The organism is Bradyrhizobium ferriligni, assembly GCF_056837965.1.
Window position 1 is genome coordinate 57,672 of the sequence record NZ_JBXEJO010000021.1, and the last position, 57,671, is coordinate 115,342.

Annotated in this window: 50 protein-coding genes and 3 pseudogenes (2 of these 53 cut by a window edge); 32 read left to right on the plus strand and 21 right to left on the minus strand. The window is 60.2% G+C overall.

Features of this window, described 5'->3' with window-relative positions; translation table 11 throughout:
* Positions 1–499, plus strand: partial view of a glutamine synthetase family protein gene (locus AC1VNY_RS14690; RefSeq protein WP_482405674.1) — the end only. 836 nt of this gene lie to the left of the window's left edge; only the last 499 of its 1,335 coding nucleotides appear in the window; the start codon falls outside the window, past its left edge; it ends in the stop codon at positions 497–499.
* A gap of 151 nt (positions 500–650) precedes the next feature.
* Here the strand turns inward: AC1VNY_RS14690 and AC1VNY_RS14695 are convergent.
* The 4 genes and pseudogenes from AC1VNY_RS14695 to AC1VNY_RS14710 all read right to left on the minus strand — a co-directional run.
* Positions 651–905, minus strand: a pseudogene (locus AC1VNY_RS14695) (transposase); the annotation flags it as partial.
* 135 nt (positions 906–1,040) lie between these two features.
* Positions 1,041–3,770 (minus strand): DUF5695 domain-containing protein, encoded by a 2,730-nt coding sequence (locus tag AC1VNY_RS14700; protein ID WP_482405675.1) that lies wholly within the window; start codon positions 3,768–3,770, stop codon positions 1,041–1,043.
* A gap of 226 nt (positions 3,771–3,996) precedes the next feature.
* Positions 3,997–4,434 (minus strand): transposase, encoded by a 438-nt coding sequence (locus AC1VNY_RS14705; protein ID WP_482405676.1) that lies wholly within the window; start codon positions 4,432–4,434, stop codon positions 3,997–3,999.
* A 149-nt stretch (positions 4,435–4,583) separates the two neighbouring features.
* The gene (locus AC1VNY_RS14710; protein ID WP_482405718.1) at positions 4,584–4,703 is read right to left on the minus strand and encodes a transposase family protein; all 120 of its coding nucleotides are present in this window, start codon (positions 4,701–4,703) and stop codon (positions 4,584–4,586) included.
* A 421-nt stretch (positions 4,704–5,124) separates the two neighbouring features.
* Here AC1VNY_RS14710 and AC1VNY_RS14715 point away from each other — a divergent pair, with 421 nt between their 5' ends.
* Positions 5,125–7,203: a hypothetical protein gene (locus tag AC1VNY_RS14715; protein WP_482405677.1), complete on the plus strand. Its 2,079-nt coding sequence runs from the start codon at positions 5,125–5,127 to the stop codon at positions 7,201–7,203.
* Positions 7,204–7,799: 596 nt separating this feature from the next.
* A complete protein-coding gene (locus AC1VNY_RS14720; protein ID WP_482405678.1) occupies positions 7,800–7,967 on the plus strand; it encodes a sigma factor-like helix-turn-helix DNA-binding protein in 168 nt (55 codons plus the stop codon).
* Positions 7,968–8,949: 982 nt separating this feature from the next.
* On the opposite strand, the gene AC1VNY_RS14725 is transcribed toward AC1VNY_RS14720, so the two are convergent.
* Positions 8,950–9,087 carry a sigma factor-like helix-turn-helix DNA-binding protein gene (locus AC1VNY_RS14725; protein WP_482405719.1) on the minus strand — a complete coding sequence of 46 codons (138 nt, stop codon included), beginning with the start codon at positions 9,085–9,087 and terminating at the stop codon, positions 8,950–8,952.
* Between the two features lie 69 nt (positions 9,088–9,156).
* Between AC1VNY_RS14725 and groL the strand changes: the two are divergent.
* The 6 genes and pseudogenes from groL to AC1VNY_RS14755 all read left to right on the plus strand — a co-directional run bounded on the left by groL (position 9,157) and on the right by AC1VNY_RS14755 (position 14,032).
* A pseudogene (gene groL, locus AC1VNY_RS14730) lies at positions 9,157–10,816 on the plus strand (chaperonin GroEL).
* Between the two features lie 197 nt (positions 10,817–11,013).
* Positions 11,014–11,346, plus strand: coding sequence for a hypothetical protein (locus AC1VNY_RS14735; RefSeq protein ID WP_482405679.1), 333 nt, complete (start codon positions 11,014–11,016; stop codon positions 11,344–11,346).
* Between the two features lie 533 nt (positions 11,347–11,879).
* A complete protein-coding gene (locus tag AC1VNY_RS14740) occupies positions 11,880–12,335 on the plus strand; it encodes an Hsp20 family protein (protein WP_482405680.1) in 456 nt (151 codons plus the stop codon).
* 143 nt (positions 12,336–12,478) lie between these two features.
* Positions 12,479–12,814 (plus strand): hypothetical protein, encoded by a 336-nt coding sequence (locus AC1VNY_RS14745; protein WP_482405681.1) that lies wholly within the window; start codon positions 12,479–12,481, stop codon positions 12,812–12,814.
* Entirely contained in the window at positions 12,811–12,933 is a 123-nt protein-coding gene (locus tag AC1VNY_RS14750) for a hypothetical protein (protein WP_482405682.1), read from the plus strand. The genes AC1VNY_RS14745 and AC1VNY_RS14750 overlap by 4 nt, the downstream gene beginning before the upstream one ends.
* 1 nt (position 12,934) lies before the next feature.
* Complete coding sequence (locus AC1VNY_RS14755; RefSeq protein WP_482405683.1) at positions 12,935–14,032, plus strand: trypsin-like peptidase domain-containing protein; 1,098 nt, start codon at positions 12,935–12,937, stop codon at positions 14,030–14,032.
* 89 nt (positions 14,033–14,121) lie between these two features.
* Here the strand turns inward: AC1VNY_RS14755 and greA are convergent.
* A pseudogene (gene greA, locus AC1VNY_RS14760) lies at positions 14,122–14,603 on the minus strand (transcription elongation factor GreA).
* Between the two features lie 443 nt (positions 14,604–15,046).
* On the opposite strand from greA, the gene AC1VNY_RS14765 reads away from it, so the two are divergent.
* Entirely contained in the window at positions 15,047–15,286 is a 240-nt protein-coding gene (locus AC1VNY_RS14765) for a hypothetical protein (RefSeq protein ID WP_482405684.1), read from the plus strand.
* A gap of 685 nt (positions 15,287–15,971) precedes the next feature.
* Here the strand turns inward: AC1VNY_RS14765 and AC1VNY_RS14770 are convergent.
* The 3 genes from AC1VNY_RS14770 to AC1VNY_RS14780 all read right to left on the minus strand — a co-directional run bounded on the left by AC1VNY_RS14770 (position 15,972) and on the right by AC1VNY_RS14780 (position 17,263).
* Positions 15,972–16,166, minus strand: coding sequence for a hypothetical protein (locus AC1VNY_RS14770; protein ID WP_482405685.1), 195 nt, complete (start codon positions 16,164–16,166; stop codon positions 15,972–15,974).
* Between the two features lie 69 nt (positions 16,167–16,235).
* Entirely contained in the window at positions 16,236–16,733 is a 498-nt protein-coding gene (locus tag AC1VNY_RS14775) for an Hsp20/alpha crystallin family protein (protein ID WP_482405686.1), read from the minus strand.
* Positions 16,734–16,807: 74 nt separating this feature from the next.
* Complete coding sequence (locus tag AC1VNY_RS14780; RefSeq protein ID WP_482405687.1) at positions 16,808–17,263, minus strand: Hsp20 family protein; 456 nt, start codon at positions 17,261–17,263, stop codon at positions 16,808–16,810.
* Between the two features lie 3,415 nt (positions 17,264–20,678).
* Between AC1VNY_RS14780 and AC1VNY_RS14785 the strand changes: the two genes are divergently transcribed.
* Positions 20,679–20,999 carry a DUF736 domain-containing protein gene (locus AC1VNY_RS14785; RefSeq protein ID WP_482405688.1) on the plus strand — a complete coding sequence of 107 codons (321 nt, stop codon included), beginning with the start codon at positions 20,679–20,681 and terminating at the stop codon, positions 20,997–20,999.
* Positions 21,000–21,453: 454 nt separating this feature from the next.
* On the opposite strand, the gene AC1VNY_RS14790 is transcribed toward AC1VNY_RS14785, so the two are convergent.
* From AC1VNY_RS14790 to AC1VNY_RS14840, 11 genes are all read right to left on the minus strand, one after another.
* Positions 21,454–22,752 (minus strand): DUF2235 domain-containing protein, encoded by a 1,299-nt coding sequence (locus AC1VNY_RS14790; RefSeq protein WP_482405689.1) that lies wholly within the window; start codon positions 22,750–22,752, stop codon positions 21,454–21,456.
* Between the two features lie 634 nt (positions 22,753–23,386).
* Positions 23,387–23,698 carry a hypothetical protein gene (locus AC1VNY_RS14795; protein ID WP_482405690.1) on the minus strand — a complete coding sequence of 104 codons (312 nt, stop codon included), beginning with the start codon at positions 23,696–23,698 and terminating at the stop codon, positions 23,387–23,389.
* 12 nt (positions 23,699–23,710) lie between these two features.
* On the minus strand, positions 23,711–23,998 hold the full coding sequence (locus AC1VNY_RS14800; protein ID WP_482405691.1) for a DUF1488 family protein: 288 nt from the start codon (positions 23,996–23,998) through the stop codon (positions 23,711–23,713).
* 199 nt (positions 23,999–24,197) lie between these two features.
* The gene (locus AC1VNY_RS14805) at positions 24,198–24,959 is read right to left on the minus strand and encodes a hypothetical protein (protein WP_482405692.1); all 762 of its coding nucleotides are present in this window, start codon (positions 24,957–24,959) and stop codon (positions 24,198–24,200) included.
* Between the two features lie 25 nt (positions 24,960–24,984).
* Positions 24,985–25,185 (minus strand): hypothetical protein, encoded by a 201-nt coding sequence (locus AC1VNY_RS14810; RefSeq protein WP_482405693.1) that lies wholly within the window; start codon positions 25,183–25,185, stop codon positions 24,985–24,987.
* Between the two features lie 289 nt (positions 25,186–25,474).
* Positions 25,475–26,380 carry a hypothetical protein gene (locus tag AC1VNY_RS14815; protein ID WP_482405694.1) on the minus strand — a complete coding sequence of 302 codons (906 nt, stop codon included), beginning with the start codon at positions 26,378–26,380 and terminating at the stop codon, positions 25,475–25,477.
* Positions 26,381–26,405: 25 nt separating this feature from the next.
* Positions 26,406–27,134, minus strand: coding sequence for a hypothetical protein (locus tag AC1VNY_RS14820; RefSeq protein ID WP_482405695.1), 729 nt, complete (start codon positions 27,132–27,134; stop codon positions 26,406–26,408).
* Between the two features lie 162 nt (positions 27,135–27,296).
* Positions 27,297–27,590: a hypothetical protein gene (locus AC1VNY_RS14825; RefSeq protein ID WP_482405696.1), complete on the minus strand. Its 294-nt coding sequence runs from the start codon at positions 27,588–27,590 to the stop codon at positions 27,297–27,299.
* Positions 27,591–27,778: 188 nt separating this feature from the next.
* Positions 27,779–28,963 carry a hypothetical protein gene (locus tag AC1VNY_RS14830; protein ID WP_482405697.1) on the minus strand — a complete coding sequence of 395 codons (1,185 nt, stop codon included), beginning with the start codon at positions 28,961–28,963 and terminating at the stop codon, positions 27,779–27,781.
* Positions 28,964–28,979: 16 nt separating this feature from the next.
* Positions 28,980–29,504, minus strand: coding sequence for an ImmA/IrrE family metallo-endopeptidase (locus AC1VNY_RS14835; protein WP_482405698.1), 525 nt, complete (start codon positions 29,502–29,504; stop codon positions 28,980–28,982).
* Positions 29,505–30,091: 587 nt separating this feature from the next.
* Positions 30,092–30,271 (minus strand): hypothetical protein, encoded by a 180-nt coding sequence (locus AC1VNY_RS14840; RefSeq protein WP_482405699.1) that lies wholly within the window; start codon positions 30,269–30,271, stop codon positions 30,092–30,094.
* Between the two features lie 785 nt (positions 30,272–31,056).
* On the opposite strand from AC1VNY_RS14840, the gene AC1VNY_RS14845 reads away from it, so the two are divergent.
* The 13 genes from AC1VNY_RS14845 to AC1VNY_RS14905 all read left to right on the plus strand — a co-directional run bounded on the left by AC1VNY_RS14845 (position 31,057) and on the right by AC1VNY_RS14905 (position 48,371).
* Positions 31,057–32,568, plus strand: coding sequence for a Fic family protein (locus AC1VNY_RS14845; RefSeq protein ID WP_482405700.1), 1,512 nt, complete (start codon positions 31,057–31,059; stop codon positions 32,566–32,568).
* Positions 32,569–32,872: 304 nt separating this feature from the next.
* Positions 32,873–34,066, plus strand: a complete 1,194-nt coding sequence (locus tag AC1VNY_RS14850) for a DUF932 domain-containing protein (protein WP_482405701.1) — start codon at positions 32,873–32,875, stop codon at positions 34,064–34,066.
* 376 nt (positions 34,067–34,442) lie between these two features.
* Positions 34,443–36,569, plus strand: a complete 2,127-nt coding sequence (locus AC1VNY_RS14855; protein WP_482405702.1) for a ParB/RepB/Spo0J family partition protein — start codon at positions 34,443–34,445, stop codon at positions 36,567–36,569.
* Between the two features lie 287 nt (positions 36,570–36,856).
* Positions 36,857–41,182 carry a strawberry notch-like NTP hydrolase domain-containing protein gene (locus AC1VNY_RS14860; protein WP_482405703.1) on the plus strand — a complete coding sequence of 1,442 codons (4,326 nt, stop codon included), beginning with the start codon at positions 36,857–36,859 and terminating at the stop codon, positions 41,180–41,182.
* Positions 41,182–42,282, plus strand: coding sequence for a DUF7146 domain-containing protein (locus tag AC1VNY_RS14865; RefSeq protein WP_482405704.1), 1,101 nt, complete (start codon positions 41,182–41,184; stop codon positions 42,280–42,282). Before AC1VNY_RS14860 ends, AC1VNY_RS14865 begins: the two co-directional genes overlap by 1 nt.
* Before the next feature lie 337 nt (positions 42,283–42,619).
* A complete protein-coding gene (locus tag AC1VNY_RS14870; protein ID WP_482405705.1) occupies positions 42,620–43,543 on the plus strand; it encodes a DUF2493 domain-containing protein in 924 nt (307 codons plus the stop codon).
* A gap of 141 nt (positions 43,544–43,684) precedes the next feature.
* The gene (locus AC1VNY_RS14875) at positions 43,685–44,116 is read left to right on the plus strand and encodes a hypothetical protein (protein ID WP_482405706.1); all 432 of its coding nucleotides are present in this window, start codon (positions 43,685–43,687) and stop codon (positions 44,114–44,116) included.
* Between the two features lie 607 nt (positions 44,117–44,723).
* Positions 44,724–45,044, plus strand: coding sequence for a DUF736 domain-containing protein (locus tag AC1VNY_RS14880; protein ID WP_482405707.1), 321 nt, complete (start codon positions 44,724–44,726; stop codon positions 45,042–45,044).
* Between the two features lie 648 nt (positions 45,045–45,692).
* Complete coding sequence (locus AC1VNY_RS14885; RefSeq protein ID WP_422110078.1) at positions 45,693–45,833, plus strand: hypothetical protein; 141 nt, start codon at positions 45,693–45,695, stop codon at positions 45,831–45,833.
* 180 nt (positions 45,834–46,013) lie between these two features.
* Positions 46,014–46,292, plus strand: coding sequence for a helix-turn-helix transcriptional regulator (locus AC1VNY_RS14890; protein ID WP_212058497.1), 279 nt, complete (start codon positions 46,014–46,016; stop codon positions 46,290–46,292).
* 191 nt (positions 46,293–46,483) lie between these two features.
* Positions 46,484–46,948, plus strand: a complete 465-nt coding sequence (locus tag AC1VNY_RS14895) for a DUF2840 domain-containing protein (protein ID WP_194456097.1) — start codon at positions 46,484–46,486, stop codon at positions 46,946–46,948.
* Complete coding sequence (locus AC1VNY_RS14900; protein WP_482405708.1) at positions 46,945–47,457, plus strand: S26 family signal peptidase; 513 nt, start codon at positions 46,945–46,947, stop codon at positions 47,455–47,457. Before AC1VNY_RS14895 ends, AC1VNY_RS14900 begins: the two co-directional genes overlap by 4 nt.
* Before the next feature lie 200 nt (positions 47,458–47,657).
* Positions 47,658–48,371: a lytic transglycosylase domain-containing protein gene (locus AC1VNY_RS14905; protein WP_482405709.1), complete on the plus strand. Its 714-nt coding sequence runs from the start codon at positions 47,658–47,660 to the stop codon at positions 48,369–48,371.
* Between the two features lie 466 nt (positions 48,372–48,837).
* Here AC1VNY_RS14905 and tnpC read toward each other — a convergent pair whose 3' ends face one another.
* The gene (tnpC, locus tag AC1VNY_RS14910; RefSeq protein WP_482405710.1) at positions 48,838–49,578 is read right to left on the minus strand and encodes an IS66 family transposase; all 741 of its coding nucleotides are present in this window, start codon (positions 49,576–49,578) and stop codon (positions 48,838–48,840) included.
* 430 nt (positions 49,579–50,008) lie between these two features.
* Here tnpC and AC1VNY_RS14915 point away from each other — a divergent pair, with 430 nt between their 5' ends.
* The 8 genes from AC1VNY_RS14915 to trbE all read left to right on the plus strand — a co-directional run.
* Positions 50,009–51,772 carry a relaxase/mobilization nuclease domain-containing protein gene (locus AC1VNY_RS14915; RefSeq protein ID WP_482405711.1) on the plus strand — a complete coding sequence of 588 codons (1,764 nt, stop codon included), beginning with the start codon at positions 50,009–50,011 and terminating at the stop codon, positions 51,770–51,772.
* A 36-nt stretch (positions 51,773–51,808) separates the two neighbouring features.
* Positions 51,809–53,797, plus strand: coding sequence for a conjugal transfer protein TraG (locus AC1VNY_RS14920; protein WP_482405712.1), 1,989 nt, complete (start codon positions 51,809–51,811; stop codon positions 53,795–53,797).
* Between the two features lie 6 nt (positions 53,798–53,803).
* Positions 53,804–54,229, plus strand: a complete 426-nt coding sequence (locus tag AC1VNY_RS14925; protein ID WP_194456090.1) for a CopG family transcriptional regulator — start codon at positions 53,804–53,806, stop codon at positions 54,227–54,229.
* Positions 54,230–55,609, plus strand: coding sequence for an MFS transporter (locus tag AC1VNY_RS14930; protein ID WP_482405713.1), 1,380 nt, complete (start codon positions 54,230–54,232; stop codon positions 55,607–55,609).
* A gap of 312 nt (positions 55,610–55,921) precedes the next feature.
* Positions 55,922–56,836 carry a P-type conjugative transfer ATPase TrbB gene (gene trbB / locus AC1VNY_RS14935; RefSeq protein WP_212058571.1) on the plus strand — a complete coding sequence of 305 codons (915 nt, stop codon included), beginning with the start codon at positions 55,922–55,924 and terminating at the stop codon, positions 56,834–56,836.
* A 1-nt stretch (position 56,837) separates the two neighbouring features.
* The gene (locus AC1VNY_RS14940; protein ID WP_212058505.1) at positions 56,838–57,164 is read left to right on the plus strand and encodes a TrbC/VirB2 family type IV secretion system protein; all 327 of its coding nucleotides are present in this window, start codon (positions 56,838–56,840) and stop codon (positions 57,162–57,164) included.
* Positions 57,164–57,427 carry a VirB3 family type IV secretion system protein gene (locus AC1VNY_RS14945; protein ID WP_018270310.1) on the plus strand — a complete coding sequence of 88 codons (264 nt, stop codon included), beginning with the start codon at positions 57,164–57,166 and terminating at the stop codon, positions 57,425–57,427. The genes AC1VNY_RS14940 and AC1VNY_RS14945 overlap by 1 nt, the downstream gene beginning before the upstream one ends.
* A gap of 10 nt (positions 57,428–57,437) precedes the next feature.
* On the plus strand, positions 57,438–57,671 hold the beginning of the coding sequence (gene trbE / locus AC1VNY_RS14950; RefSeq protein ID WP_482405714.1) for a conjugal transfer protein TrbE. Its footprint extends 2,208 nt past the window's final position; 234 of the gene's 2,442 nt are visible here — the first part of the coding sequence; its start codon is at positions 57,438–57,440; the stop codon falls past the right edge of the window.

Genomic DNA, 57,671 nt, shown 5'->3' on the forward strand with positions numbered 1-57,671 from the left:
CATCGGCGGACAATTGAAATACATGAATGATTTCTGTGTGCTCGCCGTGCCGAACTTCAATAGCTACAAGAGATTGGTACCTGGCTGCTGGGCACCAATCTGTCCGAGCTGGGGAGTCGACAACCGCTCCTGCGCGGTACGCGTCATCCCGGGAGCGCCATCTGTACATCGCCTCGAATACAGGCTGCCCGGCGCAGACCTGAACCCATATCTTGCGCTCGCATGTGCCATCGGTTCCGGCATATTGGGTATCGAGACAGATGCGGCGCTCGCGCCGTCGATCGCCGGTGATGCAAGCGCGGAGACCGGCCTTCCGTCCGGGAGACTGCCTCAAAGCCTGTCAGAGGCAACATATCGGTTTGCACAATCGGCGGCAGCCAATGATGTCTTCGGTGAAAGGTTTGTTGAAGCGTTTTCTTGCTCCCGCCGTTGGGAATGGGAAGCCGTTCAACATCGGGTGACGGACTTTGAGCGCCGGCGGTACTTCGAGATCATTTAGCCAGCTTGAGCTCCACAGCCATAAGGTGCTGCAACCAATTGGTTGACAATTCGCATTTCGGGTCCTGTCGCCATCCTGCGAATGGCACCAGCCAGCTCGTGCGGCTGCCTGTACCGGCGCGATGTTCGACTTCGATACAGAGCGAACGCGGTCATCGGCTGACTGCCCGGCTTTTGGCGAAGCCAGGGTAGTCTGCCGTTGAGCTGACGGTCGGATCATCACTCAACGGCCCGATGGTTTCCAGCGTCATGTAGTGGTCCGGTTGGACGGCCCATTCATCGTTTTGCTCGAGCAGGATCGCGCCGATCAGGCGCACGATGGCGTCCTCATTAGGGAAGATGCCAACCACCTCGGTACGCGGCTAGATCTCGCCATTGAGGCGCTCGATCAGGTTAGTAGCGCTTAGCCAGCGCTCTTGACTATTTTGTATTGCTCGACGCACCGCCTCCGTCGTTGTGGCGCAGCGGTGTAAGATTTGTCCCATAGCGCTTCCTTCGAATCGCGCGATAAGGATGCATCATCAAAGCCCGGTACTAAACATCTAGCGAACCTGAACCCGCGGTAAGCACGCCGCAGGCAAGCGGACGACGATCTGGCTGTCCATGATGTCGAGGACCTCCTTGCGCTTCCTTCCGTCGTCGTACCGCAATTCGAACGTCACTCCTGACGCTGATGGGGCAAAGGGCTCAGGCGTAAGGCTGATCCGCCCCTCCCCCAAATTCAGAATGATCGGTCGATCCGCCGAGAATCGGGCGTCGAGCAGCACCAAGTCCAATCGGAGAGACTGGAGCCGCACGTTGAGCCGTCGCCGCACGCCATCACGTGGCCAGATACGCAGGGTGTGAGCGAACGTCTCCATGGTGCCACCGTAACAAACCTGACCGAAGATGGGATCGTCGGCAACGATCGTCGCAGCAGCGCGGACCGCCCCACAAAATCCCAGGTCGATCTCGCACGAATAATACCACGTTCCACGGTGATGCGGCTGACCGAGCCATGTGGTCCCGCTCGGCGCCGGCTCGAAGCCGCCACCGGCCGCGCCGTCATTCTCCTCGCCCGGATACCAATAGCCATAACCGGCCGACGCAGGGCCGCTGTTCAGCAAAGCCCACGCGCTGAGTTGTGACGCATAGCCGAGACGAAGGAGCGGATACGGGTCGTCTGCATCGTTCAGCGCATGATCAAGCAGCGCCCAGCCGCCCATCTGCGCCATGTAAGTCAGCGTATAGGCGTCGCCCGCAGTCCCGCGATAATCGCTGCCCAGGTAGTAATAAGTAGGTTCCAGCCAGCCACGGCAAAACAGATTTGCAGCGATCTGACGCTCGGCGAAGGCACGCGCTGCCGCCTGCGAAACCCCCATGGCGACAGGGTCGTCAAGGGCCGAGCGCGCCAGTGCCTGCGTTGATTCGAAGCCTGTGGAATCGAACGGATATTCCGACCCGAACAAGTCCGCCTTCGGATCGACGAAGGCGCGCACCTTACGCGCCCAGTGCGCCTCCAACGTCGCCGCCTCGCGCATCAAGCCCGCCGTCGTGAGCGCCGAAACCAGCTCGGGGATCACACATTCGTTGTAGAAGCCGGTGCGGTAGGCAGACCACATCACCACGCGCATCGGCACCGTGAACATGGCCAGCGCCGTACCGTACGCGCGTACCAAATAATCTCGTGCGCTCTGGCGGGTGGGTATCGCGGGATGGTCACGCGCGATGCGGTGCATGGCCAAATACATCGCGAAGATGTGCGGATAGTCATACGGCCGCCAGATATGCAGGCGGCCCTTTGGGCCGGGATCGCTGCTTTCCCGGTTCTGCTTCCAATCGGGTATGCCGTAGAGGCCGTAGGCGTATGCCTCCTGTGTGGTACGTTGCAGCCCGCCCCAGACGAACGTATCGATATACCGGTCCAGCGCCGCCACTTCCGCCGCAACAGGATGCTCGGCATTCTTGGTCGCGAGGTAAGCGGGCTTGCTCAGCCCGGGATCGTCGCACGTTACCTCGTAGATGCGCCAGCCCTTGATCCGGTCGTAATTGTCCGGGCCAAGCAGGACCTGCGTCTCCATGTTCCACTCGCCAAACAAACCATCGTACCATTTGGACGGGTCACGATGCTGCCGCTTCACGATGAAGGTTGCGCGCTTCTTCATCATCGTCTCGACGGGCTCGGTAGCGAAGAATTCAAGAAAGGTCTGGCGCGCACCCGGCTGGTGCAGGGTCAGCCGGTTCTCGCCCAATCGCGAAAACCGGACCCGCCACAGTCGCCTGCCAGCCCGATCCGGCAACCGTTGCACCACCGTGTCGCCGGTAAATTCCGCTTCGATTCGCTCCACCGGGATGGAGGACGAGAGCGCGATGTCGACATGCAGGTCGTTGGGAACCGTCATGCCCGGCATTACTTCCACGTCCACCAGACCGGCGTCCGCGATAGCCCTGCGTGCCGCCTCGTAATCGGCAACCCACTGGAAGCGGAGATGGTAACGCCGTTCCTCGGCCGGTGACAGGGACAGGAAATGGGTGGGCTGTCGCCAGCGAGTCCCGCCCGCCACCGCCTCGCCGGCGGCCGCCCCGCCCAGGATGTAGGCGCACCACGTCTCACTGGCTTCGGCTGAAACCTTGTGGACATCCCAATATTCCAGTGACGTGTCCGCTTCCGGCAAGAGCATGAGGAAGGGACCGGTGCTGTTGCCGCGAATCCAGAAGATGTGCGATCCATGCCCCGAGACGAAGCTGTGCTTCAAAACAGCCACCGACACCGGTTGCCCTGCCAGAAATTCGGTGTTCATCGGCATGGGCAAATAGAGGTCGCCAACCTCCACGTTCGCCATGCCGTCGTTCCGCAGCATGATCTCCCACGTCAATCCAGCCTCGTCGACTGCGAGGCGGGTCGTGAGAAGGACGCCGGCATCGCGGGCTGCTAGTTCAAGGGCCGCGCTATGCATCGGCTTCGTTGCATCAACGCCGGTTCGAAGCGTATGCCACTCGGAACCGGCACGCCGAACTCTAGCGTGAGCCGTTCCCAGCACGGCTCCAGGCAGGACATAATCCGTGTCATACGTATCGTTACGATAACGCAACGAGGTAATGCCGTCTTGTGTGCACCCAACCACGAAGGGAGAGTCGGCCGCCTTCAACACCATGGCAACCTTGCGCTGCGGCCGATTGGGTGTAGGCACCGTAACGCCCCCGAACAACGCGCTACCCAAGAAGCTACTGCCCAACAGCATCGTACGACGCGTACACGTCCAGACGTTAGACATGCCTTTGGTCTTCGTCATCAACCGTATCCGGTATTGCCTTATACGGATAGTCAAGGCGTGCCGTTTCCCGCCGTAAACGTCAACGCGACAAAGCGACATACGTTCTCAAGTAACCGAGTGTTCGGTCGGCACCGCTTCGCCATCATCGGTCCGTCCCCATCGGCGCAGTCTCATCCTGATTGGCTTCTTGCGCATATTTGGTGCTGCACGAGCGATCGGGATTGGATCGGCTGAACGGTCGTTCTCAAGCAGAAAGGAGGACGTGTCGACGCAATAGCGGGTAGCTTGCCCGGCCATACCTTTGTCGTTTGATGGCTTTGATCCTGTTGATCTGGCCTTCGACCGGACTAGTTGTCCAGGAGGTAGTTATTGCCGCTCGGACCGCATCGATGTCGCGTGCAATGCCGTTGGCCAAGCTCTCGAGCTCGCTGTTGCCTGCTTGTGTGATCCATTCATCGAGCCCGGCGATGTCGCTACCACTGAGAAGGGACACAAACCGCTTCGCCAGCTCGGCCGCCACGGCGAGTTCCGGAGCTTGCGCAAACAGATGGCCGAGGAACAGCCTGGCTTGAGCATCGATCTGATCCGGATTCTGGCTCAAGTACCGAGCACAGCGACGACGCGTGGGAGCTTTCCAGGTCCAGGTGTGGTTGTGCTGCTCCTCCCACGCATGCGTGTGCACGCCTGTCGGCGGCCCATCGCGCGACGGTCACCCGACTTCCTGTAAACCCTGTTGCTTTTGGCCGCACCGTTGCCGGCAGCCGCTCGGTGAATATCCGACGCGGGCATTGCGGATTCGCGCATCGAAACCGTCGCGCGTGAAGCCGGATTTCAACAACCCGCCCCCTGCCACGGCAGATCGGCTAATCGTCGCACGTAGTGGCTGTGCACGCGACCCGTCTGGTAGCCGCAACAGGGACAGAGTGAGACCGCTGACTTCGGCCGAGCCACGAGCAGCGCCCTGTCGGTCTGGATCTGGACAATCGAAAGCTCGGGGGAAATCAGCGAGCGGAAGGCATGGAGCAAGGCGAATCGCGGGCGTCGACTGCGATTCCGACCTTATGCCCTTATTCGAACTGTCCGTGAATCCCGCACCCTACACCAAATATGCGGAACAACCCAATCAGGATGAGACTGCGCCAATGGGACGGACCGAAGGGGTGGCGAGCCCGACCGGAGGACCGTCCCCATCGGCGTCGCGCTTTCGGACCCGTCTGGCGGCCGGGTGCGGCTGGTGCAGCCGCGCCGAAGGCGGGTCCTGAACACAAGAAGCCGCGCGACGATTGAGAGCCGCGGGCGAGGGTCTCGTCAGCTTCTCGAAAGATTGTTCATAGTAGGACTAGCTCAATTGATTTTATGACGTGAGGCAAGTGTGGACCTGCACAATTTTGACGCATTCAATGTAACTGCCGGGCCGCGGGCACAGGTCTCGCAAGAGCATCAGCCCGACCCATTAGGGCAAGAGGACTTTGAGCAGCAATTAAACGAGGTGCGCGAAGCCGATAACCCGATGCCTCACAATGGGCCACGCCGTAGCCCCTCTACCAATGCGTCTAGCGACCAGCAGTCCCCAGCCGAGCCGATGAGTGCGCTTGCCAGGAGCAACCTCTTGCCAAGCGAGGTCCTCATCAACGATGAGCATAACACAGCCGAGTTGAGAGCAGCGAAGAGGCCGAGGACACTAAACAATCCGCAAGGCGTTGCCATTGAGCAGCAGCTGAGCGAGATCGCCAATTCAGGTGGTGGTGGAGCAATGCCAGCAGCCTCCGCGGTGCAGCCGGCTCAATCAACTGGGATTGTGGTACGGGGCCATCAGTTGGACAAGCGGCCTGTTTATTCCGAGGATGCTCCCGAAATCTTGAGGCTTGAGGAGGCTCTCATCAAGGGCGGGATGGTCGCCGGTGGGGCGAAGCAACATGCAGGCGCTCTTCTTAGCTTTAGCCGTTGGCTCTTCGCCAAACGCAGACCGAGCATTGTTGCTCGGCTGGACAATCAGTCGCTGAGCAATGGCGGTGACGTATACGAGTTCGTCGGAAACGGTAAACCTGCGAGACTCCTTTTAGCATTAGACTATCTCCGCACCTTTCGGTCGACGGGCGAAGTCAACGTACGCCCAAGGAGCGGTCGCGCCAAGCTCAATCCTCCCGCCCCCAACGTGGCTCCCATTCGTCCCGAAGGCGCGGTACTGATGGAACCGAGGCTCGACAACGCCGTTGCGCAGCACCGCGCGTGCTCGGCGCCGCAGCCGGCTCAGTCGCCGGGGATTGTGAGAGGGCATGACATGCGGCCTCTTTGTTCCGAGGATGCTCCCGTTGTCCTGGGGCTCGAGGAGGCGCTCATCAAGGCCGGGACTAGGCGCCTCGACATCGCCGCTGCGCAGCTTAGCGCGTCCTCGGCGCTGCGGCCGGCTCAATCAAGGGGGGGTGTGACGGGGGCGGACATGCGGCCTCTTTATTTCGAGGATGCTCGCGATATCTCGGGGCTGCAGGAGGCCTTCATCAAAGCCGGAATGACAAGAGACTCCGCGTACCAATATACAAGTCGTCTTCGGAGCTTTAGCCGTTGGCTGTTCGCAAAAAGCAAACCGAGCCTTGTTGCTCAGCTCGACAATGAGTCGTTGAGCGGTGACGTGTCCGAGTTCATCGGAAAGGGTGATCCCGACGGGCTCCTTAGGGCAATAGACAATCTCCGAACCTTTCGGTCGACAGGCATGCCGAAGGGCAATCCTCGCCCTCCGAACGTGGCCCCCACCCACCAAGGGCACGTCGCGATCAGTCTAGAGCAGCTTCATCAGTGGGAGCTTCGGCAACTGCTGGATCATCTGGATCATCAACCCATCCCGTCGCAAGTCTCTGTCCCTTCAGAGGAGCTTCAGCGACTGGAAAAGGACTTGCGGGATGAGCTGCACCGACACCCTGCCGCATCGTTCTCCGCCGATCCAGAAGGGTTTTGTTTCGATCTAGAGCAATTCTCTCCAGGGGAGCTTCGGCGATTGCTTGATGATCAATCCATACCGTCGCCAATCTCCGTCCCTTCAGAGGAGCTTCAGCGACTGGAAAAGGACTCGCAGGACGAGTTGCACCGACACCCTGCCTTGTCGTTCTCTTGCGATCCAGAAGAGCTTAGTTTCGATCTAGAGCAATTCTCTCCAGGGGAGCTCCGGCGATTGCTTGATGATCGATCCATACCGTCGCCAGTCTCGGTCCCCTCAGAGGAGCTTCGGCGACTGGAAAAGGACTTGCATGACGAGCTGCACCGACACCCTGCCGCGTCGCTCTCCGCCGATCCAGAAGAGTTTAGCTTCGATCTAGAGCAATTCTCTCCAGAGGAGCTTCGGCAATTGCTTGATGATCAATCCATACCGTCGCCAGTCTCCGTCGATCCAGGGGACTCGGCTCTAAATCCAGGCCAGTCTGAGCTTCCCCGAAAAAGTGGAGCGGGTGGCCCTTAGCTCCATCTCGATCGGGCGATATATCGATTGCGGAATGGAGCCGGGTTCGGGTCGTAGAAGCCCTCGATGAAAGCGAAGATAAGGCGCTGGGCATCGGCGCGGGTCTTATGGTTGCGATGACGAACGAGCTTGGTCAGTGTATGGAGAAGCTCTCCATCGGGGCATTGTCGTAGCAAACGGCCTTGCGGCTCATCGACGCGGTGATGCCGGGGCCCGCGAGACCGCCTCGTCTCATCTTACCTGATTGTCGCGCGCTTCCCAGCCAGATTGTCGCGCTATAGCCTGCATGTCCTTCATGGAAGGCCTCCCCGCCAGAGGCAGGCATCATCTCATGCGGAACCTGACGGGAACAGGCTATGAGAACAGATGGCGCCCCATGGAAAATGATGGGCTGAGAACATCAACCAAGTCTCGCTCCCGGACACTCCCAAGAATCAAATCAGGGACGCCGGCCTGGATACGGATAGCGGCCTGCGCGTGCTCGTGGCTAGGAGACTCGCTGCGACAACTTAAAGACCCGGAGGAAACCGGACTGACAGGCTAGCCAATATCTGCAATCCTCGCTGAAAGTTCAGGACGAATTTTTGGGAGTTTCAATGCCGGCGTGGACCGCACAGGACGAACAGCGACTATTGCAATTTGTTCGAGAAGCAGGCCTCACGCAGCGCGAGATCGCGCAGAAGCTCGGGCGAACTGAGGCAGCGGTGAGCTGCCGGCTGATCCTTATTAAGAAGCGCGTCGCGGAGCGCGCGGATCGGCCCTAGGTGCCAGGGCCAATTTTTGTAATGACTCAACGCAACGCCGCCCGCTTAAAATACATGCGAGCGGCGCTTGCTCTAGCCCCAGGACGGTTATTGGCAAAATCCTGATAGGTACAGTTTGGCACAAAATGCAAAGCGCGCGCATACCTAAGAATGGTTAACGCGTCCGTAAGAATACGGGAAAAGTGGCAAAGCTCGGTTCCCGGGCCGTCGCTTATGCGCGAATTAGCATCCGCTCACAGAGAGCCAGCTCATCCTGCAAACACGGTCAGGCTCAACCATATCGACCAGGTGGAGTGGGGCTTCTCAGCTTCGCTGTAATGTCGCTCGTCGTTCCCCGTTGTCGGCCATCTTCTCCTCGAATAAGCCGATCCCTTGGCTTGACGCCGTCTCGGCCTCGGCGGGTAGAGGGGGCGTCGGTTGGCCGGCGTTGATGGCTTGGGGTTCAGCGATGTCCAAAACCGGGTCCATAACGGCCCCCGGGCAAAAATCCGCCTAGGAGCGAGGGTCCTACTTTCAAGAGGAAGGAAGACAATTTTTTGCGGCGAAAGCCGGATCGTCGATATCGCTCGCGGCTCGTAACCGGAGCGTATTCTCCTGCGTCCGGAATCGCTCAGCGCACCTTGAGAATTGAAACCGTCAAACCGAGACGTTGTCTCGGCTTCAGAACAACTCTGCGCGGCAAATTGGAGCATCGTCGAAAGGAGGTAACCAGAGATGCGGAGCTTAATGGTACTTGCTGCTCTACTCGGGATGGTGGTCTCGCTGCAGGCGAAAGAAGCGGATTCGTCGCGAGCAGTGCGAAGCTCCGACGCCACCGTTAAGCAGCTTGTCAGTGATCAAAGCGGCCAGCCCCCGGGCAAGAACATAGTCCGCTGGCCGCAAGGACCGTGATTTCTCGGCGGAAGCCGTCGTGCCTGATGTCTGCACCGGCTGCTGATCCAGCAACCAGCAGCCGGCCAGCGGTTTCTATGTGCTGCTTCTACTATGCGCGCGCTGAAGCAGCCTCAAGCTCCGGAAGGCGTGCGCACAGCATCGACTTGATACGCTTCAACGCACGCTGCTCGATCTGGCGGATACGCTCACGCGAAATACCGAAGGTAAGCGACCTTCTGGGTGTCATCGACAAGGTCGGCACCGTCAAGAAGGCAGCGTAGCGCGCTGACAGTCATAGAGGAAAGGAGAGATCAAAATGGCTGCCAAGGACGTGAAGTTCGCAACCGAGGCCCGCGAGCGCATGCTGCGGGGCGTCGACACACTGGCAAACGCGGTGAAGGTCACACTCGGTCCAAAGGGGCGCAACGTCGTCATCGAGAAATCGTTCGGCGCGCCGCGCATCACCAAAGATGGCGTGACCGTCGCCAAAGAGATCGAACTGGAAGACAAGTTCGAGAACATGGGCGCACAGATGGTGCGCGAGGTCGCCTCAAAGACCAACGAATCCGCCCGTTCATCTCGACGACGTCACTTTCCTTGACCTGAAGATGGTCAGAACCACGACCGCGACCGTGCTCGCTCAGGCCATCTTCAAGGAGGGCAGCAAGTCCGTCGCCGCCGGCATGAACCCAATGGATCTGAAGCGCGGCATCGACCTGGCTGTCGACGCCGTCGTTTCCGACCTCAAATCACACGCCAGGAAAATCACCTCCAATGACGAAATCGCCCAGGTGGGTACGATCTCGGCCAATGGTGACACCGAGATCGGCCGCTTCCTGGCCGACGCCATGAACAAGGTGGGTAATGAGGGCGTGATTACCGTCGAGGAGGCCAAGAGCCTACATACCGAACTCGAAGTGGTCGAGGGCATGCAGTTCGACCGCGGCTACATCTCGCCCTACTTCGTTACCAACACCGAGAAGATGCGTGTCGAACTCGAGGACCCCTACGTTCTGATTCATGAGAAGAAGCTGTCCGGCTTGCAGACCATGCTGCCGCTGCTGGAGCAGGTCGTTCAGTCCGGTAGGCCGCTCCTGATCATCGCGGAGGACATCGAAGGCGAAGCGCTTGCGACATTGGTCGTCAACAGACTGCGCGGCGGACTGAAGGTCGCGGCCGTCAAGGCGCCGGGCTTCGGTGACCGCCGTAAGGCCATGCTGGAGGACATCGCGATCCTGACCGACGGCAATGTCATCAGCGAGGACCTTGGTATCAAGCTGGAAAAGGTCACAGTGAAAATGCTCGGGCGCGTCAAGAAGGTCGTCATTGACAAGGACAACACCACCATTGTTGAGGGCGCGGGCGCCAAGAAGGATATCGAGGCGCGCGCCCAGCAAATCAGGCTCCAGATCGAGGAGGCGACCTCCGACTACGATCGCGAAAAGCTGCAAGAGCGCCTCGCCAAGCTTGCCGGAGGCGTCGCAGTGATCCGTGTGGGTGGTGCGACGGAGGTCGAAGTCAAGGAACGCAAAGACCGTGTCGACGATGCGATGCATGCTACTCGGGCGGCGGTGGAGGAGGGGATTCTCCCCGGAGGCGGGGTTGCCCTCCTGCGTTCCCTCGAAGCGCTCAACGGCATCAAGACCGCGAACGCCGACCAGAAGGCCGGTATCGACATCGTTCGTCGCGCTATCCGGATGCCGGCTCGGCAGATCGTGCAGAACGCCGGCGAGGACGGCTCACTGGTTGTCGGCAAGCTTCTGGAGCACTAGAGTTACAACTGGGGCTTCAACGCGGCAACTGGCGAGTACGAGGACCTGGTGAAAGCCGGTGTGATCGATCCCGCCAAGGTCGTGCGCACCGCCTTGCAGGACGCCGCGTCGGTTGCTTCGCTGCTAATCACCACCGAGGCACTCGTGGCCGAGAAGCCGAAGAAGGCTGAACCGGCTCCGGCAGCTCCCGCCATGGACTTCTGAACAATCGAGCCCGGCCGATCACGGCCGGGCTCGACCAATGAGAGGAGAGAAGACCGCTTCCAAAGACGGAGTGTCCCATGAACAAGTCTAATCGTCGTCGGCTCAGGATGAGGCAGGACACGATCCATTGGTTCATGTTCTCCCTGAGCTTTGCCACCATTGCCTGGATCTGTTTTCGAACGATGGGAGGAGTATAGATGCTGAGCCATCACCATACGTTCGCCGCCCGGACGGAGACCAACCGCAATCTGCGGCGATGCCTGCTCGCTCTAGTAACAGGTGGCGCAATGTCCCTGACGGCCTTCGGTGCTTACGGCGTGGAAAGCCCGCCGGGAACCGAGGTCACACAGGGTAGCTTCACTGGACTGCCACTGCCGCCAATCCCGTATCTCGACACGATGCCGTGGCTGAAATGGCAGCCCGCGGCGGCAACGATGAAGATCGACATCTTGCTGCCGCCGACCTCCGCGCCGACCGGCATCTGGCCGCAACAGTCGCCCCATCCCGCGGGACTGGCGGCAACAAGCTGAACCTCAGAGAGCGGCCCGCGAAGGCCGCTCCCTACCTTACGCAATCTCGTCAAGAGCGAGCGACACTCATGTCCGGGCTGAGTTCGGCGAGGCATTCCGTGCGCGGGAACTCCGATGCAACCTCAAGCACAGCAGTCGAGCTTGGCGTCCACGACTTCCTCATCCGAGGTTGTCTGAAGGTGATCGGTCACTACGAGCGCCTGCTCTCAACTGCGAGGAGCGAGCAAGAGCGCCAGCTCTATCAAGCCCGGATTGAGCGAGAGCAGCAAGTAATGGATGATCTACGCCAGAGTGCTCTTCCGGATCGCGTGGCCGCCTAGTCACTGAGCCGCCAAGGGAGCCTCTTGAAGAAAAATGCGCATGCCCCTCTTGAACTCAAGGACGTTAGTTCTAGTTCGTTTCTCGACCGCGACTGCGGTGTGTCGAGCGCCAGGCCGGGCTCGGCACGAGGCACTGGACTGGGGTGTTCGACCGTAACCGAACTCCCATCCTGCCTTGCTTCGTATCCATATTGCTCTTTGGAGGACTTGGCTATGAGGACACTTGATTTTAAGCCAGTGTGGCGCACCAGCGTCGGCTTCGATCATCTGGCTGGCCTCATCGACGGCATGTCGCGCCGGCCGAATGAGGACAGCTATCCACCATACAACATCGAGCGGTCCGGTGAGGATCACTATCGAATCACGCTGGCCGTGGCAGGTTTCGTCGCTAGCGACATCTCCGTGACGGCGGAGCAAAATGCGCTCATGATCGAAGGCAAGAAGTCCGATGCGGCTGCGCGCGAGTATCTCTACCAGGGTATTCCGGCGCGACCGTTCCGGAGAGTCTTCAGTCTGGCCGAGTACGTTCAGGTCAAGCAGGCATCCTTCCGGGACGGTCTCCTGACCATTGATCTCGTTCGAGAGATTCCGGAGGCGATGAAGCCGCGCAAGATCCAGATCGGTGCAACGGCTGCTTCGTCGCAAATTGAGCGGAAGAAGGCAGCTTAGGTAGCCGCGATCCGTGGACCGGCGATCTCAACGGACGTCGCTCTCCGTCCTATCTCATCTCAACGCGGGTGGCGACATCGACTACGCCGCCATCTAAATCTTGAGCACCATCCCTTGGAAAGGAGCTAATCGGGAGGCGAGCCATGACTAATGTAAAAATCGAGCGCGGTGGTCTGCACCCATTCTTGCACCCCGCCGCTTACTACATTTCTCCGGCGGAAGTCCTGAATGACATGGAGCTCTCGACGCCTGAGAAGCGGATCATCCTGTCCTCGTGGGCGTCGGATATGTACGCAGTGGAATCCCGTCCCGACCTGCGGGAGGTCCCCGGAACGAGCCACGCTGTGAAGTTGGCCGACATACTGGCAGCGTTGCGGCAACTCGACGGAGACGACGATGATGATCCGCCCGGTGGCGGTGGCGTCCCCATGCGGCTGCGGCGGCCCTGGGCCGCCGCACAGCGGAGGTCTCTGCGATGATCACGGGCGCTGTCCTGGGCATCGTGCTGCTCGGCCACGCCGCGGCGTTGTGGGCAATTCCGATCGTAGCATTGCAACGGGCGTGTCTGCCGCTGACTGGCGATTCCAAGGACAATTGAAATGTCAGGACAACGAACAATATTGGCATGGCTTCTGTTTGTTGTGCTCTCCGTGTATGATCCGGCAGTAGCTCAAGTGCCGGACCTGAAGACAGGTGGTTCTGTGCCAACATTGGCGCCGGTGGTTCGACAGGTGACGCCCGCTGTTGTAAATATTTCCGTGCACGGCCGTGTTCGTGAGGACAATCCACTTTATCGCGATCCGTTCTTTCGGGAATTTTTCGACATTCCCAAGCAGGTCGAGAAGGAAATCAATTCGACAGGTTCGGGAGCCATCGTCGATGCCAAACGCGGCTATGTGCTGACTAATAATCACGTTGTCGAAGGCGCTTCAGTCGTTCAGATTACGACCAAGGACGGCCGGCAGCTATCCGCGAAGGTGATCGGGCGCGATGCGCCAACTGACGTCGCAGTGCTGCAGATCCAAAACCCTATCGGCCTTCAGGGGCTTTCTTTCGGCGACAGTGATGCGCTCGAGGTCGGGGACTTCGTGCTTGCGATCGGAAATCCCTTTGGACTCGGCCAGACCGTCACGTCCGGGCTCGTCAGTGCGCTGGGTCGCACAGGCTTGAGCAAGGAAGGCTACGAAGACTTCATTCAGACGGATGCTGCGATCAACCCAGGAAATTCCGGCGGCGCATTGGTTAATCTCCGCGGCGAATTGGTCGGCATCAACTCCGCGATCATTTCGCCCGGCGGAGGGAATGTCGGGATCGGTTTTGCAATTCCCGCGAATATGGCCCGGGTCGTTATGGAACAGATTGTAGATAAGGGACACGTTGAGCGAGGCCGCATTGGCGTTTCACTGCGCGAACTCCAGCCATCCACCAAACAAGGGCGCAACGAAGGCGCGGTGATCGCAGAGGTCGCGGCAGACTCTCCGGCTGCAAGGGCCGGCTTGCGGAAGGACGATATTGTGGTCATGGCAGATGACCGCCGGATCCGCACCGCGTCGCAACTTCGTAACAAGATCGGCCTGGCACGTGTCGGTCAAGATGTGAAGCTCACCATCGTGCGGGGCGGTCAAACCAGTTCCGCAGTCGTGAAAGTTGCTCCCCCCGTCCAGGCAAGCAGCACATCCACTCGCCTGTTGCACTGATGCAAAAGGTTCAAGACAATCTGGCCGGTCGACTGCCAAATTCAATGCTCTGGCAGGCGTATTGACTCAAAAGCCCAGCTTCTCTGCTTTTACGGCAGCCATCTAACTTGCTCAACTTTGTAACTCTTGTCGCCGCCTGGGTCTCGACGGCTACGACTGAGCCTTTGGACTTGCCTATCAACGCCCGTGCGAGCGGGGAACTGAACGAGATCTTGCCTCTTGCCGGGGCGGCTTCCGGCTCGCCAACGATTTGGCAAATTCGCTCCTCGCCCGTATCCTGGTCTGTCAGCGTGACCGTCGCGCCGAATCTGATGGTCTCGCCGGAGAGCTTTGACACATCGATGATTTCTGCACGTGCAAGCTTGGTGTCTAACTCGGCTATGCGAGCCTCGTTGAGCCCTTGCTCGCTCAGTGCAGCCTGATATTCCGAATTCTCAATAAGGTTGGGCTCGTCGGCAATCGCTTGCTGAATGCGCTCGGCAAGATGCGGCCGCTTGATTCTAGTGCGGTCGGCCAGTTCGTCATTAAGAGCGGCATGACCGGCCGCAGTCATGGGGAAGGTTGGGATCAATTCCGACCGCCTTGTGAGAGCACCGCCCAGAGCCGAGAGCGGTCGCTGTCGTCTGCCGGGCCGACCTATCTCGGTACTAGGGCTAGCAACAATGCTGGCCTTGACCTGTTCCAAGGAGCGCCTGGTCCATCGCGAATGATCGATGAATAAAGGAACTGACGGTCCGGTCGTGGGTTTTTGCGGGTATTCAGAACAGACTCCGGCACGCTTCGGTCGAGCGCGCCTCGGGGTGCTGTGGCCTTCGTTTGCATAGCGACAATGGAAACAGGGGAATCGACCGATGTGTCAGTATGCCGAACTCACGCCTTCGATGACGAACGTGGCAATGCTCCTGACGCGAAAGCAGCACTTATCAGCCGCCTAGCAGAAGGTCCAGGGGAGTAGATGCCGAACTGGACGCGCTTGATAGCCCCGATAAGCTTTGAGAACCGCGGAAGGCATCTATGACGATCGAGCGGGATTTCGGCTTGGGCGGTGCCGCTCAAGATGAGAGGGCATATCTCGAATCGCTGATTCGCCAGGATTTCGAGCGATGTCATCCGGGCGAGACTCTTGAGGATCTCAAAAGACGAGCCTCGTTTTCCAGGGAGGACAGAGGATTGCTGCGAGATTGGATGGCGGTCGCCGCCGGCCGCGCAGCGGCTGAGCGGGCGAAGACGAGCGAGGTCAACTCGGCCGCATAGTCGAGCGCCTTCTCACGGTGCGTGCTCGATTTGCCGCAGGAACATTGCGGCCGGCCGATCATTCGCGCGAGGGCCGTCGGGATGAGAACAAGTTATTTCGCTGACCTCTACCCCGCCATGGACTCCTTTGAACTAAATAAGATTCCAGGAGCAACACCTGGCATACTGCCTTGTCGTGCTGCGCTCCATCTTTTTTGCCAAATTGTTGCTCCGGTCAACCAGCCAAATCTGGCTTCGAGATCGCTAGCCCGGATGAGGGGACGTCGACACTTCCGACCCTGCGGATGAGACGGTAGCGCCGATCGAAATAATCTTGCTGCCGCCGACGCGACTGTGCTCGAAACGACACGGAGCATGCTTCACGATCTCGGATACAGCCCGATCGCGGCTGACAATCTGGATACCGCGCTGGCGAATCGTTCTCATCAAGCCATCGACTTGGCGAATATTGATCTGGCGATGCCCGGCGTTTCTGCACTCGACGTCGGACTTGCGCGTCAACAGCAGCAGTCGAGCTTGCCATCCAGATCTCATCGAAGCGACCGGCAAACATATGAACGGCAGTCTGCTCCTCAGCAAGCCGTTTTCCTCCCGGGAACTCTCGACCAAGCTGGAAGCGGTGCTAGGCACCAAAGCCCGCCAACCGTCTGCTTGACTCGGACGCACGCGCCAAATCCGCGCGGACTCAGTCAATACCGGTCCGCACCATCGCGCGCGCCAGCTCGAGCTCGCTGATCGCTTGACGCAGCGATCGGCGGGCCGCGTTCTTATCCCCATTCGCACAGGCGACTTTCAGTTCCTCGATGTGTTGAGCCGCGATCTCCGCATGCGCAACAACATCCGCAGCGCCTGCAAAACTTGATTTCCGCTTTGTGTCCATGGTCGGGACATCCCCGCCCGCTCTTATTAGAAGCAGGACGGGAGCGGAGACCGCTCCCGTCGATTTGTGTCATTTCGAGTTGATCGCAATACGCTTCACCTTGGATTCTGCTTGCGGCAGCTTTGGCATGGTGACAGTCAGAACTCCGTTCTTGAACGCAGCAGAGATCTTGTCCTGGTCCACGTCTTCGATCGGGATGCGCCGTTCAAATCTGCCGTAGTACCGCTCGCTGAACCTGCGATCCTTGTCATCCGTCTCAGTCTTCTTCTCTCCCTTGATCGAGAGAACGCCATTGGCGAGTTCGATCTGGACGTCGTTTTCGTCGAGACCTGGCAACTCCGCCGTGACTTTTACGTCTTTGTCACTCTCGTTGACCTCAATGCTCGGCCAATTCATCGACTGCTCGAAAAAGCTGCCGCCAAATGGCGCGACATCGAAGCCGCGGAGGGCGTCATCGAATAGCCGGTTCATCTCCCGATGCAGAGTTAGAACCGGATTGTAGTTTTCGGAGCGACGGGTGGTCAGATCACGACCGCGGCCCCAGGGGATCAGATCGGTGATAGCCATAGAGCTTTTCCTTTCCTTGTTCCAAAATTCGCGACGCGAAAAAGCCTCGCCGCAAAAAAGCCAACTGCGAGCAGTTACGCCGCCTGCTTGTTCTCATCATTCTGGTGATCACCACCTGTGCTGATCGCAATCTGGCGCGGCTTCATCGCCTCGGGAACTTCCCGAACCAGATCGATCTTGAGCATGCCATTCTCGAACGAGGCGCTCTTCACTTGCACGTACTCGGCCAGATTGAAGGTCCGTCGGAACGGGCGCGCAGAGATGCCTTGATAGAGATATTGATGGCTGCTTTTGTCGGCCTTGCGACCCTCAACGGTCAGGGTGTTCTGCCCGGCCGTGATGGAGACCGTGTCAGGCGGGAAGCCAGCAAGAGCCAGCGTGATTTGGTAGTGGTCCTCACCGACACGCTCTATGTCGTAGGGCGGGTAATTGTCCCCGCCGGTCCATCGGCTGGACTCCTCAAGAAGGTCGAACAGACGATCGAACCCAACCGTCGATCGCCACAGGGGGGCAAGATCAAGCGTGGTCATAGCCATATCCTCCTTTGAGCAACATGGATAAGAGCACCCCGGACACCTGCCGGGTGCCCGCCGATCGGGCCCTGTACCGGGCGCCCGATCTCGCCGCGCAATTGTTCGCGCGGCTACCCATGAAGTTAGAAGCGGGCCGTATCGTTTCAAGGCCTTTCAGGCACTTGCGAAAGCGGCAGTGCCGCACTCATGTTTTTGTCGGGTCAGCTGAGCCGAATGTGGAAGGATTTCCTGCCGTCCGCTGCGCCTCGGCCGGTCCCTCCAAAGGTACTAGCCAACGAGAGTCACCATGGCAGCAGTCCAAACGACGTGATCGACACGGCGCTTCCGGAATCAATTCCCGCGAGTGATCCGCCGTGCTTCGCCGCGCGCGGTGTCAATATCGGAGCTCCTGGTTGGTTTGGTACTCCGCGCGCGCAGCTCCTGGAGATGAGCCTCCCGCCTTGGGTCGGCTGAACGGAAGACGCGACAAATGGCCTTGATGTCGGACAGCAGCAGCGCATCGCGAGATCTCGGAACGAAGGCTCATGCCGGGGGGGCATAGCGCTGCGCCGGCGTAGCCACGTTGGTCGAGCCGGCAAGACCCTGAATCTAAGAGTAAGCAGCCAATTGGAAACACGGAGGAGCGAATGAAGATTGCGCAGATTGCCTCACTATTCGAGAGCGTACCGCCTCGGCTCAGCACCACTGGGAGCCCAGAGGCCGATGCTGAGGCCGAGTGTTCTATGATGAATCCGGCGTGAGCCGAGATTTCTAAAGCTAACATCAGTTCAGGAATCGCGACTTCTTCGCGATGCGCTGGCTGCCATGATTGGTCGCAGGGCTTAACTGGGGCACCAATTAAAAACGGCCCCAGCGCGGTCGAGCGCGCCGAGGCCGAGTTGCCATGATTACCTTCACGCCAAAACCAACACTCGGTCGGTTGGTTCCTCTTTTTTGTGTGCCTATTGGTCGCCCACGTACAACTCCAACGTTTCCTTGTGGCGCAGCTGGAGCACTCAAGCGCAGGCCGGCGAGAGTTGTTCGCCTGTCAAGAAGCGGCCCCAGCTACCGTGGAAGCTGAGGCAATGTGTAGAAGACTTAGGATGCTTCGGACGTCCGCTCCGTTCTCCATTACAGCACGTTTCCGTGAGCAACCGTGAGAGGCTGGCCTATGAGCGCTCGCTTGTGGGAGTCCAAAGCTCTCAACGGATCATGCCGATAATCTCCACAGCGTTTTGCCGGGCCGATCTCGGCAGACCCGCGGCGAACGCAAAGTCGCGCGGGCGGCTTGGGGGACCACCCGCGCTAGTCTGGGTGGAAGCTTGGCCATCTCTGGGGGGCGCGATACATGAGGGCCAAGCCGTCTTCTTCCGAGCAACTCGCATGCCAGATAGGCGAGCAGCCTCCTCGCGGGGCAAGCATAAGCTCATGAAGCGCGGCGCTGGGTCGAAGCCATGAAAGACGTGCGGGCGGCGGGAGATCCGCCCGCACGAGTTGCGCTACGAAGCGGCTTGGGCCTCAGGAGGTCGTGATTGAGCAACCAAGCCGCACATCACTCAGCAACCGGCGTGCCAGACTGTGAAGAAACGACGAGAGACCAAAAAGTTGTGCTTTTTCACGCCGCGCCAGCCAACTACTCGGGCGGCTTCCGAACATGAATGTCGGTAACCTGACGCGGTCGTACGAGATCGGAGGGCAGTACCCAGTAGTCGAGGTCGCGGGGGGATTGGACCGTTCAGCCGTTGCAACTGCTGCTCTTCGATCGGGCAGTGGAGCATTGCGGCCGTTGCGCCGCAATTGATCAGGGTCAGCTCCATGGCTTTCGTCGGGCGGCCACGGCAAACGCGCGAGTTAAATGGCTGAACTCTTTGTCCTCGTCGTATTCCTTGAAGATCGACGACCGTCACAGTTCAGCTTGGTGCGGCTGAACCTCCGGACGTGGAGGTTTACCCAGACAGACACGGCCTCGCGTCAGGTCGCTTGCTACCGACCGGTGTGCTGTTGGCTGCGGATTAATCAGTCTCCTTGTCCGGTGCGCCGCGGGCCCCACTCTTCGCGCCCTTGGTCGACTTCCTGCCCACTTTCCCGCCCGCGGTCCTGAGCTTGGGCGAGGAATCGTCATCATCGCTCGTGCCACTCCGTGCGCTATCTTGCATTCCTTTGCGAGCCCTGGCGTCGGTGGCGAGGCTTTGCGCAATGACGGAGTATGCGAGGAAAGCCGAAATGCCGCATGCGATTACAGAGATCTTCGCCAATTTCATCCATGTCTCCTGGATCGAATTGCTTGCGAGGGAGCGATTTTGGCTTAATGCCGCTGCGCCATTCGCTTCGCGTTGAGGGTACGAACGGCGTAATATTCACGATGACGCCCAACCAGCTCTGTCATTTGGGTGTGTTACGTCCCGATCCGATGCTTCGCTGACGGTTTCCAGGCTACGCCCTGACGTGGCGTGAGGTTCAAGCGATTTCTGCAGTTTAATTATCAGTCCGCCGTTCTCGAGGCCGTTTATGTGGTATCAGGCTGATCTTCCGGGATCGTGCAGGTCTGGGCCTGTCGCTCGAGCGGCCTGACGAAGGCGTCTTTCAGCTCGCTGGCTAATAGGCCCAATTTATCTGACAACGTGGATTTCGTTGGTCTGGGCAATGGTGAGCCGCTCATGCCTGTAATTCGAAACAGTCCAACGGAAGATGGCCGTCGAAAAGCTGGTGTTTTGCCTGCCCCAGATCGCATTGTTTGCCGGGCTGCTCGGCGCGTTTCGCGTCGGCGGCACGACGTGGAGGCGCTTGACTGTGCTTGGTCGCGGAGACCCGCCTGTTCGAGCCGGCTAGACGTGGAGCAACCTCCTCAATGATTCTCCCGGCCGCCACGCACGAGGGATGATCCTTCGTCACCTTCCTCGTCGAACAGGTTCGTCCGGATCGCCATATTGAATGCGGGGTCAAGGTGATGAGAGCGAGAAGTTACGCGGCTCTCTTCGGTGCGCTTCGAGCAGGCTGCGCCGATTTTGGCCTAGCCCACTCGTCGCGGTGGCGCGTGGCGCGCCCTTGATCGTTCGTTCATGGACGATACCGCCCTTTGCGGCAGATTGTTTGTCTTTCTTCGCTGAATCGTTCCAACATCTTGTGCAGCTGAACCGAGATTGGCCAGTCTTCCCCTTGAGATTGCGCTTCAGCACGCGGACGCACGTGGCCTCCTTGATGGCTTGATCTGGCCGAAGACCGGCTTCGCCTCGATCGTCTGAGCCGCAACGCCGTTGATGCGACTTTCTTCCCCTGGGCTTCGCCCATTCCTCGCGAGACAAGAAAGTCGCATCAACGGCGTCCTCCGCTGTGCTCCGGCCCGCGGGCGGGTGCGTCGCCGATCGTCCTCGGCCCTTAGATCGCCATCGAGGCCGCGGTGGTCGCGGGCTCGAAACACAACAGGAGAAGTGACATGGCTAACATCGGTTCTTTCAAGAAACTGGGCAACGATTTCCAGGGCGAGATCGTCACCCTGAGCCTGCAAGCCAAGGGCGTCCGTATCGTCGCCGAGACCAACCGCTCCAACGACAACGCTCCGAGCCACCGCATCTATGTGGGCCGGGCCGAGATCGGCGCAGCCTGGTCGAAGCGCTCCGAAGAGGGGCGCGATTATCTCTCGCTCAAGCTCGACGACCCCTCGTTCAACGCACCGATCTACGCGAACCTGTTCGACGACGAAGGCGGCGAGGTCTATACGCTGCTGTGGTCGCGCCCGCGCAAGAACGGCGAGTGAGCCTCGATCCTTCAGAGCCCCGCCCGGTCTGCCGGGCGGGGTTCTTTTTTCTGCGCGAGCCAGCGAGAATCTCTCGCCGTTGGATGGTGCGCTCGCATGCAAGGATCGATCTGCCCCGACGCCTCCGGTGCCGGCCGAGCGCAGGTTTCGCGCGCGTATCACGGCCTCAAATACGGATGCGTTCGTCGCCGGCCTTCTGCAGGGCGGTGCGATTCTCGCCGAAGGCCGGCCCTGCGCTTAGGCTAGAATCTTCTCGTCCTCGAATTTCAAAAGCGCAAACCCACCACTCGCTCTGGCAACCCCAGCGTCACAAGATTTTCGGCAGACCTTTGCATCATTTCCGGCCTGACGAACAACTAATCGAGGACTTTGAGGTTCTGACAGGGCAAGCTTGTGCCGGTTTGATCGCTGGCGTTGTCGTGCCGGGAAGTGAAGCATGAAAAGCTAATATTCACTAATCGGGAGCCTCGACGCTTGGATCATCGGCCCGCACCGAGAACTGTAAGCTTGTTGGGTCAACCTTCTTTCTTTGCGACCACTCGACAAGGTTTTTCGGGCGGTAGGACGAATCCTTGCGCCATCGATCGAAGACACTGACATCAATCGTCTCGTTCACGTTGATATGGGCGCCGTCGTCACGCACCTGTGGCGCTTGGCCTATCGGACGATAGTAGGCTCCTTCGTACAATTTGTAGATTCCTAAAAGGAATGGGCCATACGAATCGACCACGGGGGATTGAAGCAAGTTTCCGTCCAAGATTACTTTTGTGCGAAATGTGAGACCGTGCGCTTCAGCCTTTTTCATCAACCAAAGGAGCGACGGTTGAGGCAAAAGATCAGTCGGATAGCCTCCTCCGACGTTTGCGTGAGCACCAACAAACCAGCGCTGTTCAACGGAAGTAAGCGCGCGCGCTGGGGGGCGGACTATATCAGCTGGGTCCCTACGATGCACGTCCCAAAGTGTCGGAGAGAATTTTTTCCGATGCTCATCGATGGCAAGAGCGTGGTATGCGTTTAGGATCGGCAACCGAAGTCCTGTCTGTAGATAGTCGAATTGAGAGCTGCTTATGCCCGTAAAATCGCCAGCTTCGATACCAATGGATCCAACGGTGTCCCACACTCCAACGAGCTGCACGTAAGCGAGCTGCGAATATTTCAGAAGCAATCGCTCTTGATCGGTGATCTTTTCAGAGTGCGCTGCCTCCATGTCTTTCAACGTCCAGATCGTTTCCTCGCCGTCGCCTCGCTTGTAACGATCGAACAATTCGCTAACGCCAATAGGCGACCCGGCTTTCAGAATACCGTCGACAGCGATCAATCCAGCCAGCGCTCTTGCGGTGTAGGCACCACGGCTAAATCCAAAAATAAAGATTTCGTCGCCATCATTGTAGTTCTCAACCAGCCATTCGTAGGCAGATCGAATATTCTCATCGAGGCCTTGACCAAAAGCACCACCGATGAAGCCATTCACGCCCAAACCGTAATAGATCAGCTGGGGTTTGCCATCGCTGCCTTTCGAGGCGCATAGCGCTCGCATGCGCCAGACGTTTGTATTAGTCCCGACGCTATTCCAGGTGCCATCGAGAAATACTGCAAGGCGCTTTTTCTGCTGCTCCGAGCCTATGAAATCTGGCTGATTGCCAGTCTTCTCTGGAGGGCGTCCGATGTAAACGCCAAAACCTATCATCGCTGCGATGCCGACAAAGATCGCAACCTTGTGCGCGACCCATCCAATTCTTCGCCAAACATTCATTTGTCGACGCCTTCGAATCGAAAAAGGAACCTCACAATGTTATGCTCTGCGTCAGGGATCGGTAGTGCTTTCCCCGATTACAACCATCTGGAGTCGCTCACTTCCACAGCTTTAGTATCCCGAGGATGAAACCACGCGTCTGCACCGCCCTCGAAAGCGGACACCCAGCATAAGTTACACCTGCATTTTGCCCACCGCGGCCGACCTGGTAGCCGTTCAAACGTCCAGCAAAGCCAAGGCCACGGAGAGTACGCGTCCCCGCCCGACAGCCACGTCCTGCAGCCTCCAGAGGCCTGACCGGCGGCGCCTGCACCTAACCGAGGCCGGATCTCTGACGACCGGATCGCGGCCTGCCTGGTCGCCCACACCACAGTGTTTGCGGTCCGCCTGGCCGTGCTCAAGGCTCGCTCCAGCATTCGTGCAACGAGAGGATGGGGGAATAATTAGGGCCCAAGATCTCGCGGGTGCCAGACCTGCCAGATTGTCGGGAAACGACACGCCGCTGGCGGCCAACCCCATCTGCGGGCCGCGAGGCTTTGCATTTCTCCATACCAGGCTCTGGGTCGCACGCGGCGCTTGGCGCGCCCCCGAGACCATGACCTGCTTTGACGCAGAGGTCTCGATGCGTGATCCGCTACCCTTCCTCGGCTTGTCTCTCGTAGGACTTCATCGCCAACGTGGCGTCGATCCAGAGATTCTCTATGTTCGCAGCGTTCGGATTGGTCTGAATCTGCTCAAGCAGCGCGCTCACCCGTTCCCATGCGCGGGCTCGCTGTGCCCGGACCTTCTCGCTGTTCGCGAGCTCGGGCGAATTGTTGGGCGCAAGCTTGTGCTCCAGCTCGCGCAGACTCGGCACCGCTTCAGGGTACGGGTTGGCTCGCAAGACCAACAAATTGGCCCAAGCTTTTCCGGCGAGTTCGTGATCTTGGGGATGCTTGATAGGCATGCTGAGGTTCCCTTAAAGGCCATTCAAATCAGCGGTTTTGACGAGAACCCGGGGCTCGCTCTCTTCGAACTTGCCATGGACGACCTTGTGAATCGCACAAGCCACAATGCGATCCCTAAGGCGCTCGAATTGATCATCGCGCTCGTGGTTTTTTACGTCGCGACGTCGTTCTGCATCGTCCATCGCCGCATCGGAAACCGCGCATTGGATTTCGCCTTCCTTCTCACTGTCGCGAAGGGTGAAGCGAACGCTCATCGTCTTGAATTGGTGGCCCTGGCTCCGGCCAAATTCGATCGTCATCAGCTTTCCCTCGAAGTCAGGTGGTGGCCTATTTGCCGCTCACGTCGAATGTGACGAACTTCCCGCCGGCTTTGGCGATCTTGAGCATGTTCTCGATTCCGGGTTATCGACGATCTCGAGCCGGGCTCCGCCAGCTCGCGCGGGCGACGCGAGTTCGATTAATGATTCAGTAATCCTCAACGAAGCTCCACGATGAACATCAAGGCAACAAGTTAGTTGTCTTTCCCTGGCGGGGGCACCACGCGTCAAACCATGTGCAAACGAACCCTTCGCTCCAAATTGGTTTGGGTGAGAACTTTGAGAGAGTAGTGATGCTGTCCCATCTCAAGAACTCAACGGTCTGAGCAGACAAATCCCGAACCAGCAAACCTTTGTCGAAGATCCTCAGCAAGACTAAGTGGCGAACTAATCCCTGGTTCTCCTTTGATCCGATTGCGTAAACATTCTTTGATTTTGCAAGGTCTGAATAGCCGGTCTGTATGCCGTAGCCATATGCAAGCAAGGCTACGTAGACGCCAAACGCAAACAGTCGAAGCATCCGCAACTGAGGCAGATCCGTCTTGAGCTTTCGGCTAAGATAGTAGATGCCGGTCAGGCCCGCGAAAGACAGGACCGAAAGAGCAATCGTTATCCCGCCCACCAACAGGTCGAACAATAGACTCAGCGCCGCCAGCGCCCATAGTAAATGGAAGGGCGCCTGGACCTTGATCCGATAACTATCGTTTCCCTCGACCCTGCCGATAGGCAAGGTGTTGTCGAGAGCCTGCACGGCAAGCAGTACACCGATAACCGTTGGCAACCAAATGAGGGCGTTGGCTAGATAGTCGTAGGTGGTCGCGATCGCCTGCAAATGTGGGCCAACAGCTTCGAAATACCCGTACTCATGCAACACGGTCAGAGTAATGACGGAGAACGAGACGACCGCGATGTACTTCGGGACATCGTCTAGAAACTCCTTCATCAGGTACTCCCTCGGTGCTTTCCCATTAGCTGCGACCGAGCAGAGTTCTGTCGATCTCGGCGACCCGCTGCCTGAGGCTCAAGATCCGTTCTGCCGTGATGTCGCGCAGCTCATTGCCACCTCCGTACATCTTCCAATGTCCCCTCTCGAAGTGCTGGAGATCCGCGGATAGCTCGGCGCGGAGTTCGGTTAAATAGGCGATGAACTCGCGCTCGGTCGCTGGCATGGTGTCCTCCTCGTTGTGTATTCCAGTTCTCTGAACCGCCAACTTTCTCGAGCACGCGCAAAACACTGCGCGATTCGCGTAATGCGAAAGGATGCTGGCAAATGCGCGTGAGGCGAGTGCAACGTAAGGTTATCCAAGATATACACAGGCGAGGGGCCAGGAGCCGCTCTTACCAAAGATTGTTCGTTTCGCCTCGGTCCAGCCAAGTGTCGACCCAGCCTTCTTCCTGCGAATTTCAGCCACGCTTCGGAGATTTGGATCGGGGTGGTGAAAAGCTCTTGGAGCGACTTTAATCTGTCTCGCTCGGTACCCAGTCACTGGGCCACTGACCAGCGCCAGGCTCCATGCCGGCTTGGTACAAGATGGCGTCGCCAAGCGACCAAGCCTTGCCAGCTCTTTCAAAGAGACCTTGGAAGTACTCCCACGTCTCGGGCACCGCTATCCTGATGTCGACACTGGCCTCCTTCACGGCAGTCAAGAGGTCCCATGTGTCGAGATCCTGCATCGCGCACAGTTCGCGCACTTTCATCAGTCCCCTGAAGACCTGCTCATAAAGCCTTCTTCTTTCCCATCCTAGCACCGACGCCATTGCCAAACCGGTTTCGAGGGCTGCTCCTCGCGTGATCTGGTCAACGCCGTATTTCACGCCAATCATCGCGTCGGGCTGACTAAGCCTGCCATACATCGCGTCCGAATCTTGGCGATCAACGATCTCCAGCACCCGCCAAATAGCGGCCAACGCCTCGCTTAACCTATGCATCTCTCCCTGGAGCAGATTCTCGGCCTCCACTCGATCGGCTTGAGCACGACTTTCATCGGCGTTGATCTGCAGGCGCACAGCGCTCCATGCTAGCCAGCCCGCGAAGATTGCGGCGACGGCTGCAAGCAGTCCACCTGACAGGTTCTCGTAGCTTCCGATCGAGCAACCAATGATCTTGATAAAGACGAGGCTACAAGAATGCGGCCCCACGCCACCGCGCTCGCTAGAATAAGTCCGGACACCGAGATCAGGTTGAGAACGAGCAAGGTACCTTGAGCCGACCGATTGAACCATCCGGAACGAGCGATCCTCCACCACTTGGACTTCTGGCTGAGCGACTCGTTCGAAGACGGGAATTCCTCGCTGGTATGATTCCGTACATCCCATAGAACGATCGCTAGCAAGCACGCCAGCGGAAACATCAATACCGCCCATACTGTGATATGTTGTGTCACGAGGCTCAGACCTTTGTTTCGGAGGATCTCGATCGTCGCCAACGAAAGACAAAGAACATTGCGAGAGAGAGCGCTGCAACCGCGCCAACGATTTGACCGACGAGATATAGGCGCTCTCTCAGGCGAGCTTTTCGCTGGGCTTCCTGGACTACAGCGAGAAACATTTCCGGCGTCGGACGAGGCCGATCGGTCACAGGCGGCAAGATATACCGGACTACAGCGATCGTCTCGATTGTGTCGTTTTGGTCGCCGTAGCGAACGACAAAGGTGAAGTGCAGTTCGAGCCCGGGTGTTAAGCTATCAGATTTCCCGTCAGTCGCGCCGGCCAGGATTCCATTCAGCATCGCGGTGCTCTTCGGAGCAATCGTGCCCATCGATTGCAGGTCAAGCGTAGACGATAGCTTGTCCAGGCTTTGTTGACGGCTGGAAAGATACAGTTCACCTGCCTCGAAGGAGTGTTCGACCCTCATGCTCAACGGCACAACGTTTGTTTCGGATCGGTTTAGTATCGACAGTGCGAAGTCCGCAGCGGAGGCACCCCGTGGACTAATCCGCAGATCGAAAGCAGGTTGTTTCGCCTGGATCTCACGCATCTCTTTGGCGACGCCGAAATCGTAAGAGAGCTTTGAGACGTAGAGACTGCCTCCCGAAACGGCAATGGCAATCACCGACAGCACGCCGGCATAGTGGTCTAGCGCAAGCTTTTGCCACCGATTCAATTGTTCTAACTCCACGGGGAATTCGTCACTGATTCGCGAACACGCATAGGATGCCACTCCCGCCGCGTGTGGCGGGGGAAAAGCTCGCCTATCCCGGATATTCACAAGATCAGCCATAAGGTGAACATGCAACCAGGCGGCGTGTTCGCTGGAATCGGGGTATTTGGGTGATCTGGGCTACTTCTTGTAGCGCTCCATCGCGCGCCGGCCATCCTCCGTGACACCCACCGTTATGCCGTTGTGACCACCATATCTGACCGCCGATTCGACCTCTGCTGTCGTTAAACCAAGATCGCGAGCGATCTCATAGTAGAGGTATTGCTGCAGATCGCTCGGATCATTCGCGATAAGCGTGTTGAGGTGATCGACCACTCGATGAGCCATAGCGTTTTGCTCTGCGGCCTTACGGCGCAAGTTATCCTTGGATCCTCGATAGCCGTTCAAGCGGGGTTGAAGTGGGAGATCTGTCATTGTCATTTCCTTGATTCGCTCAGAGCGGCAAGGATGCCGACGAACACGCATGAAGCGAGTGCACCCGGAGGTTATCCCAGTTTCACACAGGTTGAGAGAAGCAACGTTTAGACAACTCCCTCAGGGAGCACGGGTGGCAACACCAGCAGCTTCATTGTGACGAGGGAGCGCAGTTGGCTTGTAACCAACTACTTCGGTTCGCTATCCTCGGTGGGCCCCGGCGCTTTTAGGTGCTCCACAATCCAAGCTGTGACGTTATCGGCCGCCTTAGATTCTTCTGCTGCAGAGTTGGCGCCAGCCGCGTCTTCGTCATCGTCCTTCTGAGACAACGACTTCCGCTCGACCTCGCGCTTCGTGCGTTCGCTCTCCCAGTAGTTCCGCAGGCTATCCAGGCGCTCTTGGTGATGCTCGGGTATGCGCGTAAAGGCCGGCTCGAGGTTGTTGAAGATGTAGGGCATGAAGCAGTAGGAGCTGTTCCCTTTTATGAAAGCCTCGCAAAACTCTAGGACGTCGTCCGTGCCCAGTGGCTCGACCTTGTTCAACCTGTCTTCGGTGAGCTCCAGAGTCGGCGACGGACGCATATCGATCCAGAACACGGGGTAGGGAAGGCCGCCAAAGACGCCTTTGAAGCTGTGACGACCAGCAAAAAAGAAGCGAGGCTTGTCGTAAGCGTATTGCTCGTCGGACGGTTGCGTTCGAACTGCATGAACAAGCATCAAAGCCAATTCGACGGAGATCACCAACCTTCTCGGCGTCGACAATTGAGCAAGACGAAAGCCGGTATCGATCGCGGGGCCGATGAAATCCCTTGTTAGCTCGGCATCTCTTCCGCCGTTGTACCACTGATGCAACAATGACAGGTTACTATAGACTTCGTCTCCTTCGTCGCCTTCTAGTTCGATCGCAGGAGAGGGCGAGCGAAAGAATACTTCTGCATTGTGAACGGGAAATCCGGCGATCCAGGCAGTTGACTTGAGATCGAGCGACGGAAATTGCTGCTTCAGCCTGATGCGGTAAGTCGCGACTGCTCTAATCCACGCGTTCACAGTCGTTAGGGCTTGTCGATGATCCGTAAGGAACTTCGTGTAGATGACCTCGTCACCGACGCTCTTCCACAATTCGGGTGGATCACCTGGGGGCCAGTTTATTGCATGCGATCGTGTGTCGGCGAGTAACCATTCGCGCGCTACTGCTTGCTCCATGCCTTTGTAGAATTGAGCGATGGGCGAAAACCACGGTTCGGCGGGCGGCGTCTCGGCCTCCGCGGACTCCTCCTTTGAGCCTTGCCGGCGCTTTCCTGCTTGTTTGAACGCCGTGGATCCGACGATGTCGACGCTGAGAAACAGGCGAAGTTTCGACGCGAATGGATCCACGCTTGCCACGATGGGGCTAAACTAAGTTGAGAACTTTGACGCGGATCTGCGCGGCTTCGTTGGATACTCCGAAACGGTCCGCAAGCAATGGGATGGAACCAGAAAGCTGGCCAAACAGCTGTCTGAAGATGTTCGCCGGCATTAAAAATCCGGCTGCAAACCAGTTGGCCTCCCACTCGACACGACCAGTGCCGTAGCGCTGGGCTTCTAGCTTATCAACTCTACGACCGGTTTGATTGGGATAGATGTAGTGCAGGAAGTAATGGCCGAGCTCGTGCGCGATCGTGAACCGATCACGAGTCGGTCCCGTGTGCGCGGCCAAAATAATTTGGAAATTGTCCTGGCTTTCAATTTTGATTGAGCCGGAAGAATCTCGGTTGAAATCTAAGACGTCTTGAATTCGAATTCGACCACCCAAACGTTCCACGATTGGGTCTAAGTCTTGACCAGGCTGGTAGTGCAGATGCCCCGCAACGCTGGCTGCCAGGTTGTCGACGGCCGCCTTCGACAGACCGCACTCAATAGGTGCGCTGTAACTCATGGCGCAAAGCCCTCTCTAGAATCGGTGGTAATGCTGGCACAAATAATGAACTTTTTCGACATCGGCAATTGTCTCAGCCGGCGTACGCGGTGACCGTCCCCACCGACGCTGCGCAGTGGGGCCGAAGGCCGTCCGAGTCTTGACGAACCGCGGGAAGATTTCCTTGGCGGCAATTTGCAGGGGCTAGCGCTAGGGCCAACACAAGATAAAAGTCAAAATTTCTAATAATTTCAATATATTGGATTGATTTTCTGGCGGAAGGGGTGGAAGCCATCAGTGCTGATCTCGGGCTGGTCGATGACGCGGCTGCGGAGGTCATGCAGGAAGTCCATCGCGCTTTCGGTATTTCGCTTGCCGACCCCAGCTAATGATCGCCTTCTGGGTCCCGGCCATGCCGAGCGGCAGGCCACCCCCATTACCACCACCCCCACCTTTAGGCTCCTCGGGCTCTGGGGTAGGCGTTTCGCGGGCTGTGGACACAGCGGGCATAACTTTTCCCATGCTGCGGTCGGGTCGTTTCCTTGGCCGGGGCGAGCCCCCGGCGCACAAACCTAGCCTTTTTCGATCCTTGACACCGTCGCCGCATTTCATGCGTTGGTGCGAAAAACGAATTCGCAAAAATCGCAAAAGAGGCCGCCAACTGAGGCGGCCTCCCGAACTTTCGGTTTGATCGCATCATCGCTGGCGATCAGGGCGACAAACGACACTGCCGCGGCGCAGACAAAGGCGATCTCGACGCTATCGAGATGGCGGCCGTTCGTGTGCATCGTCGCCTCCTATATGGGCGATCGCGGGCCGGCCGACATCAGCCACTCTGTCATATGTGCGGCTGCCTCATTGTGCCGCGCGCGGCGCAATAGAGTTTCCCGTTCGGGACCTGGGGGAAGTTGTCTAGCGCGCTGGCGTAGGTCTTCGGCTTCTTCGGCAAGGCGCTCTTCAAGGGAATGAATTTGCTTAATTCTGCGTCGCCGCTTCATGGCTCCTCTCTCCAAAGCTGACGTTGCCTGCCCCAAAAACGCAATCAAAAAGCCCGAGAAAGCGAAAAAGTTCCCGACGTTTCACTTGCGAAAACAACAATGAGGGTCAGCGCGGTAAGCGCGATTACGGCGTATCCAACGATGGTGATGGCCATGTCCTGTCTCATGCCGGAGAGGGTTGGAACCGCTATTGTTCCGCTCGGTGATTTAAGGTCAGGCGATGTTCTCCCCCGGCGCGCGACCAGTAGCTTCACCGAGGAACAGCGGCTACCATTGGTTGCCGCAGGGTTAAAACCAAATCGGCCACTGCAATTTTCAAAGTAGGCCACCGCGGATGGAAACAGGCCAGCACCGAGGACGGCTGGAACGGATGGGGAATATCTGGAACTGTCCGGCTGGATCCCCGAGAGGGTGCAAGTGTTATGTTGTGAGCATTTTTCACGTATTGTACGGTACGGGAAGATTTTTCGCAAAAAGGGACGTGATTTCGACCCGAAGGCGAGCCGGCGAGCGAAATTCACGACCGAGAACGTTTTTCACGGATCGAGCCAATGCGAGTAATGTTTTCAGGTCCCATGAGCGTTTTTCGTGATCGGAGGCTGCCAGAGGCCGCGACCCCCGCCGGCTACGCAGCGCTGATTGACGCCTGTCAGCTGTCCGTCCCGCTCCCACGCGTGCTTTCCGCCATCGGGACGAAGCACCGCATCCTTGAGCGAGCAGGATGGCGCATCTACACGCCGCGTCATGCGCCTGCAGCCACCCTTGAGGGACATCTGACTTTCGCGCTCAAGAACGAAGGGCTCGACCTCGCCATCTTAAAGCGGATTTTCCTCGCCGTGAGGGAGGACGAGATTGCGGAGCTTGTGAAGCAGACGCCGACCGGACTCTACACGCGTCGCATCTGGTTTCTCTATGAATGGCTGTTGGGACGCGAGCTCAATCTGCCCGCGGCGGACAAGGTCTCCTATGTCGATGCCGTCGATACCGAACTGCAGTTTGCGAGCTCCGGGCAGAATTCGATACGGCATCGCGTCCGCAACAATCTGCCAGGGACGTCGGACTTCTGCCCACTCGTGTTCAAGACGAGAGCGCTGACGGAATTTGTTGCACAGGACCTCAAGGAGCGCGCCCGTGTCGTGGTGAGCCAGGTCCCGACGGATCTGCTCGCGCGAACCGCGGCCTTCCTTCTCCTCAAGGACTCGAAGTCGAGCTATGTCATCGAGGGCGAGAGACCGCCGCAGGATCGCATCCAGCGCTGGGGCAAGGTCATCGGCGAAGCGGGACGGGCGCCGCTCGATGAGGCTGAGTTGCTGCGCCTGCAGCGCATCGTCATTGGCGATGAGCGCTTCGTAAAGCTCGGTTTCCGTAGCGAAGGCGGCTTCGTCGGCGAGCATGACCGCGAGACCCAAAGACCTATTCCGGACCATATCAGCGCGCGTCACGAAGATATCGCCTGCCTCGTGCGCGGATTGATCGCGTTCGATCAGGCGGCGGAAAATGAGCTTGATGGCGTCGTTGCCGCCGCCGTGCTGGCTTTCGGGTTCGTCTACATCCACCCGTTCGAGGATGGTAATGGCCGCATTCACCGGTACCTGATGCACCATGTTCTGGCACGGCGCGGATTCAATCCTGCCGGGATCCATTTTCCTGTTTCAGCAGCCATTCTCGACAAGATCGGCGAATACAAGGACGTGCTGGAAAGCTATTCGAGTAGATTGCTTCCATGCATCGAATGGGAATCGACCCCACAGGGCAATGTCAAGGTCTTGAACGATACAGCAGACTTTTATCGCTTCTTCGACGCAACGCCGCACGCGGAATTTCTCTACGCATGCGTGCAGAGGACCATCGAACAGGATCTTCCGGGGGAGGCCCGGTTCTTGCGGAGCTTCGATACATTCCGCTCGGGCGTCGAAAACATGATCGAGATGCCGGAGCGGACCCTCAACAGCCTCCTTGGATTCTTGCAACAGAATGAAGGGCGACTGTCAAAGCGGGCCCGTGACAATGAATTCTCCCAGTTGACGCCAGACGAAGTCACGAAGATCGAGGAGCTTTATCAAGCCGCCTTCCACGATTCCGGTTGAATGTCTTTTCAAGCGTTGGACGAGTTTATTGCCGTCTCCCTGCGGGACCGGGCTGTCGGCTGGCGCTGAAACCCCGGCTTGCGCCGGGTTTTCACCCTTCGGGCTTCCATCCCTGACGGAAGCTGCGGCGCGGCGGGAGGTCGTGGGTCTTGGTCGTGGGTCTTGGTGGTGGACCTTGGTCGCGCGTCTTAAGCGTTGGCGGTGGCGACCGACGAGACAGGAGAGGCAGAGGGGAGCGGCCTTGGCCATGACGGGTTGAGGGTCGGAGGAGAGTCTTCCGGCACCCGTCATGGAGATTGCCCCCATGAATACGCAGATTGTTGATGCCACCCGCAACGCCAGCTTCGGTTACAGAGTGGATGTGAGCCGCGGCGAGCGCGTTGGCCGGGTATCCTCGGAGTGGTTCTGTCGTCCGGCGGATGAGCGTTATCTGTCACTCAACGAACTGGCCTGCACGGTGCGCGATCGCACGGACCGCAGCCGGACGCGCGTGGTCGAAAGCGCGCTCATCCATGTCGAGGCGAGCCCTGCCGATCCCGAGCGCCTGGCCTTGAGGCTGCCCGGCTCGGACACGCCAGTCGCGCCGACCCATTGGAGCTTCGGCCAGCTTGCAAGCCAGGTTGGCGCTCCGGCCGCTTACCTGCGGCAGCTCCCCGCGGCGCTCGCAGGCATCAACCTGCAATATGGCCTGACCGCCAATCGCGTCGAGCAGATCAAAACGCTCGAGACCGGGAATAGCCGTATTGAGCTTCGCGCTGTCACCGGTCCCGACTATGGCCGGATCTACGACCACGAGCTGGTTGAGGCCGTGCAGCGCATCGCTGGCAATGGTACAGGCGATACACGGTGGAAGGTGCCTGGTGCGCTCGACTGGTCAAGCGGCATCTACAATCCCCGCGTCGACATTTCCAGGGACACGACGACCCTCTACGCATCGGACAGGGACGTTTTCCTGTTTCTGGTCGATGACCTGAATCCGATCGAAGCCGGTCGTCTCCGGGACGGCTCGCCCGACCTCTATTTCCGAGGCTTCTATTGCTGGAACTCGGAAGTCGGCGCGAAGACGCTCGGCATGGCGAGCTTCTATCTTCGTGCGGTTTGTCAAAATCGCAATCTGTGGGGCGTGGAAGACTTCGAGGAGATGACCATCCGCCATTCCAAATACGCAGCTTCCCGCTTTGCTCACGAGGCAGCCCCGGCACTGTTGAACTTCGCCAACTCCTCACCCATGCCCTTCGTCAACGGCATCAAGGCCGCCCGCGAGCGGATCGTGGCACGCGGCGACGAGGATCGCACCGAGTTTCTGCGCCGCCGCGGCTTCTCCAAGGCCGAGACAGGCAAGGTGATTGATGCGGTGCTGGCGGAGGAAGGCCGCCCGCCTGAAAGCATCTTCGATTTCGTGCAGGGCATCACCGCCGTCGCGCGCGACAGGCCGCATCAGGATGTCCGCCTGGACATGGAGGCCAAGGCCAAGAAGTTGCTCGACCGCGTGGCGTAATTTCGGCCAAGCCGGAAATTCCGTTCGCCGGCTTGGCTCGTCTGCGCTTCCGGTTCACCAGCTCGGGGGCGCTGCCCTCTCGGGGAGACGTTGATTGCCGTCGCGGGCCGACAATTCCGCGGCGGCTCTTGGGCGGTAGCGCCGTCGACGAAACTCGCGGGTTTTCGTGCAGCACCGAAAGATGCACGCCAAGTGCCGCGATGCTCGCTTGGAATCCTTGCGCGGCCGCGTTCAGCTATCGGCCGATAGCGCGGCAGCCGCCAACCACCGCCATTGCGCCCGCAAAAAAGCGAGAGCGAGAGAGGGGCAAGCCTGTTCGTGAACGGGTTGGAGGCCGAGAGAGAGGCTCCCGGCCGCCCGTTTCGGAGAAACTGACATGGCAAAGGCCGTTCAGAAGATCAAGCTGTCGTCGTCGCGCGACATTCCCTTCAGCAAACTCGTCTTGAGCCAGAACAATGTACGGCGCCTCAAAGCCGGCATCTCGGTCGAGGATCTCGCCGAGGACATCGCTCGGCGCTCCCTGCTGCAAAGTCTCAACGTCCGGCCTGTCCTCGACGGCGAAGGCCGGGAAACCGGCATGTTCGAGGTGCCGGCCGGAGGTCGCCGCTATCGCGCGCTTGAGCTCCTGGTCAAGCAGAAGCGTCTGGCGAAAACCGCGCCGGTCCCATGCATCGTCAGTGACATGGGCGGCGAGATCACCGCGGAGGAAGACTCGCTCGCCGAGAACGTGCACCGCGTCGCGCTTCATCCCCTCGACCAGTTTCGCGCATTCCAGACCCTGCGCGAGCAAGGGCGGTCCGAGGAAGATGTCGCGGCCATCTTCTTTGTATCCGTCAACGTGGTGAAGCAGCGGCTGCGGCTTGCGGCGGTGTCCCCGAAGCTGCTCGAGGTTTACGCCGACGACGGCATGTCGCTCGAACAGTTGATGGCGTTCTCGGTTACCGCCGATCACGGCCGGCAGGAACAGGTCTGGGAGACCGTCAGCAAGTCGGGCTACGACGAGCCGTATCAGATCAGGCGCCTCCTGACCGAGCGTGCGGTGCGGGCGTCCGACAAGCGCGCGCGATTTGTCGGACTCGCCGCCTATGAAGCGGCCGGCGGCGACGTGCTGCACGATCTCTTCGAAGAAGATGGCGGCGGCTGGCTCGAGAACGTTGCGTTGCTGGAGCGTCTCGTGGCTGAGAAGTTGCGGACGGAAGCCGAGGCGATCGCCGCCGAAGGCTGGAAGTGGATCGAGATCACCGCCGCCGGCTTTCCCTACGGCCATGACCACGGGCTCCGTCGGCTCGACGCAAACGCGGCGGCTCTCACCGCCGAGGAGCAGGCGCGCTTCGATGCCATCCAGGCGGAATACGACGCGCTTCAGACAAGATTTGAAGGCGCTGACGAACTGCCACGCGAGGTGGACGCGCGGCTCGGCGAACTCGAGCAGGCGCTCGAAGCGTTCAACAACCGGCCGGACATCTTCGAGCCGGACCAGATGGTCAGGGCCGGCGTCTTCGTCAGTATCGATTGCGAAGGGCGGCTTTCTGTCAATCGCGGTTATGTCCGACCGGAGGACGAGGGGCCTGCGGCCAATGTCGAAGGCGAGCGAGGCACCAATGCACCGTTGACTGAACGGCAGGAGCCCGGTGCTTCGCTCCAGCGCACGACGATTTCGCTTGCCGGTGTATCGACCGGGCCGGAGGAGCATGATGAGGATGCGGCAAGGCCGTTGCCGGATCGGCTCATCACCGAATTGACGGCGCATCGTACGTTGGCATTACGCGATGCGCTGGCAGAAAATCCGGCAATCGCGTTCCAGGCGGTGCTGCACAACTTCGTGCTGGCGGCCTTTTACCGGTACGGATCGTCCGGCACGTGCCTTGAGATCGGACTTCGCACGCCGACCTTTCCCGCTCAAGCTCCCGGGCTCAGGGAAAGCGCATCTGCCAAGGCCGTCGAGGCCCGGCACGAATCCTGGAAGGCGCGGCTGCCCAAGAGCGAGAACGCTATCTGGGATGCGCTCACGGCCCTTGACGGTGCCGCACAGGCATCCCTGTTCGCTCATTGTGCATCATTTGCGGTCAACGCCGTCCATGAGCCGGCCAACCGTTACAATCAGGGCCGTGTCGGTGCTCATGGCGTCTGCTCTCGGCTCGACCAGGCCGATGTGCTGGCGCGCGCCGTCGGCCTCGACATGGTTCAGTCTGGCTGGAGACCGACCGTCGACAATTATCTCGGCCGCGTCACCAAGCCTCGTATCCTGGAGGCGGTGCGGGAGGCGCGAGGTGAATCGTCAGCGCAATTGATCGACCACCTGAAGAAGACCGAGATGGCCAGGGAGGCCGAGCGTCTTCTCGAGGGTTCGGGCTGGTTGCCGGAGCTGCTGCGCCTCGTCGACGCCACCGCCTCGCCAGTCGAACAGGAGGGGGAGGCTGGCTCGCTCCCCGAATTCCTCGCCGACAAAGGGCAGAAGGACAGTAGCGACGAGGCCGAACCACAGCTCGATGCCGCCGAATGATGCCTTGTCGCGGGACGGCTCCGGCCGTCCCGCACGCCTTCCATCGCACGTCTCATCCCGCGCCCGGCTTCATGCCGGGCTTCACGCCGTGAGGCTGGCGGCTCGCCCCACGCGGTGCCCGGCGGTGCAGTTCGTCTTGTCGCCCGCCGAATGTGACGGCGCGGCGGGAGGGCGCGCGGCCGCCTCCTGAGAGGCAGAGAGCGGCCGGGACGGGTTTGAGCCGGTCCGGTCCAGCGAGAGCGCCAGCCGGCTCGACCCGTTCCCGCTCTCCCGAAAGACATCCTGCCATGACCGAATCTTTCACCGGCGGCGCCGCCGCCGCGCCGCTCTCGATGCGTGCCGCTGCAAGTCTCACCTCTGCCGCCCTCCGCGCCGCACAACAGCTCTTGACCGAGCTCGAGCGCGGTCGTCGCATCGATGCCGCCGTGCTGCGCAGCGCCATGGAGGCTGCCTTCGCCGCCTCGGACGCCGCCGGCGCCTGGAATTGGAAGACCGCCTATGACGCCTGCGAGGCGGCGACCGTTCTATTCCTTCGCAAGTTCGGCCCGACCATGCGCGCCAAGGCGGGTTCGACGGCCGTCATGCTGCCGATGCTCGCAAGGATCGCGAGCTGTCTGCCGACCCATACGCGGCGTTCCGAGGATAGCCAGGCACTTCAACAATTCTCGACGCCGATTCCACTCGGCCTTGTTGCATCTGCGGCGGCGGGCGTTACGCCTGCCGATCGCGTTCTCGAGCCCTCAGCGGGGACAGGCTTGCTCGCGATCTTTGCCGAGCTTTCGGGCGGCGCCTTGGTGTTGAACGAGTTGGCCGAGGCGCGCGCGACATTGCTCGATCAGCTGTTCACCAACATCAAGGTCACCCGCTTCGACGCCGCCCAGATCGATGATCACCTCGAGGCGAGTGTCGCCCCGAGCGTCGTCTTGATGAACCCGCCGTTCTCGGCGATGGCGAATGTCGAACGACCGATGCCGGACGCAGCTCTCCGGCACATCACATCAGCTTTAGCGCGCCTTTGCGACGGCGGGCGTCTCGTCGCCATCGTGGGCGAGAGCCTTGCGCCGGATAATCCAGCATGGACGGAAGCCTTTGTTCGTCTCCAGGAATGCGCGCGAGTGGCGTTTTCTGCCGCCATTGACGGCGTCGTCTACGCCAAGCACGGAACACAAACGGACACAAGGCTGCTTGTGATCGACAAGCTGCCTGCGGCTGATCCGAAGGTCTTTCCTGCTTCACGGGGCATGGCGAGCGATGTCGCCACCTTGCTTGACTGGGTGGTCCAGCATGTACCTTCGAGGCTACCCGTCGTCACCGCGCCGGCTGCGGTCGACCTTATCCGTCGTCCAGCGAAGGCGAAATCGACTGCCGCCGCTGTAGCGGGTTCATCATCCACGGCGGGAAGCGCGGCGCCAGCAGGCTTGGAGCTCAACTACGAGACCGTCGAGTGGTCGCCGCCGGAAGGCGCCCGACTGACCGATGCGCTTTATGAGGAGTACGAATTGCGGTCGATCCGGATTTCCGGATCGCATCCACATCCGACCAAACTCGTGCAGTCCGCGGCGATGGCATCCGTCGCGCCACCGAAGCCGACCTACCGTCCGCATCTGCCGCCACGTGTGGTGACAGATGGACTTCTGTCGGACGCTCAGCTCGAGAGCGTCATTTATGCCGGCGGAGCACATTCCGAATTCCTGGCAGGCTCCTGGACGGTCGATCCGACCTTTGATGTTGTGGCCGCCGCGTGCGAGGACGCTCAGAATGCCATCCGCTTTCGCCGCGGCTGGTTCTTGGGCGATGGCACCGGCGCGGGCAAAGGTCGGCAGGTCGGCGGAATCCTGCTCGACAATTGGCTCAAGGGCCGCCGCCGTGCGGTCTGGATCAGCAAATCCGACAAGCTGATCGAAGATGCCCAGCGCGACTGGTCGGCGCTCGGCATGGAGCGCCTGCTTGTGACGCCGCTGTCCCGGTTTCGCCAGGGTACTGCGATCCGGCTTTCGGAAGGCATCCTTTTTACCACCTATGCCACGCTACGCTCCGACGAGCGTGGCGAGAAGCTTTCGCGTGTCAGCCAGATCGTTGAATGGTTGGGCTCCGACTTCGACGGAGTGATCATCTTCGACGAGAGCCACGCCATGCAGAATGCGGTCGGGGGCAAGGGCGCGCGCGGCGACCAGGCGGCCTCTCAGCAGGGGCGCGCGGGCCTGAGGCTCCAGCACGCCTTGCCGAATGCTCGGGTGGTCTATGTGTCGGCGACGGGCGCCACCACGGTGCACAACCTCGCTTATGCGCAACGCCTCGGGCTCTGGGGCGGCGCCGACTTCCCGTTCGCCACGCGCGCCGAGTTCGTCGAGGCGATCGAGGAGGGTGGGGTGGCGGCCATGGAGGTCCTGGCTCGTGATCTAAAGGCGCTCGGTCTCTATGCCGCCCGCTCGCTGTCTTATGAGGGCGTCGAGTACGAGCTTGTCGAGCACCAGCTTACATCCGAGCAGGTTCGCATCTACGACGCCTACGCTGACGCGTTCAGCATCATCCATAACAATCTCGACGCCGCGATGCGGGCCGCCAACATCACCGGCGAAACCGGAACGCTGAACGGACAGGCTAGATCGGCGGCGCGATCCGCCTTCGAAAGCGCCAAGCAGCGCTTCTTCGGGCATCTGTTGACCTCGATGAAGACGCCTTCGCTGATCCGATCGATCGAGCGTGATCTCGACGCCGGCCATGCCGCGGTGATTCAGATCGTCTCGACGGGCGAAGCGCTGATGGAGCGTCGGCTGGCCGAGATTCCGACCGAAGACTGGGGCGATGTCCAGGTTGACATTACGCCCCGCGAGTATGTGCTCGACTATCTCGCTTTTTCCTTCCCGGTGCAGCTCTACGAGCCCTTCACTGATTCGCAGGGTAATCTTTGCTCGCGGCCTGTCTATTGCGACGGCCAGCCGGTCGAGAGCCGGGAGGCTGTCTTGCGCCGCGATCGCTTGATCGAAAAGCTCGCTTCGCTGCCGCCTGTTCCTGGGGCGTTGGACCAGGTCATCCAGCGTTTCGGCACCGACATGGTCGCCGAAGTGACCGGCCGTTCGCGCCGCATCGTTCGCAAGCATGGCCGATTGATGGTCGAAAGCCGAGCGGGCTCGGCGAACCTCGCGGAAACCTCGGCCTTCATGGATGACGTCAAGCGCATCCTCGTGTTCTCCGACGCGGGCGGCACGGGAAGGAGCTACCATGCCGAACTGTCGGCCCAAAATCGCCGGTTGCGGGTCCATTACCTGCTCGAGCCCGGCTGGAAGGCTGACGCCGCGATCCAGGGGCTTGGCCGGACCAACCGGACCAATCAGGCGCAGCCGCCGCTGTTTCGTCCCATCGCGACAGATGTGAAGGCCGAAAAGCGCTTTCTCAGCACCATTGCACGCCGGCTCGACACGCTGGGCGCGATCACGCGCGGTCAGCGCCAGACCGGAGGGCAGGGCCTGTTCCGGCCGGAGGACAATCTCGAAAGCCGGTACGGGCGTGATGCCTTGCGTCAACTCTACACGTTGCTCGTTCGCGGCAAGGTCGACGGCTGCTCGCTCGAGAGGTTCGAGGATGCGACCGGCCTGCAACTGACCGATGCCAATGGGCTGAGGGATGAGCTGCCGCCGATCACGACCTTCCTCAATCGTTTGCTGGCGCTCACCATCGACTTACAGAACGTCCTGTTCACCGTCTTCGAACAGCTCTTGACGGCTCGGATCGAGGGCGCGGTTGCTTCCGGCACCTATGACATTGGGCTGGAAACGCTCCGCGCCGAGAGCTTTGTCGTCTGCGACCGGCGGACGATCTACACCCATCCCGGCACCGGGGCGGAGACCCGCCTGCTTACGCTGGCCCAGCGCCAGCGCAATCATCCCTTGAGTCTTGATGAGGCTCTTGCTCGGCTTTCCGATCATCGCGCGATCCTGTTGCGCAATGAACGCTCGGACCGTGCGGCCGTGCAGCTCCCGGCCCCAAGTTTCATGCTCGACGACGGCGAGATCGAGCGGCGCATCCGCCTGATACGGCCGATGGAGCAGCACAGCGTCCCCCTCAACATGATGAGGGAAAGCCATTGGACCGAATCGGATCGCGAACGCTTTACCGCCGCCTGGCTGGCGGAGCTCGCCGAGGTACCCGAGTTCACGGAGAGTACGATCCACGTTGTTGCCGGCTTGCTGTTACCCATCTGGAAGCGGCTGCCGAACGAATCGACACGCGTCTATCGTCTCCAGACCGATGCGGGCGAACGCATCATCGGCCGCAAGGTCTCGGCCGGCTGGGTCGCGAACGTCCTCGCGGCGGATGCGCCTTCGATGACGCCGGACGCTGCCTTTGCCGCGCTGATGGAAGGACAGGTCGTTCTCGATCTTGCCGAAGATCTCCAGCTTCGCCGTGTCCGATTGATGGGCGCAACCCGCATCGAACTGTCGGGATTCAGCGACACGATGCGCGATCGCCTGCGGGCTTACGGTCTGTTCGGGGAGATCATCTCGTGGAAGCTGCGCATGTTCGTGCCCACGGACGCAAGCGGCGTGGAGGTGCTGGCGAAGCTGCTCGACAGCTACCCGGTCGCGCGCGTTGGTGGACGGGAGGCCGCGTGATGCCCCGCGACGCCGCCGAATTGGTACGCCGCCTCGCGCGCGAGGCCGAGGCGGTATGCCGGCACTATCTCTCCAATGGCAAGCGGGCCGGACGGTACTGGGTGGTCGGCGACGTCCACAACACGCCGGGCCGTTCGCTATTCGTACGGCTCCAGGAATCGCCGAAGGGGCCCGCCGGCAAGTGGACCGATGCCGCGACCGGAGAACATGGTGACCTCCTCGACGTCATCCGCGAAAGCCTGGCCTTGCGTGGCTTTCGCGAGGCGGCCGAGGAGGCGAGACGCTTTCTGAAGCTGCCTCGTTCCGAGCGGCAACCTGCGCCGGAAGTCTTTGGTCCAGCAATGCCGGCCGGATCGCAGGAAGCCGCCCGTCGCCTCTTTGCCATATCCAGCCCGATCGGCGGTACGGTGGTTGAAACGTATTTGCAGCGTCGCGGAATAGCCCGCATCCACCATGGCGGCAGCTTGCGCTTCCACCCACGTTGTTATTATCGACCGGACGAGCATTTGCCGACCGAAACATGGCCCGCGATGATAGCCTGCGTCACGGACCTCGATGGGCGGATATCCGGCGTGCATCGCACCTGGCTCGATCCAGACGGCTTTGATCGCGTCCGGCTCGGCAAGGCTCCTGTCGACACGCCACGACGCGCCATGGGCGACCTGCTCGGCAATGCCGTTCGTTTCGGCCTGGTGGACGACGTGCTCGCTGCCGGCGAGGGCATCGAGACCATGCTGTCGCTGCGTTACGTCCTGCCGACCTTGCCGATGACCGCGGCGCTCTCGGCCAATCACCTCTCGGCCATGTTGCTGCCGTCTGGGCTACGTCGACTCTATATCGCCCGCGACGCCGATGCCGCCGGCGATGTCGTACAGGCTAACCTTACCCAGCGCGCGGAAGATGCCGGCATTGAAGCGATCGCGCTGTCGCCTCGACTGGGCGACTTCAATGAAGATCTGCACATCTTCGGCCCTGAGGCGCTCCGAGCAGCGTTGCGGCTTCAACTCGTACCAGAAGACGTCGCTCGCTTTCTGCATTCGCCAACGCTCGCCGCGGAAAAAGCCGCTATCGTTCGATCGACCGCGATGGATCGGTCGTAGATTGGGGCAATGCCGGAAGAGCACGCGACCACGGCCTTCTAGAGGGCGATCGGACGGCAAGCGGTTCAGGCCGGCAATGGCTGCGTCCGGCTATTTTCCGCCGCGCGCAGGGGATGAGAAGGCACGCCAGCGATTTGACCAGCGCGCTTTGCATCGCGAAGCAAAATAGCCGGCCTCCGCCATCCTCCGCTGTCGCTTCGGCCCTCCGCTTCCGCCTACGCCCTAGCGGGCTTCGGCGGACTAGCCGCTCCGGGTTCTGGCCCGCTCCGCCCGCCGTCTGGGTGATCGCCACGAAGGCCGCGATGGGCGCGGCCAATCCGGCAAAGGACCTATTCCCATGACCGAGCACGACGACATCGAACCGCCGCAGGCCACGTCTCCGACCGACCACGTTCTGAGCGAATTGCAGCTCTTCGGCTATCGTCCCTTCGACGACCAGCCAGATCCAAGACCGCTTCCCGAGGGGAAGACGATCGCATGTGCCATCGTCGATATGTTCGACGCCTTGGTTGCCACGCTGAGCGATACCCGGCTTGAGCCGGACCTCGACGAGCTCCTTTGGTCGACCGTCAACCTGTTCCATCGTGCCGTCGACCGCATCGAACGCCAGCTCGACGACAATGAACAAGCTCAGCACAAGAGCCAACGGGAACAGAACGGGTCGGAGGTGCGATCGGTCGAGCTTGAGCGCCTGACGGCCGAGGGCATCACGCTGATCGAGCGCCGAAATTGCATGGAAATCTTCCGCGATCAGGCGATCGAACGATTTGAGGTCCACACCGGCTCGTCCTGGCGTCCTCGGTCGGGCTCCCTGGTCAACCACCGCACGCTCACCGCAGCGATGATCGACTCCCGCGACTTCATCGCCGCCAAGCGTCGTTCCGAGACCGAGATCATGTTGCCGCCAGGAGTGAAGATCGCACTCACCGGCGGGCTAGACTTCAACGACCACCGCCTCATCTGGGATCGACTCGACAAGGTTCACGCCAAGCATCCCGACATGGTCCTGCTCCATGGCGGCTCGCCCAAAGGGGCCGAATTGATCGCTTCCAAATGGGCGACCACCCGCAAGGTGCCCCAGATCGCCTTCAAGCCCGATTGGACGAAGCATGCCAAGGCGGCACCCTTCAAGCGCAATGACGCCATGCTCGAACTCCTGCCGATCGGCGTCATGCACTTTCCGGGTACAGGGATTCAGGACAACCTCGCCGACAAGGCGAGGCGTTTCGGCATCCCCGTCTGGAGATTCGGCGGCGCGTGAGCGCCGTCTTCTCGCCTGCAAACCATCGAGGCGGAGTTGTACGCGCCGCAACTCCGCCTCGTTCAGACCTTACATCCGAAGTTGCGCCGTGGTGGTGGTGGAAGGCGCGACTTGCAAATCCATGCAAATGGAGTCGCCACCATGCCCGCCCTTGGGCTTGTTCTCAACGTATTCGGCATCGGTTTGTTCTGCTGGGCGGTTCTCGCGCTGGCAGCGTATGCCTTGCCGTTTTTCGTCGCACTCAATTTCGGGATGATAGCATTCCATGGTGGCGCCGGCGTCATAGGCGCGCTGCTCGTTGCAATTGCCGCCGGCGCGCTGACATTTGCCGTCGGTGAGACCACCTTTGCTGCTAGCCGATCCGTGGCCCTGCGCGTCATGATCGCGACCATATTCGCTGTTCCAGCTGCCATCGCCGGCTACAATGTGGTGCTCGCGCTTTCGCAGATCGCAGTGCCGTCGCCGGCTTGGCGTGAGGCCTTCGCTTGCCTCGGCGCGTTTTGCGTTGGCGGCACGACGTGGACGCGCTTGACCGTGCTTGGTCGCGGAGACCCGCCTGTTCGAGCCGGCTAGACGTGGAGCAACCGCCTCAACCGTTCTCACGGCCGCCGTGCACGAGGGATGATCCTTCGTCACCTTCCTCGTCGAACAGGTTCGTCCGGATCGCCATATTGAATGCGGGGTCAAGGTGATGAGAGCGAGAAGTAACGCGGCACCTCATCAGTGCGCTTCGACCAGGCTGCAGCAATCTCGGCCTAAGCCCACTCGTCGCGGTGGCGCATTGCGCGCTCTCGATCGTTCTTTTATCGACGATACCGCCCTTTGCGGCAGATTGTTTGTCTTTCTTCGCTGAATCGTTCCAACATCTTGTGCAGCTGAACCGAGATTCGCCAGTCTTCTCCTTGAGATTGTGCTTCAGCACGCGGACGCACGTGGCCTCCTTGATGGCTTGATCTGGCCGAAGACCGGCTTCGCCTCGATCGTCTGAGCCGCAACGCCGTTGATGCGACTTTCTTCCCCTGGGCTTCGCCCATTCCTCGCGAGGCAAGAAAGTCGCCTCAAACGCCGTCCTCCGCTGTGCTCCGGCCCGCGGGCGGGTGCGTCGCCGATCGTCCTCGGCCCTTAGATCGCCATCGAGGCCGCGGTGGTCGCGGGCTCGAAACACAACAGGAGAAGTGACATGGCTAACATCGGTTCTTTCAAGAAGGTAGGCAACGATTTCCAGGGCGAGATTGTCACCCTGAGCCTGCAAGCCAAGGGCGTCCGCATCGTCGCCGAGACCAACCGCTCCAACGACAATGCTCCGAGCCACCGCATCTATGTGGGCCGGGCCGAGATCGGCGCAGCCTGGTTGAAGCGCTCCGAAGAGGGCCGCGATTACCTCTCGCTCAAGCTCGACGACCCCTCGTTCAACGCACCGATCTACGCGAACCTGTTCGACGACGACGGCGGCGAGGGCTACACGCTGCTGTGGTCGCGCCCGCGCAAGAACGGCGAGTGAGTTGAGCCGAGTGCGCGCCCCGCTCATCCGGCGGGGCGCGTCGCGGCTGGCCAGAGGCGGCGTACGAAGCCGCACCGCCTCTCGAGCAGGTCTCCCGGCTCGATTCCAATGCTTCAACAATTTGTCCGAGCCCGGTGGCGCTTGGTGAGACATCGCCGCAGTCGATGGCGTCGGCATAACGGGCGCCTAAACCCACTCGCTCTGTCAGTTCCCCTGTCATTTGTAGATCGTGGCGTTTCCGACGCAGGTTTACAGCCACGGGTCTTTTTGAGATCCGTGGCGATATGGGAACTGAGCAGGAACGGTTCGTTCCTGCTGCTGTCCAAACATTTTATCGTTTGTCACAACACTATGAGCGCGAGCCGACCTCTGGTCGCGGCAACCGCATAGGCTGTTTCCCGCAATTCAGCGTCGCGGCCACGGCTCGATCTTGCAGCCGGCCAGCATGCGGTGCTCATCGGTTCGGTGGAGCATCGCATCCGGTCCAAAAAGCCACCGGTGATCGGTGGTCATATGCAGCGCCGAATTGACGCTTGATGGCGGTTTTCGACGCATGGGCAATATGCAGGCCGGACGGTTCTGGCGCGTGTTGTACGGCCGCGCGCCAGGGCCACCTTTCATCAATTGTCCAAACATCGCCGCGAGCGCGTGAGCGCCGCTATCCGCGCGCCCGACGCGCATACTGCCGGTGGCAGCTATCGCATCATCGCCGACGTGCTGTTCGGCAAGCAACGATCCCCGATCTACGCAATCGAACGATCCGACGGCTGCAGAACGGCCTCGCGCTGATGCGCGGCGGCTATCGCAAGCTTCTGCGATCCGAGCGCGAGAACGAATAGGTCTTCCGTAGGGGTATCGAAAATTACCCCCTCATCTTCGGCATCCCCCTAAGCACTTCCGCTCCGCGATTGTGGCCGTCGACGCGCGGCGAACCTCGCTCGCGCTCCAGACGATCACGGAGCTTTTCTAATGTCCGATCTGAACGCGGATAAGCTGCCGCGGTACCTTCGCACGTCCGAAGCGGCGCGCTTTTTGAGTTTGTCCGGTCGCACGTTGGAAAAACATCGAACGTACGGAACCGGTCCGGAATATCACAAAATCGGCGGGCGTGTGGTCTACTCAGTAGCCGACCTGACAGCCTGGGCCAAACTGGGCAGGAAGAAATCGACCTCCGATCCCGGTGCCGGCACCGTACTGCCTGCAAAGCGGCATGCGCCAATTCCCTATGCGGGCAAAGAGCGGCGCTAAGCCATGTCCGTCAGCAAATCCCCAGCGTACCACCGCCGCTCCGAGCGCAAGCCGCTTGACCTGTTTCGTGCGCTTCCTAGCGATCTCGCGCCGCGCCGGATCGCCAGTCCTGCTCACCTTCAGAAGCGGCACACGCGCTTCACCAAGCCCAAAGCATACGGATCCCAGTTCGAGCTTCAGGGAGCGGCGGCATGAGCGATCTCACCGAAGTGGAAGTGCTGTGGCTCGAAAAGCGTATTGAAAACCGCATTCGTTTCGGTCGCATTGTCAAAGAACGGAAGCTCGATCGCCACCGGCGTATCCTGTCATTTGCAGCTGGCGGCATCTTTGCTTTTGTCCGTTGGACCTCCAACGACTTTGGTACGGTCATTTCGCGGATCGACATCTTGCGCGCAGTCGCAGCGGGACAGCGCTGCTCGACCGTGCCCTATGTGACGCCGGGCGGAGAGATTTTGCTGCGACTCTCCGGCTGGCCTAAGGTCGAACGGGTGCTGCAGATGATCGACGCGATCGATGCGCTGGGCATCGATCCGGCTGATGTAGCGCCCGATCATTGGCATCACGTTCACAATCGCCTGTCCGTCAACGAAAACCCGCGTCCCTACACGAAGGGCCGCCACCAGGCTTGGCTCCATCGTCAAAGAGTGATGCGATGACGAGCCGCCTGTTGACGTTGGCCACGACGTTTGCCGTTGCTGCCGCTCTTGTCGCGACGATCGCTCTGGAGCCGCTGCCGATCTACATTTGGAATGCATCGGCAAGCGTGCCGATCGGTCTCTATGGCTTACGACCAGCGAAGCACTTCTTTGTTACAGAGCTGGTCGCCGTTCAGCCGCCGGAACCGCTTGCGACCTTTCTCGACTTCAACGGCTATCTGCCGCTCGGCGTCCCTATGCTTAAGCGAATCTTGGCGCTGCCCGGGCAGACGGTCTGCAGAAGCGGAACCGCGATTTCGGTCGACGACATTGCAATGGGCGAGGCGCGGGATCGCGACGGACGCGGCCGGCCGCTGCCGAAATGGCAGGGGTGCCGCGTCGTCGGAGACGGCGAGCTCTTTGTCATGAATTGGCAGTCGGACGGCTCCCTTGACGGCCGATATTTCGGACTTCTTCCGGCCTCGGCCGTGATCGGCCGTGCCATCCCGCTGTGGACGTGGGAGGACTGATCGTGCGGGTTTCACGTGGTCGCCACGCCATTCTTCTGTTCGATCGATTGGGGGACCATTCCTGCGTCCCGGTCTTCTGCAAAGCCGACGCGTGCGGCGGCGGTCCAAGGCGGCCGAACGGCCGACGTGAAGCAGCTTTACGCTGGACGGGCGCGAACTCGCCATCTTTGGTTCGACCGGGCGTGCGTGTTTGCGCTGTCGTGTCACTGCTGCTCATTTTGACTGCGTCGCATAGTGTTGGTCTGGCCGAGAATGGATCGACTACCGTTCGAGCGGCCTCTCAGGCGAGCAAGCCGTTTGCAGCTTTCGTCTACGAAGCGTCAAAACGCTTTGCAGTTCCGGAAAACTTGATCAGTTCAGTCATTAGCATCGAAAGCGCTGGTGACGTACAAGCGAAGTCGCCAAAGGGCGCAATCGGCCTGATGCAGATCATGCCGGCGACCTGGGTGGAACTTCGCGAACGCTATCATCTCGGCAGCGATCCCTACGATCCGCGCAACAACATTCTGGCCGGCACGGCATATCTCCGCGAACTGCTCGACCGCTATGGTTCGCCCGGGGCGTTTGCCGCGTACAACGCGGGGCCAACTTGCTACGACGGGCATCTCGCGGGCGGTCAGTTGTCAGACGAGACGCGAGTATATGTGGCCAAGCTTGCAAATCTGCTTGGCATCGAACTGCCAGCAACTTGGGCCGCAAGCCAGCAGCCATCAGCAGTCGTCGCGCGAACTGATCTAGTCAAGGCTGCGATCGGAAGCCGGCGTTCCTGTTCTCGAGCGGCGCAACGACTGCAAACGCATCGCGAGATGCTTCGCAGATGGTCCCCAAAGCCACTGACGTATTTGTTGCCCGGCCGAACTCGGGAGCCGCGCGATGATCGGTTGTGCAGCTTGGGAAACGATCGCGTGGTTTAGCGGGGGAAACGGTCGGAGAGCTGGGACTGGTGGCAACACAACCGTATGCGTCCGTGGGCTGCACGAGACGTCGGGTCTGGACGTGCCCAACCGCCTCACGTGGCAATACTCCGAGTCTGAGAACTCCTACTCTGTGCGGGACGCAGCTATGGCAGCTTCCGCTTTCGCGATCACTGCTTGGGCCCGCTCTATCGCGGCATGGAATTCCTCGCTCTTCCAGGTATCAACCGAATGGCCGTCGTCGAACGACTTGTCTGTGGCGTCTTGCGTGCGTGAGACCAACTCACGAAGAGCCGCAATCGCCTCGGAGAGCAGCTTGGTATTTGGCCCGTTTCGGGAAGACTGCGTCACCTCTATAACCCCATCGCATCGCATCTTTGGAACATTGTGTAATATCGTTACAAAGGACGACAATTGCAATTACCCGGGGTCTCATGTTCGTCGTTTAGCGAGAGCCCGGCTTTGCTCAGGCGTTGCCAGCGGCGGGTCCCGCGGAGCTCCTGTTCCACGGCAGGAGTTCGTCGAGGCGGTTGATGGGATGTCCGTCGACCATGCGCTGCAGCACGTCGCGCAGGTATGTGTAAAGCCCGACGTCGTTGAGCTTGCACGTTTCAATGAGCGAACAGAGGATAGCCCATCGTTCCCGACCGCCATCGCTCCCGGCGAAGAGATTGTTCTTGCGTCCGAACGCCACGGGTCGGATCGTCCGGTCGACGGGATTCGTGTCAGGTTCGATGCAGCCGTCAGGGAGGAAGCGGGTCAATCCAACCCAGCGCGACAGTGCATAACCGATCACTTCGCCGAGATTGCTGCGGCCGGACAGTTGAAGGAGCTGCACCTCGAGCGAAAAGCGAAAATTGTCAACGATCGGCTTGGCGAATGCGCGCCGCGTCGCCAGCCGATGCGCTGGCGAGTCACCACGTACCTGCGCTTCGACGGCATAGAGGCTAGCGATGCGACGCAGGGCCTCGTACGTGACGAGCGTGTCCTCCGATTGCGCAACCTGGTAGAACGTGTGCTCGGCGTGCGCCCAACACGCGAGGATGATGTTTCCGGCGTCAGTCAGCCGATCGAATCCCGCGTATCGGTCGATGTGCAGAACGCCCTTGAAGTGCGTCAGATGCGCAGCCGGGCCCTCCGCCTTCCGGTCGGGCGCGAACACATAACCTGCAGGCCCAGCCCAGCTCCGTTGATCGCGGGCATTCATCCAGCCGTCAGGGCTTGGTGCACCCTCGGCTCGGAGACGAGAGCGCCGGACTGCTTGGACAGCCCTGATTACCAACCTGATGAAGAGCATCCGGCGGTCCAAGTGCTGAACGCGAAGGAACGCATGGACCCCGCCTGGTGAATGGGATCACAAGCGCGGTGTGGTGACGTCTGTCCGTTGTCGATGCAGGGAGCCCTGTCATGGCTGAAGTGCGAAGAGTCAAAGGAAAGCGTAGGAATGAGTTGACTTTGAACGCCCGATTAGGAAGGCGAGATAAAAGGGGCTCGCCGGTCGAACCGCAAGCCATTGACATGGCTTGGGTTCTGGCGTGCCGGTCGGTCGCGGCGCGTGCCGCGCCTTGCATCTTTAACAATGCAATCAAGGACAATCTCGGCACTGTAGGCGCTTTCGCCCGCCTGGAGGGCCGCCTGTGACCGCGGCCGATAGCGACCTGCGTATTCGGCCTGGGCGCATTCGCAGCACGCGCGCGCCGAAGCCGAAGAGTTTCATCAACCAGGTGCTGCGGGCGGCGAAGAAAGCAGGGCACACCTCGGGGCAGGCTGTGGCCGGCAGGCGTTCGGCGGCCTATGGGCGCTCGACGTTTGGCCGCGGGCGCCTCGCCTTCAGCCGCGCCAGATTGTTCAGCCCGACGCGGCGCGTTGTGGTGAAGGCGCGCGTGGTTCGGCATAAAGGGCGAGCCTTCCGTTCAGCACCACTGACCGCCCACCTCTCATATCTGAAGCGCGACGGCGTGACTCGGGGTGGTGAGCGGGCCGAGATGTTCGATGCGGGTAGCGACCGCGCCGATAGCGCGGCTTTCGCAGAACGGTGCAAGGACGACCGGCATCATTTCAAATTCATCGTCTCACCGGAGGATGCCGGCGACATGAACGACCTGCGCGCCTTTACCCGCGATCTCGCCACGCAGATGGAGACCGATCTCGCCACGCGGCTCGATTGGGTGGCTATCGATCATTGGAATACCGATAACCCCCACGTTCATATTCTCGTTCGAGGAGTAGATGAGGAAGGGGCGGATCTCGTGATCTCCCGCGACTACATCAGCAGGGGACTGCGCTCACGCGCCGAGGAACTGGTCGCCATCGAACTGGGGCCAAAACCGGAGCATGAGATTCGCAATTCGCTGGAGCGGGAAGTCACGGCGGAACGATGGACGCGGCTCGATCGGGAGATCCGGCTGATGGCAGACGAGACCGGCACTATCGATCTTCGCCCAGAGAATCCCGGCAGGTCCGACCCCGAGATCCGGCGCCTGATGGTCGGTCGCCTTCAACAACTGGAGAAGATGGGCCTGGCCGCATCCGCGCTACCTGGGGAATGGATGGTAGGGCTCGAGGCCGAGCGTAGCTTGCGCGACCTCGGCATGCGCGGCGATATCATCAAGACCATGCACCGCGCCTTTACCGAGCGCGGGGAAGCGCGCGGCGTTGCCGACTTCGTCATCGACGGCGGACAGCCGACATCCCAGATTATCGGACGACTGGTCGATCGTGGATTGCACGACGAACTGACCGGCGAGGCCTACGCCACGATCGATGGAACAGACGGACGCGCTCACCACGTGCGCTTTCGAGGGCTCGAGGCCTTCGAACATGCGCCACCGGTCGGCGGCATCGTCGAAGTCCGACTTTTCGGTCAAGCCGGCGATCCGCCTCCCACCCTGGTGCTCGCGCCCCGTTCCGATATCGATCTTGGGGCGCAGGTCACCGCCAAGGGCGCGACCTGGCTCGACCACCGGCTCGTCGAACGCGATCCGATGCCGCTCGCCATGGGCGGATTCGGCCGTGAGACCCGCGATGCCATGGAAGCCCGGACCGAGCATCTGGTTCAGGAGGGCCTGGCTCGGCGGCAAGGCCAACGCATCATCTTGCAGCGAGACCTCCTGAACACATTACGCCGACGCGAACTCGAGGAGGTGGCAACAAAGGTGTCGGCCGACACCGGTCTACCTCACATGAAGGCCGCCTCCGGGGCGCATGTGGCGGGCACGTATCGCCAGCGACTGACGCTCACCTCGGGACGATTCGCCATGATCGATAATGGGCTCGGCTTCCAACTCGTGCCCTGGTCGCGTGAACTCGAAAAGAGGCTCGGCCGGCACGTCGCCGGCGTCGTGAAGGACGGCGGCGGCATCGAATGGGACCTTGGCCGCAAGCGCGACCTTGGCCTCTAGCAATCTCTCCAATTTAGTTGCGGAAGGGCGTTTGGGATGTCCGGAACCAAAATCCTCTGGGGACAGGTCATCGTTGTCGGCCTGATCGTTTTGTTGGCCATCTGGGGAGCCACCGAGTGGACGGCCTGGCGACTCGCCTGGCAACCGGAGCTTGGGCGGCCCTGGTTCGAACTATTGGGCTTCAAGATCTATTACCCGCCAATCTTCTTCTGGTGGTGGTTCGTCTACGACGCCTACGCGCCTCAAATCTTTGTCGAGGGGGCCTTCATCGCGGCGTCAGGGACCTTCGTGTCGATCGCGGTGGCGATCGGCATGTCGGTGTGGCGCGCGCGTGAAGCCAAGAACGTCGAAACCTATGGTTCGGCGCGCTGGGCTGATGCCGAAGAGGTTCGAGCGGCCGGACTTCTCGGTCCGGATGGCGTTGTGCTTGGCAAACTTGACCGCGACTACCTCCGCCATGACGGACCGGAACACGTACTGTGTTTTGCACCTACCCGGTCGGGCAAAGGTGTCGGTCTCGTCGTCCCCTCATTGCTGGCATGGTCGGGCTCGGCTATCGTCCACGACATCAAAGGTGAGAACTGGCAACTGACCGCGGGCTTTCGCTCTCGTCACGGCCGCGTCCTGCTGTTCGACCCGACCAACCCGAAGTCCTCAGCTTACAACCCGCTCATCGAGGTCCGGCGCGGGGAACGGGAGGTTCGCGACGTCCAGAACGTCGCCGACGTCCTGGTCGACCCCGAAGGCTCGCTCGACAAGCGGAACCATTGGGAGAAGACCAGTCATTCGCTTCTGGTCGGCGCCATACTCCATGTCCTCTATTCCGAGACAGACAAGACCTTGGCCGGCGTCGCAGCTTTTCTTTCCGACCCGAAGCGGCCGATCGAAGCCACTCTAAAGGCGATGATGACCGCTCGGCACCTCGGCGAACAGGGCGCTCATCCCGTGGTCGCATCGACCGCGCGCGAACTCCTCAATAAGTCGGAAAATGAACGTTCTGGTGTCCTGTCCACGGCGATGTCGTTTCTCGGGCTGTACCGTGATCCCGTGGTGGCCCAGGTGACCTGCCGTTGCGATTGGCGGATCGCCGATCTGATCGCAGATAGCCACCCTACAACGTTGTATCTCGTAGTGCCGCCATCCGATATCTCACGGACCAAGCCGTTGATCCGTCTGGTGCTGAACCAGATTGGTCGTCGCCTAACCGAGGACCTGCACGCCTGCGACCGCCGGCATCGAGTCCTGATGATGCTCGACGAGTTCCCAGCGCTTGGGCGGCTCGATTTTTTCGAGTCCGCGCTCGCCTTCATGGCGGGGTACGGCATCAAGAGCTTCTTGATCGCGCAATCGCTCAATCAGATCGAGAAGGCCTATGGGCCTAACAACGCCATCCTCGACAACTGCCACGTCCGCGTCAGCTTCGCGACCAACGACGAGCGGACGGCCAAACGTGTGTCCGACGCCTTGGGTACGGCGACCGAGATGCGGGCCATGAAGAACTACGCCGGGCACAGGTTGAACCCTTGGCTCGGTCACCTCATGGTCTCGCGCCAGGAGACGGCAAGGCCGCTTTTGACCCCGGGCGAAGTCATGCAGCTTCCGCCGATGGACGAGATCGTCATGGTGGCGGGCACGCCGCCGATCCGGGCGAAGAAGGTCCGCTACTACGAGGATCAGCGCTTCACCGAGCGGGTTCTGCCGCCGCCCGATCCGGCAAGGGCCGGCCGATCATCGCGAACGGACGGATGGTCAGTGCGCGGAGCGCCGAAGCCGACGGGAGGTCCAACCGACAAGGCCGCGGAGGCCGAGGAAGACACGGCGAACAGCGGGCTCCGTCGTGAGCCGGAACTCCCCGATCACATCGCGATCGCCAAGGAGACGACCGAACCGACACCGGTAGAAGAATTTGCCGCCGTTCTTGACGATGACGAGGATGCGGTCCGTCAGTCCCGGCTCATACGGCAACAGATGCGCGGTGTCTCCCGTCAAGTCGCTATGGACCCGAATGACGGTATGGAGCTCTGAGGCAATATGCGCGACCGGATGAACGTGTATTTCCCGCCCGAGCTTCTGAGGCAGATTTCCGATCTTGCCGATCGCAAGAAGCTTTCGCGGTCTGCGATCGTGGAAGCGGCCGTCGCTTCGTTTCTGTCACCGGATGGAGCGGACAGGCGGGAGGCAGCATTTACCCGTCGTCTGGATCGGCTTTCCCGTCAGATGCAGAGGCTGGAACGCGACGTTGGTTTGACGGCCGAGACCTTGGCCCTCTTCATTCGTTTTTGGCTGACGATCACGCCACCGTTGCCCAACGATGCGCAAGCGGCCGCTCAAGCAAAGGGAAGGGAGCGCTTTGAGGGATTTGTCGAGGCGCTCGGGCGTCGTTTGCAAAAGGGGCAAAGCTTTCTGCGCGAGATTCCAGAAGATATCCGCCGTCAGGAATCGGCAGAAGAAGGCTGATTGAACCATGTCGATAGACCGTTTCGCCGCTCTTTCTTTTTCTACGCCAGCCTACGACTTCAGCGATTTAGCCGAACCGACAAAAGCTGGACGCGCTATCGGCTCGAGCGAGCTGAGAGCAAAGGGGCCAGCATGCAAATCTCAACAGCATGGCGTCGAATCGCGCGCGTTTTTCTCCCTTTTGCAGCTGGGTACTATCTCTCATATCTGTTTCGAACGATCAACGCTCTGATCGCCAGCCATCTCAGCTCGGACACCGGGCTTGGGACTGCCGACCTCGGGTTGCTTACGTCAGTCTATTTTCTTGTTCTCGCGGTGGCCCAGATCCCCGTCGGTTTATTGTTGGACCACTTTGGTCCGCGTCGCGTCCAGAGCGTTCTGCTCTTGCTCGCAGCAGTGGGCGGCGGACTGTTTTCGGTATCGACTGGCTTCCTGTCGCTTTTGATCGCGCGCGCAATGATCGGGCTTGGCGTAGCGGCGGCACTGACTGCAGGACTGAAGTCGATCATCCTTTGGTTTCCTAGGGAACGAGTTGCCTTGCTGAACGGCTATATGATCATGCTGGGGTCGCTAGGAGCGGTGACCGCGACGGCTCCCGTCGAACACCTGCTGACTTCGATGGGCTGGCGGCAGCTCTTCGAGATTTTGGCAGTCGCGACCGCTACGACGGCCATTCTCATCTATCTCGTGGTGCCTGAACGAAGCGCAGCCCCATCAACAGCTTCCGCCACCCTGAGCTCCGTTTTCAGCGATCGGCGCTTTTGGCGAATGGCCCCATTGTCGGCGACTTGCATTGGATCGGCTTGGTCTCTGCAGGGATTATGGGCATCGCCATGGCTGACCGACGTAGAGGGGTTTGATCGCGCAAGCCTCGTGAGCCAGCTTTTCATTATGTCGATCGTACTTAGCGCGGGTGCCTGGTTGTTCGGTATGACGGTCCATTACGTCAAACGAAGGGGAATCGGGGCGGAGACAATATTGGCGATGGTTGCGGTACTATTTATCGCAGCCGAGTTTGCCTTGATCCTTCGAGCGTCTCTGCCATCTATCTTGCCCTGGTCTGTTGTCGCAATTGTCGGAACGGCAACCGTGGTCAGCTTCGCCGTGATAGCGGATTACTTTCCGCCGGAGCTTGCCGGTCGTGCCAACGGCGCCTTGAACGTCTTGCACTTTGGTTGGGCGTTTCTAGCACAATACGCGACAGGTCTTATCCTGGAGCAATGGTCTGCGAATGATGGCCATAGGCCCGTCCAAGCCTATCAAGTAGCGTTCGGTCTCAACGTAGCACTGCAGATCGTGACATTGCTCTGGTTCGCGCTGCCTTGGTTCCGGGCCTTTGCGTCATGGGTGGGGTCAATCCTCTCTCGACATGTCGGCTAGCGCCTTCGAACCTGTCGAGTCAGTTGGCTTGTACGAGAATTCGGCCATCCTCCTGCCTCCGGATGACGATGCGGAGTGGTGAGCAGCAACTCGCAGCGAACCCATACGATTGAGTAGGCGTCAAATATCGCCTCTCAATCTTTCTTTTTCTACGCCGGTCTACGATCATCGAAAGCGCTTGTTGCGCCAAGTCCATTGGTGCCTTTTCTAATCGTCCCCATCTGAGGGGCCCTCTGTGGAGGCCCTCATTCGGTGGGGGCGACGGTGGCAATCCATTCCTTTCAATCGGAGGCGAATTCGCGCGGTGCGCGAATGCTGCGTAGTGCGCTTGGCCCAGCGATCGCCGGATACCTCGAGGATGAATCGATCATCGAGGTAATGCTCAACCCAGATGGGCGGCTGTGGATCGACCGGTTGTCGCAAGGCCTGACCGATACAGGCCAAACTCTGTCCGCAGTGGATGGCGAGCGCATTGTTCGCCTGGTTGCGCACCACGTAAGCGCCGAGGTGCATGCCGGCGCGCCACGGGTCTCGGCCGAATTGCCTGGGACCGGCGAACGCTTCGAGGGGCTCTTGCCCCCGGTCGTTGCAGCACCGGCCTTTGCTATCCGCAAGGCCGCCGTCGCCGTGTTTACGCTGGATGACTACGTCGCCAAAGAGATCATGACCCCGGAACAGGCCAACATCCTGAAGAGCGCAGTCGTCTCACGCAAGAACATCCTCGTCGCCGGCGGGACATCGACCGGCAAGACAACATTGACGAATGCGCTCTTGGCCGAGGTGGCAAAGACTTCTGATCGGGTCGTGCTGATCGAAGATACCCGCGAACTTCAGTGCAAAGCGCCCAATCTCGTCGCTTTGCGTACCAAAGATGGCGTGGCCACGCTATCGGACCTCGTTCGCTCCTCGCTGCGACTGCGTCCTGACCGGATTCCAGTCGGCGAAGTTCGCGGTGCCGAAGCACTCGATCTGCTCAAGGCTTGGGGCACCGGCCACCCCGGGGGCATCGGCACCATCCATGCGGGTACTGCGCTCGGTGCCCTGCGGCGGCTCGAGCAACTGATCCAGGAAGCCGTCATCACGGTTCCGCGCGCCCTGATCGCTGAGACCATCAACCTCGTTGCTGTGCTTGCGGGGCGCGGCGCTGACCGTCGCCTCGCCGAGCTTGCCCTCGTCACCGGGCTAGGGGCCGCCGGCGACTACGACCTTTCATCAGCAGGAGACTGACATGCGTCCGCAATTTCGTTTTCGTCGAGATGCCGCTTCACTGGCCATGTCCGGGATGCTTCTTTTGGCGTCGGCACCGGCATGGGCTGCCGGATCGAACATGCCGTGGGAACAGCCACTCAATCAGATCTTGCAGTCAGTTGAAGGTCCGGTCGCCAAGATCATCGCCGTCATCATCATTGTCGTGACCGGGCTCACGCTCGCGTTCGGAGACTCGTCAGGTGGTTTCCGCAGGCTGATCCAGATCGTGTTCGGTCTGTCGATCGCGTTTGCCGCCTCGAGTTTCTTCCTTTCGTTCTTCTCCTTCGGCGGCGGCGTGGTGATCTGATGGATGAACCGGTCACAGGCTTTGTCGTGCTCGTTCATCGCGCGCTCACTGAGCCAATCCTGATGGGCGGCGCGCCACGGTCGGTCGCGATCGTCAACGGCACGCTTGCTGCAGCCCTGGGGCTCGGACTTCGGCTCTGGATCGCGGGCCTTGTCCTCTGGTTCATCGGCCACATGGCCGCCGTCTGGGCAGCCAAGCGCGATCCTGCCTTTGTCGACGTCGTGCGCCGACATCTTCGCATTCCCGGCCATCTCAACGCCTGAGCTCTCTACCATGATGAACCTTGCCGAATACCGCCATTCCAACGCGCGTCTTGCCGACTACTTGCCGTGGGCCGCCCTCGTCGACGAGGGTATCATCCTGAACAAGGACGGCTCGTTTCAACGGACAGCAAAGTTCCGGGGGCCTGACCTCGACAGTGCGGTGCCGGCTGAACTTGTCGCCGTCGCCGGCCGTCTGAACAACGCCCTGCGCCGCCTCGGATCAGGCTGGGCCGTATTCGTCGAG

Bases quoted from the DNA above. Each gene is read 5' to 3' on its own strand.
- AC1VNY_RS14865 (WP_482405704.1), top strand. From the start codon at position 41,182: ATGCCCCGCGACGCCGCCGAATTGGTACGCCGCCTCGCGCGCGAGGCC.
- AC1VNY_RS14775 (WP_482405686.1), bottom strand. From the start codon at position 16,733: ATGGCTATCACCGATCTGATCCCCTGGGGCCGCGGTCGTGATCTGACC.
- AC1VNY_RS14940 (WP_212058505.1), top strand. From the start codon at position 56,838: ATGCGTCCGCAATTTCGTTTTCGTCGAGATGCCGCTTCACTGGCCATG.
- AC1VNY_RS14780 (WP_482405687.1), bottom strand. From the start codon at position 17,263: ATGACCACGCTTGATCTTGCCCCCCTGTGGCGATCGACGGTTGGGTTC.
- AC1VNY_RS14815 (WP_482405694.1), bottom strand. From the start codon at position 26,380: ATGGGCGGTATTGATGTTTCCGCTGGCGTGCTTGCTAGCGATCGTTCT.
- AC1VNY_RS14720 (WP_482405678.1), top strand. From the start codon at position 7,800: ATGCCGGCGTGGACCGCACAGGACGAACAGCGACTATTGCAATTTGTT.
- AC1VNY_RS14920 (WP_482405712.1), top strand. From the start codon at position 51,809: ATGTCCGGAACCAAAATCCTCTGGGGACAGGTCATCGTTGTCGGCCTG.
- AC1VNY_RS14845 (WP_482405700.1), top strand. From the start codon at position 31,057: ATGAGCGTTTTTCGTGATCGGAGGCTGCCAGAGGCCGCGACCCCCGCC.
- AC1VNY_RS14875 (WP_482405706.1), top strand. From the start codon at position 43,685: ATGCCCGCCCTTGGGCTTGTTCTCAACGTATTCGGCATCGGTTTGTTC.
- AC1VNY_RS14855 (WP_482405702.1), top strand. From the start codon at position 34,443: ATGGCAAAGGCCGTTCAGAAGATCAAGCTGTCGTCGTCGCGCGACATT.
- AC1VNY_RS14925 (WP_194456090.1), top strand. From the start codon at position 53,804: ATGCGCGACCGGATGAACGTGTATTTCCCGCCCGAGCTTCTGAGGCAG.
- tnpC (WP_482405710.1), bottom strand. From the start codon at position 49,578: ATGAATGCCCGCGATCAACGGAGCTGGGCTGGGCCTGCAGGTTATGTG.
- trbB (WP_212058571.1), top strand. From the start codon at position 55,922: ATGCTGCGTAGTGCGCTTGGCCCAGCGATCGCCGGATACCTCGAGGAT.
- AC1VNY_RS14890 (WP_212058497.1), top strand. From the start codon at position 46,014: ATGTCCGATCTGAACGCGGATAAGCTGCCGCGGTACCTTCGCACGTCC.
- AC1VNY_RS14945 (WP_018270310.1), top strand. From the start codon at position 57,164: ATGGATGAACCGGTCACAGGCTTTGTCGTGCTCGTTCATCGCGCGCTC.
- AC1VNY_RS14735 (WP_482405679.1), top strand. From the start codon at position 11,014: ATGCTGAGCCATCACCATACGTTCGCCGCCCGGACGGAGACCAACCGC.
- AC1VNY_RS14840 (WP_482405699.1), bottom strand. From the start codon at position 30,271: ATGCACACGAACGGCCGCCATCTCGATAGCGTCGAGATCGCCTTTGTC.
- AC1VNY_RS14895 (WP_194456097.1), top strand. From the start codon at position 46,484: ATGAGCGATCTCACCGAAGTGGAAGTGCTGTGGCTCGAAAAGCGTATT.
- AC1VNY_RS14810 (WP_482405693.1), bottom strand. From the start codon at position 25,185: ATGCCAGCGACCGAGCGCGAGTTCATCGCCTATTTAACCGAACTCCGC.
- AC1VNY_RS14770 (WP_482405685.1), bottom strand. From the start codon at position 16,166: ATGGACACAAAGCGGAAATCAAGTTTTGCAGGCGCTGCGGATGTTGTT.
- AC1VNY_RS14825 (WP_482405696.1), bottom strand. From the start codon at position 27,590: ATGACAGATCTCCCACTTCAACCCCGCTTGAACGGCTATCGAGGATCC.
- AC1VNY_RS14700 (WP_482405675.1), bottom strand. From the start codon at position 3,770: ATGACGAAGACCAAAGGCATGTCTAACGTCTGGACGTGTACGCGTCGT.
- AC1VNY_RS14880 (WP_482405707.1), top strand. From the start codon at position 44,724: ATGGCTAACATCGGTTCTTTCAAGAAGGTAGGCAACGATTTCCAGGGC.
- AC1VNY_RS14805 (WP_482405692.1), bottom strand. From the start codon at position 24,959: ATGAAGGAGTTTCTAGACGATGTCCCGAAGTACATCGCGGTCGTCTCG.
- AC1VNY_RS14790 (WP_482405689.1), bottom strand. From the start codon at position 22,752: ATGAATGTTTGGCGAAGAATTGGATGGGTCGCGCACAAGGTTGCGATC.
- AC1VNY_RS14800 (WP_482405691.1), bottom strand. From the start codon at position 23,998: ATGACGATCGAATTTGGCCGGAGCCAGGGCCACCAATTCAAGACGATG.
- AC1VNY_RS14755 (WP_482405683.1), top strand. From the start codon at position 12,935: ATGTCAGGACAACGAACAATATTGGCATGGCTTCTGTTTGTTGTGCTC.
- AC1VNY_RS14835 (WP_482405698.1), bottom strand. From the start codon at position 29,504: ATGAGTTACAGCGCACCTATTGAGTGCGGTCTGTCGAAGGCGGCCGTC.
- AC1VNY_RS14850 (WP_482405701.1), top strand. From the start codon at position 32,873: ATGAATACGCAGATTGTTGATGCCACCCGCAACGCCAGCTTCGGTTAC.
- AC1VNY_RS14900 (WP_482405708.1), top strand. From the start codon at position 46,945: ATGACGAGCCGCCTGTTGACGTTGGCCACGACGTTTGCCGTTGCTGCC.
- AC1VNY_RS14795 (WP_482405690.1), bottom strand. From the start codon at position 23,698: ATGCCTATCAAGCATCCCCAAGATCACGAACTCGCCGGAAAAGCTTGG.
- AC1VNY_RS14740 (WP_482405680.1), top strand. From the start codon at position 11,880: ATGAGGACACTTGATTTTAAGCCAGTGTGGCGCACCAGCGTCGGCTTC.
- AC1VNY_RS14750 (WP_482405682.1), top strand. From the start codon at position 12,811: ATGATCACGGGCGCTGTCCTGGGCATCGTGCTGCTCGGCCACGCCGCG.
- AC1VNY_RS14860 (WP_482405703.1), top strand. From the start codon at position 36,857: ATGACCGAATCTTTCACCGGCGGCGCCGCCGCCGCGCCGCTCTCGATG.
- AC1VNY_RS14785 (WP_482405688.1), top strand. From the start codon at position 20,679: ATGGCTAACATCGGTTCTTTCAAGAAACTGGGCAACGATTTCCAGGGC.
- AC1VNY_RS14870 (WP_482405705.1), top strand. From the start codon at position 42,620: ATGACCGAGCACGACGACATCGAACCGCCGCAGGCCACGTCTCCGACC.
- AC1VNY_RS14745 (WP_482405681.1), top strand. From the start codon at position 12,479: ATGACTAATGTAAAAATCGAGCGCGGTGGTCTGCACCCATTCTTGCAC.
- AC1VNY_RS14725 (WP_482405719.1), bottom strand. From the start codon at position 9,087: ATGACACCCAGAAGGTCGCTTACCTTCGGTATTTCGCGTGAGCGTATC.
- AC1VNY_RS14765 (WP_482405684.1), top strand. From the start codon at position 15,047: ATGACGATCGAGCGGGATTTCGGCTTGGGCGGTGCCGCTCAAGATGAG.